The 56,511-nt window shown below is 68.3% G+C and carries 52 protein-coding genes and 2 riboswitches (2 of these 54 running past the window's edge); of the genes, 22 read left to right on the top strand and 30 right to left on the bottom strand.

All coding sequences use genetic code 11. The annotated features are described in order from the left end of the window. The 3 genes from otnK to MKI84_RS12205 form a co-directional block, all read left to right on the top strand. Positions 1–528, top strand: the final stretch of a protein-coding gene (gene otnK, locus MKI84_RS12215) for a 3-oxo-tetronate kinase (protein WP_241619802.1). 762 nt of this gene lie to the left of the window's left edge; only the last 528 of its 1,290 coding nucleotides appear in the window; its start codon lies off the left edge, out of view; the stop codon is at positions 526–528. 125 nt (positions 529–653) lie between these two features. Beyond that, positions 654–833, top strand: coding sequence for a hypothetical protein (locus MKI84_RS12210; RefSeq protein ID WP_241619800.1), 180 nt, complete (start codon positions 654–656; stop codon positions 831–833). Positions 834–939: 106 nt separating this feature from the next. Next, positions 940–3,009, top strand: a complete 2,070-nt coding sequence (locus tag MKI84_RS12205) for an acyltransferase family protein (protein ID WP_241619798.1) — start codon at positions 940–942, stop codon at positions 3,007–3,009. 127 nt (positions 3,010–3,136) lie between these two features. On the opposite strand, the gene MKI84_RS12200 is transcribed toward MKI84_RS12205, so the two are convergent. Beyond that, complete coding sequence (locus tag MKI84_RS12200) at positions 3,137–4,054, bottom strand: hydrogen peroxide-inducible genes activator (RefSeq protein ID WP_241619796.1); 918 nt, start codon at positions 4,052–4,054, stop codon at positions 3,137–3,139. A gap of 184 nt (positions 4,055–4,238) precedes the next feature. Between MKI84_RS12200 and katG the strand changes: the two genes are divergently transcribed. From katG to MKI84_RS12160, 8 genes are all read left to right on the top strand, one after another. After that, positions 4,239–6,413, top strand: coding sequence for a catalase/peroxidase HPI (gene katG / locus MKI84_RS12195; RefSeq protein ID WP_241619794.1), 2,175 nt, complete (start codon positions 4,239–4,241; stop codon positions 6,411–6,413). 269 nt (positions 6,414–6,682) lie between these two features. Then, entirely contained in the window at positions 6,683–7,447 is a 765-nt protein-coding gene (locus MKI84_RS12190) for an ABC transporter ATP-binding protein (protein WP_241619792.1), read from the top strand. Between the two features lie 17 nt (positions 7,448–7,464). Continuing rightward, positions 7,465–8,319: an ABC transporter permease gene (locus MKI84_RS12185; protein WP_241619790.1), complete on the top strand. Its 855-nt coding sequence runs from the start codon at positions 7,465–7,467 to the stop codon at positions 8,317–8,319. A gap of 69 nt (positions 8,320–8,388) precedes the next feature. Further along, positions 8,389–9,447 (top strand): ABC transporter substrate-binding protein, encoded by a 1,059-nt coding sequence (locus MKI84_RS12180; RefSeq protein WP_241619788.1) that lies wholly within the window; start codon positions 8,389–8,391, stop codon positions 9,445–9,447. A 116-nt stretch (positions 9,448–9,563) separates the two neighbouring features. Beyond that, positions 9,564–9,989, top strand: coding sequence for an allophanate hydrolase-related protein (locus MKI84_RS12175; protein WP_342593632.1), 426 nt, complete (start codon positions 9,564–9,566; stop codon positions 9,987–9,989). A gap of 72 nt (positions 9,990–10,061) precedes the next feature. Next, positions 10,062–10,733 carry a GntR family transcriptional regulator gene (locus MKI84_RS12170; protein WP_241619786.1) on the top strand — a complete coding sequence of 224 codons (672 nt, stop codon included), beginning with the start codon at positions 10,062–10,064 and terminating at the stop codon, positions 10,731–10,733. A 107-nt stretch (positions 10,734–10,840) separates the two neighbouring features. Beyond that, the gene (locus tag MKI84_RS12165) at positions 10,841–11,476 is read left to right on the top strand and encodes a MarC family protein (RefSeq protein ID WP_241619784.1); all 636 of its coding nucleotides are present in this window, start codon (positions 10,841–10,843) and stop codon (positions 11,474–11,476) included. A 141-nt stretch (positions 11,477–11,617) separates the two neighbouring features. Next, positions 11,618–12,118, top strand: coding sequence for a hypothetical protein (locus MKI84_RS12160; RefSeq protein ID WP_241619782.1), 501 nt, complete (start codon positions 11,618–11,620; stop codon positions 12,116–12,118). A gap of 107 nt (positions 12,119–12,225) precedes the next feature. Here the strand turns inward: MKI84_RS12160 and MKI84_RS12155 are convergent, their stop codons facing one another. The 20 genes from MKI84_RS12155 to MKI84_RS12060 form a co-directional block, all read right to left on the bottom strand. Next, a complete protein-coding gene (locus MKI84_RS12155) occupies positions 12,226–15,315 on the bottom strand; it encodes an efflux RND transporter permease subunit (protein WP_241619779.1) in 3,090 nt (1,029 codons plus the stop codon). 9 nt (positions 15,316–15,324) lie between these two features. After that, on the bottom strand, positions 15,325–16,431 hold the full coding sequence (locus MKI84_RS12150) for an efflux RND transporter periplasmic adaptor subunit (protein ID WP_241619777.1): 1,107 nt from the start codon (positions 16,429–16,431) through the stop codon (positions 15,325–15,327). Between the two features lie 152 nt (positions 16,432–16,583). Then, positions 16,584–17,528, bottom strand: a complete 945-nt coding sequence (locus MKI84_RS12145) for a 5'-methylthioadenosine/S-adenosylhomocysteine nucleosidase (RefSeq protein ID WP_241619775.1) — start codon at positions 17,526–17,528, stop codon at positions 16,584–16,586. Between the two features lie 98 nt (positions 17,529–17,626). After that, positions 17,627–19,066, bottom strand: coding sequence for a gamma-aminobutyraldehyde dehydrogenase (locus tag MKI84_RS12140; RefSeq protein ID WP_241619773.1), 1,440 nt, complete (start codon positions 19,064–19,066; stop codon positions 17,627–17,629). A 12-nt stretch (positions 19,067–19,078) separates the two neighbouring features. Then, positions 19,079–19,879 carry an ABC transporter permease gene (locus MKI84_RS12135; RefSeq protein WP_241619771.1) on the bottom strand — a complete coding sequence of 267 codons (801 nt, stop codon included), beginning with the start codon at positions 19,877–19,879 and terminating at the stop codon, positions 19,079–19,081. Positions 19,880–19,972: 93 nt separating this feature from the next. Continuing rightward, a complete protein-coding gene (locus MKI84_RS12130) occupies positions 19,973–20,920 on the bottom strand; it encodes an ABC transporter permease (protein ID WP_241619769.1) in 948 nt (315 codons plus the stop codon). After that, complete coding sequence (locus MKI84_RS12125; RefSeq protein WP_241619767.1) at positions 20,917–21,957, bottom strand: ABC transporter ATP-binding protein; 1,041 nt, start codon at positions 21,955–21,957, stop codon at positions 20,917–20,919. Before MKI84_RS12125 ends, MKI84_RS12130 begins: the two co-directional genes overlap by 4 nt. Positions 21,958–22,052: 95 nt before the next feature. Continuing rightward, the gene (locus MKI84_RS12120) at positions 22,053–23,243 is read right to left on the bottom strand and encodes an ABC transporter substrate-binding protein (protein ID WP_425353835.1); all 1,191 of its coding nucleotides are present in this window, start codon (positions 23,241–23,243) and stop codon (positions 22,053–22,055) included. Between the two features lie 135 nt (positions 23,244–23,378). Continuing rightward, positions 23,379–24,293 (bottom strand): LysR substrate-binding domain-containing protein, encoded by a 915-nt coding sequence (locus MKI84_RS12115; protein ID WP_241619765.1) that lies wholly within the window; start codon positions 24,291–24,293, stop codon positions 23,379–23,381. Between the two features lie 60 nt (positions 24,294–24,353). Further along, on the bottom strand, positions 24,354–25,589 hold the full coding sequence (locus MKI84_RS12110) for an NAD(P)/FAD-dependent oxidoreductase (protein ID WP_241619762.1): 1,236 nt from the start codon (positions 25,587–25,589) through the stop codon (positions 24,354–24,356). After that, positions 25,586–26,293, bottom strand: coding sequence for a lysophospholipid acyltransferase family protein (locus MKI84_RS12105; protein ID WP_241619760.1), 708 nt, complete (start codon positions 26,291–26,293; stop codon positions 25,586–25,588). Before MKI84_RS12105 ends, MKI84_RS12110 begins: the two co-directional genes overlap by 4 nt. Positions 26,294–26,434: 141 nt before the next feature. Continuing rightward, positions 26,435–28,162, bottom strand: coding sequence for an adenine deaminase (gene ade / locus MKI84_RS12100; protein ID WP_241619758.1), 1,728 nt, complete (start codon positions 28,160–28,162; stop codon positions 26,435–26,437). Between the two features lie 82 nt (positions 28,163–28,244). After that, complete coding sequence (locus MKI84_RS12095) at positions 28,245–29,195, bottom strand: aldo/keto reductase (RefSeq protein WP_241619756.1); 951 nt, start codon at positions 29,193–29,195, stop codon at positions 28,245–28,247. A gap of 107 nt (positions 29,196–29,302) precedes the next feature. Further along, positions 29,303–30,088 (bottom strand): DeoR/GlpR family DNA-binding transcription regulator, encoded by a 786-nt coding sequence (locus tag MKI84_RS12090; protein WP_241619754.1) that lies wholly within the window; start codon positions 30,086–30,088, stop codon positions 29,303–29,305. A gap of 94 nt (positions 30,089–30,182) precedes the next feature. Then, complete coding sequence (locus MKI84_RS12085; RefSeq protein ID WP_241619752.1) at positions 30,183–31,367, bottom strand: thiolase family protein; 1,185 nt, start codon at positions 31,365–31,367, stop codon at positions 30,183–30,185. Further along, the gene (locus MKI84_RS12080; RefSeq protein ID WP_241619751.1) at positions 31,367–32,782 is read right to left on the bottom strand and encodes an AMP-binding protein; all 1,416 of its coding nucleotides are present in this window, start codon (positions 32,780–32,782) and stop codon (positions 31,367–31,369) included. The genes MKI84_RS12085 and MKI84_RS12080 overlap by 1 nt, the downstream gene beginning before the upstream one ends. Positions 32,783–32,787: 5 nt before the next feature. Then, positions 32,788–33,345: a biotin transporter BioY gene (locus MKI84_RS12075; protein ID WP_241619749.1), complete on the bottom strand. Its 558-nt coding sequence runs from the start codon at positions 33,343–33,345 to the stop codon at positions 32,788–32,790. Then, positions 33,342–33,953: an energy-coupling factor transporter transmembrane component T family protein gene (locus MKI84_RS12070; protein ID WP_241619747.1), complete on the bottom strand. Its 612-nt coding sequence runs from the start codon at positions 33,951–33,953 to the stop codon at positions 33,342–33,344. Before MKI84_RS12070 ends, MKI84_RS12075 begins: the two co-directional genes overlap by 4 nt. Continuing rightward, the gene (locus tag MKI84_RS12065; RefSeq protein WP_241619745.1) at positions 33,950–34,678 is read right to left on the bottom strand and encodes an energy-coupling factor ABC transporter ATP-binding protein; all 729 of its coding nucleotides are present in this window, start codon (positions 34,676–34,678) and stop codon (positions 33,950–33,952) included. Before MKI84_RS12065 ends, MKI84_RS12070 begins: the two co-directional genes overlap by 4 nt. Before the next feature lie 27 nt (positions 34,679–34,705). After that, a complete protein-coding gene (locus tag MKI84_RS12060; protein WP_241619743.1) occupies positions 34,706–35,542 on the bottom strand; it encodes an aldo/keto reductase in 837 nt (278 codons plus the stop codon). Between the two features lie 125 nt (positions 35,543–35,667). Between MKI84_RS12060 and MKI84_RS12055 the strand changes: the two genes are divergently transcribed. Further along, positions 35,668–36,675 carry an NUDIX hydrolase gene (locus MKI84_RS12055; RefSeq protein WP_241619742.1) on the top strand — a complete coding sequence of 336 codons (1,008 nt, stop codon included), beginning with the start codon at positions 35,668–35,670 and terminating at the stop codon, positions 36,673–36,675. A gap of 166 nt (positions 36,676–36,841) precedes the next feature. Further along, a complete protein-coding gene (locus tag MKI84_RS20670; RefSeq protein ID WP_281063226.1) occupies positions 36,842–36,967 on the top strand; it encodes a hypothetical protein in 126 nt (41 codons plus the stop codon). Between the two features lie 69 nt (positions 36,968–37,036). On the opposite strand, the gene MKI84_RS12050 is transcribed toward MKI84_RS20670, so the two are convergent. Continuing rightward, positions 37,037–37,465 carry a GNAT family acetyltransferase gene (locus MKI84_RS12050; RefSeq protein ID WP_241619740.1) on the bottom strand — a complete coding sequence of 143 codons (429 nt, stop codon included), beginning with the start codon at positions 37,463–37,465 and terminating at the stop codon, positions 37,037–37,039. Positions 37,466–37,643: 178 nt separating this feature from the next. Between MKI84_RS12050 and nadA the strand changes: the two genes are divergently transcribed. The 4 genes from nadA to MKI84_RS12030 all read left to right on the top strand — a co-directional run bounded on the left by nadA (position 37,644) and on the right by MKI84_RS12030 (position 42,975). Next, complete coding sequence (gene nadA / locus MKI84_RS12045; RefSeq protein WP_245404759.1) at positions 37,644–38,702, top strand: quinolinate synthase NadA; 1,059 nt, start codon at positions 37,644–37,646, stop codon at positions 38,700–38,702. A gap of 23 nt (positions 38,703–38,725) precedes the next feature. Further along, entirely contained in the window at positions 38,726–40,258 is a 1,533-nt protein-coding gene (locus tag MKI84_RS12040; RefSeq protein ID WP_241619738.1) for an L-aspartate oxidase, read from the top strand. A 175-nt stretch (positions 40,259–40,433) separates the two neighbouring features. Further along, complete coding sequence (gene nadC, locus MKI84_RS12035; protein ID WP_241619736.1) at positions 40,434–41,303, top strand: carboxylating nicotinate-nucleotide diphosphorylase; 870 nt, start codon at positions 40,434–40,436, stop codon at positions 41,301–41,303. A 92-nt stretch (positions 41,304–41,395) separates the two neighbouring features. Next, positions 41,396–41,497, top strand: a riboswitch (glycine riboswitch). Further along, positions 41,498–41,620, top strand: a riboswitch (glycine riboswitch). Positions 41,621–41,679: 59 nt separating this feature from the next. Next, positions 41,680–42,975 carry a D-amino acid dehydrogenase gene (locus MKI84_RS12030; RefSeq protein WP_241619735.1) on the top strand — a complete coding sequence of 432 codons (1,296 nt, stop codon included), beginning with the start codon at positions 41,680–41,682 and terminating at the stop codon, positions 42,973–42,975. A 67-nt stretch (positions 42,976–43,042) separates the two neighbouring features. Here the strand turns inward: MKI84_RS12030 and MKI84_RS12025 are convergent, their stop codons facing one another. The 3 genes from MKI84_RS12025 to MKI84_RS12015 form a co-directional block, all read right to left on the bottom strand. Beyond that, complete coding sequence (locus tag MKI84_RS12025; protein ID WP_241619733.1) at positions 43,043–43,921, bottom strand: NAD(P)/FAD-dependent oxidoreductase; 879 nt, start codon at positions 43,919–43,921, stop codon at positions 43,043–43,045. A 2-nt stretch (positions 43,922–43,923) separates the two neighbouring features. Beyond that, positions 43,924–44,367: an RrF2 family transcriptional regulator gene (locus MKI84_RS12020; protein ID WP_241619731.1), complete on the bottom strand. Its 444-nt coding sequence runs from the start codon at positions 44,365–44,367 to the stop codon at positions 43,924–43,926. Positions 44,368–44,441: 74 nt separating this feature from the next. Further along, a complete protein-coding gene (locus MKI84_RS12015; RefSeq protein ID WP_281063225.1) occupies positions 44,442–46,928 on the bottom strand; it encodes a heavy metal translocating P-type ATPase in 2,487 nt (828 codons plus the stop codon). Between the two features lie 76 nt (positions 46,929–47,004). On the opposite strand from MKI84_RS12015, the gene MKI84_RS12010 reads away from it, so the two are divergent. Beyond that, on the top strand, positions 47,005–47,280 hold the full coding sequence (locus MKI84_RS12010; protein ID WP_241619729.1) for a metal-sensitive transcriptional regulator: 276 nt from the start codon (positions 47,005–47,007) through the stop codon (positions 47,278–47,280). A 3-nt stretch (positions 47,281–47,283) separates the two neighbouring features. On the opposite strand, the gene MKI84_RS12005 is transcribed toward MKI84_RS12010, so the two are convergent. The 4 genes from MKI84_RS12005 to MKI84_RS11990 all read right to left on the bottom strand — a co-directional run bounded on the left by MKI84_RS12005 (position 47,284) and on the right by MKI84_RS11990 (position 51,544). Beyond that, positions 47,284–47,919 (bottom strand): LysE family translocator, encoded by a 636-nt coding sequence (locus MKI84_RS12005; protein WP_241619727.1) that lies wholly within the window; start codon positions 47,917–47,919, stop codon positions 47,284–47,286. 56 nt (positions 47,920–47,975) lie between these two features. Then, positions 47,976–48,494 (bottom strand): methylated-DNA--[protein]-cysteine S-methyltransferase, encoded by a 519-nt coding sequence (locus MKI84_RS12000; protein ID WP_281063224.1) that lies wholly within the window; start codon positions 48,492–48,494, stop codon positions 47,976–47,978. A 176-nt stretch (positions 48,495–48,670) separates the two neighbouring features. Next, the gene (locus MKI84_RS11995) at positions 48,671–50,185 is read right to left on the bottom strand and encodes a malonate--CoA ligase (protein ID WP_241619725.1); all 1,515 of its coding nucleotides are present in this window, start codon (positions 50,183–50,185) and stop codon (positions 48,671–48,673) included. 93 nt (positions 50,186–50,278) lie between these two features. Next, a complete protein-coding gene (locus MKI84_RS11990) occupies positions 50,279–51,544 on the bottom strand; it encodes a glycoside hydrolase family 5 protein (protein ID WP_241619723.1) in 1,266 nt (421 codons plus the stop codon). Between the two features lie 243 nt (positions 51,545–51,787). Here MKI84_RS11990 and MKI84_RS11985 point away from each other — a divergent pair, with 243 nt between their 5' ends. The 4 genes from MKI84_RS11985 to MKI84_RS11970 all read left to right on the top strand — a co-directional run bounded on the left by MKI84_RS11985 (position 51,788) and on the right by MKI84_RS11970 (position 56,264). After that, the gene (locus tag MKI84_RS11985) at positions 51,788–53,122 is read left to right on the top strand and encodes a GntT/GntP/DsdX family permease (RefSeq protein WP_241619721.1); all 1,335 of its coding nucleotides are present in this window, start codon (positions 51,788–51,790) and stop codon (positions 53,120–53,122) included. Between the two features lie 13 nt (positions 53,123–53,135). Next, positions 53,136–54,602 carry a GH1 family beta-glucosidase gene (locus MKI84_RS11980; RefSeq protein ID WP_241619719.1) on the top strand — a complete coding sequence of 489 codons (1,467 nt, stop codon included), beginning with the start codon at positions 53,136–53,138 and terminating at the stop codon, positions 54,600–54,602. A gap of 172 nt (positions 54,603–54,774) precedes the next feature. Next, complete coding sequence (locus MKI84_RS11975) at positions 54,775–55,050, top strand: acyl carrier protein (protein ID WP_241619717.1); 276 nt, start codon at positions 54,775–54,777, stop codon at positions 55,048–55,050. Then, positions 55,050–56,264, top strand: a complete 1,215-nt coding sequence (locus MKI84_RS11970; RefSeq protein WP_241619716.1) for a beta-ketoacyl-[acyl-carrier-protein] synthase family protein — start codon at positions 55,050–55,052, stop codon at positions 56,262–56,264. Before MKI84_RS11975 ends, MKI84_RS11970 begins: the two co-directional genes overlap by 1 nt. Before the next feature lie 9 nt (positions 56,265–56,273). Here the strand turns inward: MKI84_RS11970 and MKI84_RS11965 are convergent, their stop codons facing one another. Next, positions 56,274–56,511, bottom strand: the 3' portion of a protein-coding gene (locus MKI84_RS11965) for a LysR family transcriptional regulator (RefSeq protein ID WP_241619714.1). 734 nt of this gene lie beyond the right edge of the window; only the last 238 of its 972 coding nucleotides appear in the window; its start codon lies off the right edge, out of view; its stop codon occupies positions 56,274–56,276.

The following is a 56,511-nucleotide window of genomic DNA, read 5'->3' as shown; positions in this document are numbered from 1 at the left end:
GGTCTTTCCGCCTGCCTCGCGGGCAGTTGCTCGCAGGCGACTCTGGCCCAGATCGCGCGGGCAGAGGCGATCATGCCGGTGCTTCGCCTCGACGCGCAGCGCCTGCTCGCCGGTCCTGAAGTGGTGACGGAGGCGATCGCCTGGGCACGCGAGCACATCGCCACCGGCCCGGTGCTGATCGCCAGCAGCGCCGCACCGGCGGACGTATTGCGCGCGCAGTCCTCGCTGGGCCGCGAGGCGGTGGGGCAGGCCATCGAGGGTCGGCTGGCGCAGATCGCCGAGGAATTGCTCACGCTCGGCGTGCGCCGGCTGGTGGTGGCGGGCGGCGAGACCTCCGGCGCGGTGGTGGACCGTCTCGGCATTCCCGCCTTCGCGCTCGGCCCGCAAATCGCTCCCGGCGTCCCGCTGCTGCGCGCGGTCAGCGGCGCGCATGACGGGCTGCTGATGGCGCTGAAGTCCGGCAATTTCGGCAGCCCCGACTTCTTCGCCGAGGCACTGGGACTGATGAACCAGGCGCCGGGCGCGTAGCGCGGCAGGGCGGGCTAGGCTCGCCTATCGCAGCCTTCAGCGTGCGCGGGGTTCGTCGCTCCGCGCTCCGCTGACGGTGGACGAGCGAGTTCGAGGCGCTCGGCTATCGTGGGGGCATCTGGCCGGTGCCCTCGCTGCGCGTCGCGGCAAAGGTGCAGGAGGAACTGTACGGCGACATCCGCCGCGCCGGCACGCCGCAGGCGCGGATCGCGCGCATGCAGACCCGCGCCGAGCTCTACGACACCTTCCGCTATTTCGACGACGAGGCGCCGGACCGCGCGATCGTCACCACGGTCCTGCCCTGATACGCGCACCCCGCGCGGCTCCGGGGCGAAGCGCGTGGACGCCGGGATGAAAATCGACTAGGCAACGCCCGACGACCCATCACAGGCGCCCGGCGCAGCGGCGATAATGTCCTCAGGCCTTCCTTCCGCCTCCCTCGCGGCGATCAAGTACCGAAGCGAGATCGACGGCCTCCGGGCGATCGCGGTCGCCCCCGTCATCCTGTTTCATGCCGGCTTCGGGACCTTCGGCGGTGGCTTTGTCGGCGTCGACATCTTCTTCGTCATTTCCGGCTTCCTGATCACCTCGATCATGCTCGGCGAAATGGAGCGCGGCACGTTCTCCATCGCCCGCTTCTACGAGCGGCGCGCCCGGCGCATCCTGCCGGCGCTGTTCGTGGTGATGGCGTGCTGCATTCCCTTCGCGTGGATGTGGATGATCCCCGACCAGTTGCGGGACTTCGGGCGCAGCGTGGTGTCGGTGGTGTTCTTCGTGTCGAACTTCCTGTTCTGGCGCGAGGAAGGCAGCTATTTCGCCGCCGCCTCCGAGCTCAAGCCGCTGCTCCACACCTGGAGCCTGGCGGTGGAGGAGCAATATTACCTGTTCGCGCCGCTCACCCTGATGGCCCTGTGGCGCTTCGGGCGCCGCTTCCTGTTGATCACCACGGTCATCACCGCGCTGGTCAGCCTCGGCCTCACGGAATGGGGCTGGCGCCACGACCCGAGCGCGAATTTCTACCTGACGCCTTTCCGCATCTGGGAACTGCTCGCCGGCTCGATCTGCGCCTTCCTGATGTTCGGCCGCCCGGCGACGCCGAACAATGCCTTGAGCGCGCTCGGCCTCGGGCTCATCGTGTTCGCCATCGCGACCTTCAACGCCTCGACCCCGTTCCCGAGTCTCTATGCGCTGGTGCCGGTCGCCGGCGCAGCGCTGATCATCGCCTATGCCCACCGCGGCACATTCGTGGCCCGTCTGCTGTCGCTGCCGCCGCTGGTCGGGCTCGGCCTCATCAGCTACAGCGCCTATCTGTGGCACCAGCCGCTGTTCGCCTTCGCGCGGCTGCGCAGCATGGCGGCGCCGGCGGACTGGCTGATGCTGGCGCTCGCGGGCGTCTCGCTGGTTCTGGCCTATCTCACCTGGCGCTTCGTCGAGCAGCCGTTCCGGCACGGCAAATCGGCGCTGCCCATCACCCGCCGGCAGGTCTTCGCCGCGAGCGGGCTTGTCGGCTGCGTGTTCGCCGCTCTCGGCCTCTATGCCAGCATGAGCCATGGCGCGCCGTGGCGCCTGCCGCAGCCGGCGCCCGGCACGCGCGACGCCGCGCTGCTGGCCTCGCTGGAGCACCATACGCTGGGGCTCGACTGCTGGATCGAGGGGCGCACCAGCGACATCTCGAACCGCAATCTGCTGTGCCCGATCTTCACACCGCCGGAACCCCGGCAGCGTATCCTGGTCATAGGTGACAGCCACTCCATCGCGCTGTTGCGCGCCTTCCGCACCGTGGGCGAGCGCGATGCTGTGTACTGGATGGGCGCGGGAAGCTGCCCGCCGCTGCTCGACGTCTCGGTAAAGGGCAGCGCCTTCCCGATCGGCATCTGCGAACAGGTGGCGCAGCGCGAACTCGACACGGCGGTCAGGGACGGGTTCGACATCGTGGTCCTGGCCGCGCGCTGGTCGGTCTATGCCAAGCCGCCGCCGAGCCGGGTGGTGCTGTATCCGGCCGGCAGCGCGGGGCCCGATGCGGCGGCATCGCCTGCCGTGTTCGCGCAGTCGCTTGCCCGCACGGTCGAAGCCTATGTCGCCAAGGGCATCAAGGTATTGCTCGTCGACCAGATCCCCGAGCAGCCTGCCAATCCCGACAAGGTGCTGCGGCAGGCGATCCTGCTGGGATTCGGCGGCGATATCACCGGCGGCCGGATGGAGGACATCATCCGCGACACCTCCCCCACCGTCGCGGCGGATGCGGCGCAGCGCGCGACTTTCGGTCCCGTGCTGCGGGCGCTCGCCGGCGACAAGGTGCGGGTCTTCTCCTTCGCCGAGAAGTTCCGTGCCGGCGACCGGCTGCTCTGGGGTGACAAGGAAGGCAGCTTCTATGTCGACTTCAACCACATCTCGCCCCACGGCAACCGGATGATCGAGGCGGACATGGCCGAGGCGATCCGGCAGCTCGAAACCGCGGCGCCGGGCGTGAGCGGGGGCTGAGCGTCAGCCCGGGCTGTCCCTCGCTGATGCCGATCTCACGGGCGAACCCGGCATCGGTGGCGCGATCTCACCGTGTGGCGCCGGCAATATCCGGCAGCGCCATGCCGTCAGCGTCCGGCGCCGGGGCTTATCGCGCGCCCTCGCGCGAACCTGCGCTCGCCCCGCCAACCTCGCGGACGATCTCGGCGATGAGCCCGAACTGTTCGGACAGCGGATTGGAGCGGCGCCACACCATGCCGATGGTCCGCGCCGGACGCGGCGGGCCGAGCCGCGCCACCGAGACCTGTGCCGAGCGCGTCTCGATGCCCACCGCCATTTGCGGGATCAGCGTCACCCCGATGCCCGCGCTCACCATCTGCACCAGCGTGGTCAGCGAGGAACCTTCCATGAGGTCGCGCGGCAGGCTTGATGAGAGGTTGCAGAAGGACAACGCCTGTTCGCGGAAGCAGTGGCCTTCCTCCAGCAGCAGCAGGCGCATTTCGCGCAGCATCTCCGAATTGGGCACCGGCTTCTCGGCGTCCTCGCGCGGGCGCACCAGCACGAACTCCTCCTCGAACAGCGCCACCTCCGCCAGCGACGGCTCGGAGACAGGCAGCGCGACGATGGCGGTGTCGAGCCGGCCCTCCACCAGGTCCTCGACCAGCTTCTGCGTCACCGCCTCGCGCGGGCGCAGGTCGAGGCCGGGAAAGCGTTCGGAAAGCCGCTTGAGCACGGTCGGCAGCAGGTAGGGCGCGACCGTCGGAATCACCCCGATCCGCAGCCGCCCGGCGAGCGGACCGTGCGAGGCGCGGGCGAGGTCTTCCAGTTCATCCACCGCACGCAGAATGTCGCGCACGCGCAGGGCGAAGGCCTCGCCGAGGCTGGTGAGCCGGATCTGCCGCGAGCCCCGCTCCACCAGCGGCGCGCCCAATATCTCCTCAAGCTCCTTGATCTGGAGCGAGAGCGCGGGCTGGGAAATCGCACAGGCCTCCGCCGCCCGGCCGAAATGGCCGTGCTGGGCCAGCGCCTCGAAATAGCGCAGATGCTTCATGGAGATGTCCGCCATAAGCCCTACATATCGCTGTCATTTGAAAATGCAAATTTTCATTATGATGGTTCTGAAGTAGAGGTTCGGCGTATGGACAGGGCTGCACCGGCCTCACGCACGCGAACCACGCGCGGCGGAACCGGAGGCACCCCTCGGCAGGTCGCGCACCGAGCGCGGCCCTAGGTCACTGGCGGAGACGGACATGGACGACATCACGAACAAGCCGGCCGGCAAATGCCCGGTGATGCACGGGGCGATCACCGAAACCGGCAAGTCCAACACGGACTGGTGGCCCAACACGCTGAACCTCGACATCCTCTCCCAGCACGACACCAAGACCAACCCGCTGGGCAAGGGCTTCGACTATCGCGAGGAGCTGAAGTCGCTCGATTTCGCGGCGCTGAAAGCGGACCTGCTCGCGCTGATGACCGACAGCCAGGAATGGTGGCCGGCGGATTGGGGCCATTATGGCGGCCTGATGATCCGCATGTCGTGGCACGCTGCCGGCTCATACCGTCTCGCCGACGGGCGCGGCGGCGCCGGCACCGGCAACCAGCGCTTCGCCCCGCTGAACTCCTGGCCGGACAATGTGAGCCTCGACAAGGCCCGCCGCCTGCTGTGGCCAATCAAGAAGAAGTACGGCAACAAGGTGAGCTGGGCCGACCTGATCGCCTATGCCGGCACCATCGCCTATGAGTCCATGGGCCTGAAGACCTTCGGCTTCGGCTTCGGCCGCGAGGACATCTGGCACCCCGAGAAGGACACCTACTGGGGCGCCGAGAAGGAATGGCTGGCGCCGAGCGACGCGCGCTACGGCAATGTCGACGAGCCCTCCACCATGGAGAACCCGCTCGCCGCGGTGCAGATGGGCCTGATCTACGTCAATCCGGAAGGCGTGAACGGCAAGCCGGACCCGATGAAGACCGCTGCTCAGGTCCGCGAGACCTTCAAGCGCATGGCGATGAACGACGAGGAAACCGTCGCCCTCACCGCCGGTGGCCACACGGTCGGCAAGACCCACGGCAATGGCGATGCCCACGCGCTCGGCCCCAACCCCGAAGCCGCGGACGTCACCGATCAGGGCATGGGCTGGGTCAACCCCAACCAGAACGGCCTCGCCAGCCGCGCCGTGACCTCCGGCCTCGAAGGCGCGTGGACCTCGCACCCGACCGTGTTCGACATGGGCTTCTTCGAGATGCTGTTCGGCCATGAATGGGAGCTGCGCAAGAGCCCGGCCGGCGCGTTCCAGTGGGAGCCGGTGAGCATCACCGAAGAGGACAAGCCGGTCGACGCCAGCGATCCCTCGATCCGCCACAACCCGATGATGACCGACGCCGACATGGCGATGAAGGTCGATCCGATCTACAACGCGATCTGCCAGAAGTTCATGGCGGATCCCGAGTATTTCAAGGACACCTTCGCCCGCGCCTGGTTCAAGCTGACGCATCGCGACATGGGCCCGAAGGTGCGCTATGTCGGCCCGGACGTGCCGGGCGAGGAACTGATCTGGCAGGACCCGGTTTCCGCCGGCTCCACCTCCTATGATGTCGCCGCCGTCAAGGCGAAGCTCATCAACGCCGGCCTGTCGATCCCCGAGCTGGTCGCGACCGCCTGGGACAGCGCCCGCACCTATCGCGGCTCCGACATGCGCGGCGGCGCCAATGGCGCGCGCATCCGCCTCAGCCCGCAGAAGGATTGGGAAGGCAACGAGCCGGCCCGCCTCGCCAAGGTGCTGGCCGTGCTGGAGCCGATCGCGGCGCAGACGGGGGCCAGCGTCGCCGACGTCATCGTGCTGGCCGGCAATGTCGGCGTCGAGCTTGCGGCCAAGGCGGCGGGCGTCGATGTCAGCGTGCCGTTCACGCCGGGCCGTGGCGATGCCACCGCCGCCCAGACCGACGCGGAATCGTTCAGCGTGCTGGAGCCGATCCATGACGGCTTCCGCAACTGGCTGAAGAAGGACTATGTCGTCAGCCCCGAGGAACTGCTGCTCGACCGCACCCAGCTCATGGGCCTCACCGCCCCGGAGATGACCGTGCTGATCGGCGGCCTGCGCGTCATCGGCGCCAATTACGGTGGCTTGAAGCACGGCGTATTCACGGAGCGCGAAGGCGCGCTCACCAACGACTTCTTCGTGAACCTGACCGACATGGCCTATACGTGGAAGAAGGGTGCCGACGGTTTCTACGAGATCCGCGACCGCAAGACCGGCGCGCTGAAGTGGACCGCCAGCCGCGTCGACCTCGTGTTCGGCTCGAACTCGATCCTGCGTGCCTATGCCGAGCTTTACGCCCAGGACGATGCCAAGGAAGCCTTCGTGAAGGACTTCGTGGCCGCCTGGACCAAGGTGATGAACGCGGACCGCTTCGACATCGCGTGAGGATCCGAGCGCCGGGTCCGCCCGGCTCTCGCTCCAGCGCCCCACGACCGGCCCCGCCTCCCGCCACGGGAGCGCGGGGCTTTTCTTTGGGTCAGCGCATGGGCTGCCCCTGCGGAAGAAAATTGATCAGATAGCGCTCACGTCAGGTCAATGAGCCTAATTTTTGTTCACTTAGTCGCAAACTATTCGCTATTGCATACACGTTGAACGCACTTCTCATGCTGGCACATGCATTGCATTCAAAATTGCATGCAATGAAAGGGGCCGGCATGAACACGGGTTTGATCGACGGGCGCCATATCACCAAGGTCTACGCCACAGCGACCGGGCCGCTGGTCGCGCTGGACGATGTGTCCTTCTCCATTCGGGAAGGCGAGTTCATCTCGCTGGTCGGCCCGTCCGGCTGTGGAAAATCGACCCTGCTCTCCATTCTCGGCGGGCTGGAGGAGAAATCCGACGGCACGCTGGTTCTGGCCGGCAAGCACCATGACGCGCCGCGCCCCGATCTCGGCATGATGTTCCAGACCTCGGTGCTGTTTCCCTGGCGCACCATCCGCGAGAATGTCCGCCTGCCCGGCATCATTCTCGGCCTCGACAAAAAGCAGCAGGCCGAGCGCTGCGAGGAGCTGATCGATATGGTCGGCCTCAAAGGCTTCGGCGACCGCTACCCGGGCGAACTCTCCGGCGGCATGCGCCAGCGCGTCGCCCTCGCCCGCCTGCTCGCCCACGACCCGCGCGTGCTGCTGATGGACGAGCCGTTCGGCGCGCTGGACGAGTTCACGCGCGAGACCATGAATGTCGAGCTGCTGCGCATCTGGGAGAAGACCGGCAAGACCGTGGTCTTCGTCACCCACAACATCGGCGAGGCGGTGTTCCTTTCCGACCGCATCTTCGTGATGACCCCGCGCCCCGGCCGGCTGGAGGGCATCGTCGAGGTCGACCTGCCGCGCCCGCGCACCATGGAGGCCATGCGCGACCCGCGCTTTGCCGATCACGTCTTCAACATCCGCCGCATGCTCGGCGTCGACCATTGACCGGCGGGAGGAAACCCATGAGCCTCGTTCACGCGAACGCCGACGACATGCCCGCCCCTACCGGCCATGAGAGCATGATCGACCGCTTCATCGCCGGCGAACGGCGCAAGCAGCGCCGCAAGCACCTGCTGCACCGCCTGCTTGCCGCCGGCTTCGGCCTGTTCGTGCTGCTGGTCTGGCACGTCGCCACCACCTACGGCTTCGTCCACGCGCTGATCATCCCCACCCCGCTGGCCACCTTCGAGGCCACGGGGCGGGTGATGAGCGCGGAATATTTCTGGCCCAACGTCTGGGTGACCTTGCAGGAAATCCTGTGGGGCTTCGCCATCGGCCTCGCCAGCGGGGTGATCCTCGGCGTCGGGGTGGCGATGTTCGACACGGTGCGCGCCACCATCTACCCCTATCTGGTCGCGCTGCAGGCGCCGCCCAAGATCGTGCTGGCGCCGATCTTCATCACCTGGTTCGGCTTCGATCAGGCCTCCAAGATCGCCATCGCCGTGGTGATGTGCTTCTTCCCGATGTTCCTGAACACGCTGACCGGCCTGTCCTCGGTCGATCCGAACGCCATCAAGCTGATGCGCTCGCTCACCGCCGGCCGGTGGAAGACCTTCCGCTATCTGCTGCTGCCCAACGCGCTGCCGATCATGATGGCCGGCGTCAAGCTGTGCTGGACGCTGGCCGTGCTCGGCGTGATCGTCGGCGAGTTCGTCGGCGCCTCGGCCGGTATCGGCTACCTGATCTACGCGATGAACTTCCAGCTCGATATCGCCGGGGTGTTCTCGCTCATCATCCTGCTCTCGCTGTTCACGCTGGTGGTCTACCAGCTGATCGAAGCGCTGGAGAGCCGGATCATCTTCTGGAAGCAGCTCTGATTTTTCCGCCTGCCGCGTGCAGGCGGGCTTCCTGCCGGGCGTACCGTTTCTTCAACCAGAGGTATTCAGATGACTTCACAGAGCCTTTTCAGGACGGGCGCGACGGCGCTCGCATTCTCCCTCGCCATGGCGCTCGGCGCGCAGGCGGCGGAACTGGTCAAGTTCAACGGCGTCACCGCCCAGGGCGGCCCGACCGCGCAGATGTTCCCAGTCTTCATCGCCATGGAGAAGGGCTTCTACAAGGAAGAGGGTCTCGACGTGACCCTCAACTATTCCAAGGGCTCGTCGGATGCGGCGCGCCAGCTCGCGGCCGGTAACGCCGACTGGGGCATCTTCTCCTCCGCCGCCACCATGCAGACCGTCCAGCGCGGCTTCCCGCTCAAGGCGATCATGCAGATCTACTACCCCGACACGTTCGACATCGTGGTGCCCGAGAGCAGCCCGGTGAAGACCATGGCCGACATGAAGGGCAAGATCGTCGGCGTCTCCGATCTCGCCGGCGGCGAGGTGCCGATGGTGCGGGCCTCGATCATCGAGGCCGGGCTGAAGGAAGGCCCGGATGTGCGCCTCGTCATCGCCGGCGAAGGCGACCCCACCACGGTGCGCTCGCTGAACGAGGGCCGCGTTCAGGCCTATGCCGGCGCCAAGCGCGACCTGCTGCTGCTGCCGGCGCAGGGCATCCCCACCCGCTCCATCACGCCGGCGGCCATCTCGCAATTCCCCGGCGACGCGCTGCTGGTGCGCAAGGAGACCTATGAGAAGGACCCGGAGCTGCTCACCAAATTCGTGCGCGCGACGCTGAAGGGCTGGGCCTGGGGCATGGCCAATTCCGACGCCACCTTCGCCCTGCTGAAGACCAAATACGCCGCCGCCTCACTGGGCGACAACCCGGTCGCCGCGCCGTTCTGGGAGCTGGTGAAGACCTACTACACCGCCCCCGCCAGCGTGACCCGGCACGGCACCATGCTGCCGGCCAACTGGAAGATCTACATGGACTATCTCCAGCTCGGCTCGGGTGAGCAGAAGGCCCTCGCCGGCCCGGTCGACCTGTCCACCCTGCTGACCGACGACGTCGTGCTCAAGGCCTGGGACGGGCTCGACATCGAGGCGGTCAAGAAGACGCCGTGAGCGTGAAGACCCCCTGAGGCGCGCCCGACCGGAGCGCGCCTCCCGAAACGGCGGCGGGACCCGTGCCGGCCCCTCCCCACCCCAAGACAGTCGACCGCAGATAGTCAGGAGCCAGCGTGCAGAACGATATGTCAAAGACCGCTCCCGCGACCGATGGGCCCATCCGTCTCGTCGTGGTCGGCGCCCATCTTTCCGGCATGCCGCTCAACCACGAGCTGGCAAGTCTCGGCGCCGAACTCGTCCGCGCGGACACCACGGCGCCGGTCTATCGCCTGTTCGCGCTCCCGGAAGGCAAGCCCGGCCTGCTGCGCGTCACCGCCGGCGGAGCGGCCATCTCCGTGGAGCTGTGGACGCTGAGCGCGGCCGCGTTCGGCCGCTTCGTCAACGCCATCCCCGCCCCGCTGTCGATCGGCAAGGTGCAGTTGTCGGACGGCAGCGCGGAGTCCGGCTTCCTGGTCGAGCACGCCGCGATCGTCACCGCGCGCGACATCACCTCGTTCGGTGGCTGGCGCGAATTCCGCCAGACGCTGCAAATCGCCTGAAACTCGGCAAGAATGGCGCGGTCCGGGTGCTGATTCTGGCGCCGGCGCAGCGTCAACGCCGTGAGTTCCGCGATGTCCTCCCCGAAGAAGCAGACGGCGACGGACCGGGTCCGCACCATCCTCGCCGACGAGATCGCCCGCGGGATCATCGGGCCGGGCGTGGTTCTCGACGAGGCCTCGCTCGCCGAGCGCTTCGAGGTGTCGCGCACGCCGATCCGCGAGGCGATCCGCCAGTTGGAGGCCATCGGCTTCGCCACCGCCCGCCCGCACAGGGGCGCGGTGGTGCCGCTGTTCACGCCCGAGAAGCTGACCGAGATGTTCGCGGTGATGGCCGAGATGGAGGCGCTGTGCGCGCAATATGCCGCGCTCCACGCCCTACCCGAGGGCAAGGCCCGGCTCCAGCTCGCCCACGAAGCCTGCCGCCTGGCCTCGCTGGAAGGCGATATCGACATCTATTACGCCGCCAATGTCCGCTTCCACGAGGTGATCTACGAGATCGGCCGCAACACCTTCCTCGCGGAGATGACCATCAGCGTGCGCAACCGGCTGATGCCGTTCCGCAAGGCGCAGTTCCGCTCCACCGGGCGGCTCAGCCTCTCGCTGCGCGAGCATGCGCGGGTGGTGGAGTCCATCCTCGCCGGCGACGCGCACACCGCCTCGCAGACCATGCGCGAGCACATGATGAAGGTGCGCAACACGGTGGGCGACGTCTCCCCCACTTTGCGCCAGCCGGGCGAAAGGTGACCGCGCCTATCTCAAATCAGATATAGGAAAATCCGGCCCGATACCGCAAAACCGATCCAACGCCGCCATCGCCCTGGCGGAGATCAGGCCAAGTCAGGAGTGACGACATGGATTGGGTCCTCACCGCGAAGCTGTTTGCCGCGCTGTTCGCGATCATGAACCCGCTGAGCACCATTCCGGTGTTCCTGGCGCTGACGGGGGACGCGACACCGGCGGAGCGGCGCTCCGCCATGCTGGGGATGATCACCACCATCACCGTCGGCTCGCTGATCTGTGCGCTCGCCGGGCAGGCGCTGCTGTCCATGTTCGGCATCGACGTGAACCATTTCCGCCTCGCCGGTGGCCTGATCGTGCTGCTTATCGCGCTGAACATGCTGAACGGCGACGAGAGCACCGCCCATCACGGCACCGACAAGGAGCAGGCGACCTTCAAGAGTGCCACCAATGTCGGCATCTATCCGCTCGGTATTCCCATCGCCTTCGGGCCCGGCACCATGGCGACCATTATCGTGTTCGCGCAGGACGCCCACGGGCCGGGCGCGCTGATCCCCTATTATGCCGGGCTGCTCGGCTATCTGGCGTTCTTCGGCATCCTGCTGGCGGCGGCGCCGTTGCTGGCGGCCTGGCTGTCGCCGACCGCGCTGTCCATTTCCAAACGCCTGATGGGCATCATCCTGGCCGCCATCGCCGCCGAGATGATCGCCGGTGCGCTCGGCAAGCTGTTTCCCGCCTGGCTCGGCTGAGCCGGCGCGGAATACCCCAGGGATGCCACCCGCGACCGCTTATCCTCTCGGCGGCGGTTGCAAATCGCGGTAGGCATCCGCATCCTGTCCGCCTTGGCGGGCGACTGCTTCAGGTCACTCCCCACCATTCGAGGATCATCGATGGCCGTCTCTACCAGAATGCTCGTTCTCGCCGCCCTCGGCAGCGCCGGACTGATGGGCCTGCCCCAGGCTGCCCACGCCGCCTTCACCTGCCCGGCGCCGCTGCCGTCCGATGCCGGCCCGTCGGTCGCGGACATCAAGAAGCTGCTGCCGTCCGATATCGATCCGCTCGATCATGTGTCCGCGCTCAATTCCGCGGTCATCGCGCTGAAGGCGCAGAACATTCCCTCCTCGCTGGTCATCGACCGGCTGGTGGCGGCCTATTGCCCGGAGGTCGCGGCCAACAAGAGCTGGAGCGATGCCGCCAAGACCGCGCGCCTGCGCCGCTTCGCCGCCCGGGTGGTGGATGTGGTCTATTCGCTCGATTCAGCATCGGCGATCATCATCAACGTGCCGCTGAAGCCGCAGGTTCTCGAAGCCGCCGAGGCCAAGGCCAAGGCCGCCAAGCAGCCGATCGACACCTGGATCGCCGAGACGGTCGAGAAGGCCCTGGCCCCCTGAGCGCCGCGCCGGCCGCCGGCCGCGCGCACCGCCTTCCATAAACACAACGCCTCCGCTCCGAATACCCGGGCGGAGGCGTTGTCGTTTCACAGGGTCAGGCGAGGCGCTTATTCCGCCGGGGCGTGGGCACTGCCGGATGCGGGATGTTCGTGGGCGTGGTGATCCTGCGGGTGAACGTGGATGCGGCCCATGAAGGAATAGACCGTCGGCACCACGAACAGCGTCAGCAGCGTTCCCAGCGTCATGCCGCCGACGATGACCCAGCCGATCTGGGAGCGGCTTTCCGCGCCCGCGCCCGTCGCCAGCGCCAGCGGCACGGCGCCGAACACCATGGCGCCGGTGGTCATCAGGATCGGGCGCAGGCGCAGCACCGCCGCCTCGATCACGGCCGGGCGCCGGTCGATCCCGGCCTCCTGCTGCTGGTTGGCGAATTCGACGATCAGGATGCCGTGCTTGGTGATGAGCCCCACCAGCGTGACGAGGCCGATCTGCGAATAGACGTTCAGCGAGCCCCCGGTGAAATAGAGCGCGGCCAGCGCGCCGGTCATGGAGAGCGGCACGGTGAGCATGATGATCACCGGATCGCGGAAGCTCTCGAACTGAGCGGCCAGCACCAGATAGATGAAGCCGAGCGCGAGCACGAACACCGTGACGAGGCTCTGGCCGGCAGCGCGGAACTCGCGGCTCTGGCCGGCGACGTCGGTCTGCACGGTTTCGGGAAGCACTTCGCGCGCGGTCTGGTCGAGGAAGGTCAGCGCCTCGCCCTGCGCATAGCCCGGCGCCAGATTGGCGGTGATGGTGGCGGAGCGCAGCTGGTTGAAACGCTTGAGCTCCTGGGGAGCCACGGTCTCGCGCACGCTCACCAGATTGGAGAGCTGCACCATCTCGCCACCCGCGGAGCGCAGATAGATGGTGTCGAGCGTGGCCGGAGAGGCACGGTCCTGCGCGTCGAGCTGGACATAGACGTCGTACTGCTCGCCGGCGACCTCGAAGCGCGTCACCTGCCGCCCGCCGAGCAGGCTTTCCAGCGTGCGCCCGAGCACCGAGACGTCGATGCCCAGATCAGCCGCCTTGGAGCGGTCGATGGTGATCGAAATCTCCGGCTTGTTGAGCTTGAGGTCGCTCTCGATGCTGGTGAGGCCCGGATAGTCCTGCACCCGTTCGAGGAAACGGTCGGTGTACTCGTTCAGGTCCTCATAGGTGCCCGAGGTCTGGAGCACGAATTCGATCGGACGTGAATTGTTGGAAGCACCGAGCGAGGCCGGGTTGTTGGCATAGGCGTTCACGCCGGCGATACGGCGCAGCTTGGGCGCCACGTCGGAGACGATCTCCTGCTGGCGGCGCTCGCGGTCGTCCCAGTCCTTCAGTCGGCCGATGACCAGGAAGCGGTGCACTTCCGGCAGGCCGTTGATGATGAGGACGGAGTCCACCTCCGGCACCTTGTCCAGTTCGGTCTGCACCTGGTTGGAATAGCGCGCGGTGTAACCCAGCGTGGCGCCTTCCGGGCCGGAGCCCGAGACGCGGATGATGCCGCGATCCTCGACCGGCGACAATTCGGACGGCAGGTTGACCAGGAACCAGCCGCTGGCCGCCGCCACGCCCAGCGCGATCAGCAGGATCAGCGGGCGCACCCGCAACGTGGCGAGCAGCAGCCGGCGATAGCCCGATTCCAGCCCGCGCAGCAGCCCCTCGATAAAGGACGATATCCGGCCGGGATTGGCCTCGTGCTTGAGCAGGCGCGAGCACATCATCGGCGTCAGCGTCAGCGCGACGAAGCCGGAGACCAGCACGGCGCCGGCCAGCGTCAGCGCGAACTCGGTGAACAGCCGCCCGGTCCGCCCGGCGGAGAAAGCCACCGGGGCATAGACCGCCGCCAGCGTCAGCGTCATCGCGATCACCGCGAAGCCGATCTCCCGCGCGCCCTTGATGGCGGCGGGGATCGGTTTCATGCCGTGCTCGATATGGCGGAAGATGTTCTCCAGCACCACGATCGCGTCGTCCACCACGAGGCCGATCGCCAGCACGATGGCGAGCAGGGTCAGCGTGTTAACGCTGAAGCCGAGCGCGTACATGATCGCGAAGGTGGTGATGAGCGAGATCGGAATGGTGACGATCGGGATGAGCGAGGCTCTGAGTGAGCGCAGGAACACCACGATCACCAGCACCACCAGGATCACCGCCTCCATGATGGTGTGGAACACCGCCCGGATCGAGCGGTCGATGAACACCGCATTGTCCTGGCCGACGGCCGCGGTCATGCCCTCGGGCAAGGTCTCGTTCACAGCGGGCAGCACGTCGCGCACGCCGGTGGACACGTCGAGCGGATTGGCGACCGCCTGCTTGATAATGCCGAGAATGACCGATTGCCCGCCATTGAAGGAGCTGGAGCGCCGCTCGTCGGCCGCCCCCAGTTCCACCCGCGCGACATCACTGAGCTTGACCTGCGCCCCGTCGGCGCGCTTCACCACGATGTCGTCGAACTGCCCGACCGTGGAGAGCGCGGTTCGCGACAGCACCGTGAATTCACGGTCCGCGCTCTCGATGCGGCCCGAGGGGATTTCGACATTCTGCGCCCGAAGCGCGTCCTCGATGTCCTGGATCACGAGGTTATAGGCGGCGAGGCGCTCGCGATCGATCCAGATCCGCATCGCGTAGCGCCGCTCGCCATAGATCTGCACGTCGGCGACGCCGGTCAGGTTCTTGAAGCGGTCGACGACATAGCGGTCGATATAGTCGGTCAGTTCCAGCCCGTTCATCCGGTCGGAGCGGAACACGAGGAACACGACCGGCTGGGCGTCGGCCTCGACCTTGGAGATCACCGGCTCGTCGATCTCGTCCGGCAGGCGCCGGCGCACGCGGCTCACGCGGTCGCGCACGTCGCTGGCCGCCACGTCCGGATTGATTTCCAGACGGAAGCGCACGGTGATGCGGCTGGATTCCGAGCGGCTGGTGGATTCCAGCACGTCGATACCCTCGATGCCGGCGATCGAGCCTTCCAGCACCTGCGTGACCTGGCTCTCGACGATGCTGGCCGAAGCGCCGGGATAGCTGGTGACCACCGAAACCACCGGCTCGTCGATATTGGGATATTCGCGCACGGTCAGGCGCGAATAGGAGACGATCCCGACCAGCACCATCAGCAGGCTGACCACGGTCGCGAAGACCGGGCGGCGGATGCAGAGTTCGGAGATACCCATGCCCGGCCCTCAGCTCTGCGGTGCCGGCGGCGTACTCACAATCTCGACCGCCGCGCCCGCGCGCAGCCGGCCTTGCCCGGCGGTGACCACCTGGGCCCCGGCCTCGATGCCGCTCGCAATCTCGACCTCTCCGGAGAGGCGCTGGCCGAGCACGACCTTGCGCTCCTCCGCCTTGCCGTCGGCCACCACCCAGAGCGTACGCTCCTGCCCGCGCGGCACGATGGCGGCTTCCGGCACGAACACGGCGGTGCGCTCGTCCTTGCCCTTCACCACTACCCGCACGAACAGGCCGGGGCGCAGCAGCATCTCCTGGTTCGGCAGCCGGGCGCGCACGCTGAGCGAGCGGCCATTCACGTCGACCATGGGATCAATGGCGTAGATGGTGCCGGTGAAGGTGCGGCCGGGAAACGCGTCGACGGAGATGCTGACCTCCTGCCCGGACGCGATGTTGCGCAGGTGGGTTTCCGGCACCTTGAAGTCGACCTTCAGCGCGTCGATTTTTTCGAGGTTCACCAGCTTGGTGCCGGTGTCGATATAGGCGCCGACCGAGATCGCGCGCAGGCCGACCACCCCGTCAAACGGGGCGAGGATGGAATGCTTGGCGAGTTGCACCTGCTGGAGATTGAGCAGCGCGGTCGAGGTGTTGAGCTCGGCCAGCGCCTCGTCAAGCGAGCGCGCGGTCCCCGAGCCGCTCTTCTGGAGCTGCTGGGCGCGCGCGTAATTGGCCTTGGCAAGCTCAAGCCGCGCGCGCATCTCAGACTCGGAGGCCTTCACCAACGCATCGTCGAGTTGCACCAGCACGTCGCCGGCCTTGACGCTCTGGCCTTCCCGGAACCGGATTTCATGGATGCGGCCGGCGACTTCGGAGGCGACCTGCACCGATTCGTCGGACTGCAGGCTGCCGATCGAGCTGATGTCGCTGGTGACCTCGACCTTGCGTGCCGGCGCGACCTCGACCGGCACGCTCCGGGGGCCGGCGGCGCGCGGCTCCGGCGCGGCCCGGGCCTCGCCCTTGACGCTGGCCAGAACGTCCGAAATCCATCCCTGCTGATGCGCGACGACGCCTGCACCTCCCAGCACAGCCACACACAGAAGCAGGCCCGTAAAGCGTCGCATGCAACTCCCTCAACAAATGCTGCGCTGCAAACATGGCATAGCTCGCCTGTGAGTCAGCAGATGCGGCAGCAAGTTCCAACTTAAAACTTTGTCATGCGGCTGTTCCGGCCATCACAAGAGCGCGGGTCAGGCCATTATGGCACAGGGCGGGCTCACTCCGGCAGCGCCCTGAGAAAGGTGCGCATCACGGTGACCGCATTATGGGAGGCCAGCCCCTCGAAGATGCGAATCTCATTGGCGCCCTTGCCGCCGCCGGCGAGGTCCGAGAGCGCGCGGAACACGATGAAGGGCACGCCATTGGTGGTGGCGACCTGCGCGATGGCGGCGCTCTCCATGTCCAGAACCTGCGCCTTGAAGCTGCGGAAGGTGTAGGCGCGGAACGCGGCATTGTCGACGAAAGCGGCGCCGGAGACGCCCTGCCCGCCCAGGCGCAGCTGCGGCGGGTGGGTAAGGCAGACATTGTCGGCGGTGCAGTGCGCCAGCTCCGGCGGGTTCTCCGCGAGCGCCTTGCGCGCCACCGCCATCAGCGCCGGGTCGACCTCGAACCAGAACTGGCGCGGATTGGTGGCCTGCCCCTCGCGGAACACGCGCACCCCGCGCGGGAAAATCATGCCGTAATTGGGAAAATCCTGGACCGCGCCGGGCCGCAGGCTGAAGCCCTCATCGCTCTCGCGGGCGAAGATCGCTTCCAGATACTGGCCCCAGCGATCGGGCACCGCGATGTCGCCGATATTGAGCGCGGGGTCGACCCCGCCCGCAATGCCGGAGACCACGATGCGGGTGACGTTGTAGCGCTCCAGCGTCATCTGGGTGGTCATGGCGGCGTTGACCATGCTCACGCCGGTCATCGCCAGCACCACGGGCTTGCCCTCGATCGAGCCGGTGATGATCGGCACGCCCTTGTAGTCCTGTTCCACCATGTCGGTGGCGATGGCGCGCAGCGCCTGCCATTCCGGCTCGAAGGCGCAGAGCACGGCCGTGCGGGGGGTGGGGTCGATCGGGTCGGCGGCGGCCGGCGCGATGCCGCCCGATGCCAGACATGCCAGCAGCAACAGCCCGGCGCAGCGGCGCCGGAACCTCGACAGGACGAACGGCATCGGCACCCCCGACAGCACAATGGCGCGCCGCGATCCCCGCCGCGACGCGCCATCCTACCTTTTGCCGGCTGACGAAATCCAGCGCCGGCGGGCCGTGCTCAGCCGTTCTTGATCATGACGTGGCGCACCACGGTGTAGTCCTCCAGCGCATAGGCCGAGAGGTCCTTGCCGTAGCCGGACTGCTTGAGCCCGCCATGGGGCATCTCGCTCACCAGCATGAAATGACAGTTCACCCAGGTGCAGCCATATTGCAGGCGCGCCGCCGTCGCCATGCCGCGCCCGACATCCTTGGTCCACACCGAGGAGGCGAGGCCGTAATCGCTGTCATTGGCCCAGTTCACCGCCTCATCGACATCGGAGAAGCGCGTGACCGACACCACCGGGCCGAACACCTCGCGGCGCACGATCTCGTCGGATTGCAGCGCGCCGGCGACCACGGTCGGCTCGTAGAAGAAGCCCTTGCCGCCGGAGACCTTGCCGCCGGTGGCGATTTCGATGTGGTTGATCTCGCTCGCCCGCTCGACGAAGGAGGCCACGCGCGCCCTCTGCCGCGCCGAGATCAGCGGGCCGATGTCGTTGTCGCCATCGTCGGCCTGGTTGAAGCGCAGGCTGGAGGCCGCCGAGGCGAGGTCCGCCACCAGCTTCTCATACACCTTGTCCTGCGCGTAGATGCGGCAGGCGGCGGTGCAGTCCTGCCCGGCATTGTAATAGCCGAAGATCTTCACCCCCTCGACCACCGCGTCGATGTCGGCATCGTCGAACACGACGACCGGCGCCTTGCCGCCGAGTTCCAGATGGGTGCGCTTCACCGTCTTGGTCGCCGCCGCCAGCACCTTCTTGCCGGTGGCGATGTCGCCGGTCAGCGAGATCATCGACACCTTGGGGTGGTTGATGAGGGTCGAGCCCACGCTCTCGCCGCGCCCGACCACCACGTTCACCACGCCTTCGGGGAAGATGTCCGCGATCAGCTTGGCCAGTTTGAGCATGGTCAGCGGCGTCTGCTCGGAAGGCTTGATGATCACCGTGTTGCCGCCCGCCAGCGCCGGGGCGAGCTTCCACGCCGCCATCATCAGCGGGTAGTTCCACGGCGCGATCGAGGCGACGACGCCGACCGGGTCGCGGCGGATCATCGAGGTGTGGCCGGCCAGGTACTCGCCCGCCACCATGCCGTGCTGGGTGCGCACCGCGCCGGCGAAGAAGCGGAAGCAGTCCACGATGGCCGGCATCTCGTCGTTCAGCACGGCATGGCGGGGTTTCCCGCAATTCAGCGCCTCCAGCGTGGCGAAGCCTTCCGCCTCCTTCTCGATGGCGTCGGCGAGCTTGAGCAGGAGCGAGGAGCGCTCGGCCGGAGTGGTGCGCGACCAGTGGACGAAGGCCGCCTCCGCCGCGTTCACCGCCGCGTCGATCTGGTCGGCGGAGGCCTCGGGCAGCTCGATCAGCGTCTCCTCGGTCTTCGGGTTCAGCACGGTCTCGGCCGCCTCGGTGCCGGAGACGAACTGCGAACCGATCAGCATCTGCGTGTCGGACAGCGTGGTCATTGAGGGCTTCTCCTATTTGCCTGAGCCGGCCACCGCCTCGCCCTCGCGCGTCAGGTAGTAAGCGGCGAGGATCGGCAGGAAGGTGACGATGATGACGAGCACGGCGACCACATTGGTGACGGGCCGCTGGCGCGGACGGATAAGCTCGGACAGCATCCAGATCGGGAGCGTGGATTGCTGGCCGGCGGTGAAGGTGGTGACGATCACCTCGTCGAAGGACAGGGCGAAGGCGAGCATGCCGCCCGCCAGCAGCGCGGTGCCGACATTGGGCAGCACCACCAGCCGGAAGGTGGTGAACGCGTCCGCCCCGAGGTCCATCGAGGCCTCGATCAGCGAGGGCGAGAGCCGGCGCAGCCGGGCCACCGCATTGTTGTAGACCACCACGATGCAGAAGGTGGCGTGGCCGATCACGATGGTCCAGAACGAGAAGGGAATCTCCATCAGCCCGAAGGCCTGGCGCAGCGCGATGCCGGTGACGATACCGGGCAGCGCGATCGGCAGCACGAACAGCAGCGAAATGGGCTCGCGCCCGAAGAACCGTGCCCGCGCCAACGCGCCGGCCGCCAGCGTGCCGAACACCAGCGCCAGCAGCGTCGCCACCAAGGCCACCTTCAGCGACAGCCCGATCGCCGCCCAGATATCCGCCCGGCTCCACACCACCGCGAACCATTTCAGCGTGAAGCCGGGCGGGGGAAAGGCGTAGCTGCGCTCTTCCGTGGTGAAGCAGTAGAGCAGGATGAACAGCAGCGGGATGTGCAGGAATGCCAGCCCACCAAGCGCCGCGATCTTCAAGGGGAGAGACGCGCGGGTCATCGGGCGCCTCCGTCTTCACCTCTCCCCGTGGGGGAGAAGTCGGACGCGCAGCGTCCGGGAGAGAGAGCGGCGGCGTTCCGGCCGAAGCGTGCCTCACATCGCATCGAACGCCCCCGTCCGCCGGGCGATGGCGAGGAACGCCGCCATCACCAGGATCGGCACCAGCGAGAACGCCGCCGCCAGCGGGATATTCCCGGCCGTGCCCTGCAGCGTGTAGACCGCCTGCCCCAGCACCAGCGCCGAGGTGCCGATGATCTGCGGCACGATGTAATCGCCCAGCGTCAGCGAGAAGGTGAAGATCGCCCCCGCCACCACGCCGGGCAATGCCAGCGGCAGGATCACCGTGCGGAACACCTTGGCCGGCGAGGCGCCGAGATCGCCCGCCGCCTCGATAAGACTGCCCGGCACCCGCTCCAGCGCCGCCTGGACGGGCAGGATCATGAAGGGTAGCCAGAGATAGGTGAAGGTCAGCACCATGCCGGTATAGCTGACCGAGAGCGACGGCCCGCCCACCACCGGCAAGGCCAGCCACGCCTCCAGCGCGCCGGTGAGCCCGAGCCGGCCGGCGAACCAGCCAATGGCGCCCTCCTTGGCCAGCAGCAGCTTCCAGCCATAGACCTTGACCAGATAGCTCGACCACAGCGGCATCATCACCGCGAGATAGAACGCGGCCTTGGCGCGCGGCCCGGCATGGCGCGCGGCGTAATAGGCGATCGGGAACGCGATGATCGCGCACAGCACGGTCACCGCCGTGGCGATGGCGACGGTGCGCAGCACGATGTCGTAATTGGCCGGCCGGAACAGTTCGATCAGCGTCGCGAAGGTCGGCTCGCGCACGATGGTGCCGGAGAACTCGTCGATCGAGAAGATCGACTGGCCGAGGAAGACGAACAGGCTGCCGAGATAGACCAGCCCGAGCCACAGCAGCGGCGGCAGCAGCAGGAGCAGCGTGAGCAAGCCCCCGCGCCGCACCAGAAGATCGGACAATCGCCCGCGCAGACCTATGGGGCGGGCCGGCAGATCGAGCGTTGCCAGGCTCATCCCTCCCCCTCCATCGGCTGGAGTGCCGCGCGAGGAATAAGCAGCCGCACCACGTCGCCCGGCGACAGGCGCCCACCCGCATCGGCCGGCACGCTGACGGTTACCGACATGCCGAAATCCGACAGCGCCGACACCCGCCGCACCGCTCCCTGATAGGAAATATCGATCACCCTGGCCTCGACCGGCGCGATGCCCTCGCCGATCGGCGCGCCGAAATCGCCGATGGCGATCCTTTCCGGCCGCAGGCTCGACGCCACCGCCCGCCCGCCCAGCGCCGCGGCCTGCTCGCGGCTGAGCACATTGGCCGAGCCGACAAAATGAGCGACGAAGGCCGTCGCGGGGCGCTCGTAAACCTCCTCGGGCGCCCCAACCTGCGCGATCCGCCCCTCATTGAACACCGCGACCCGGTCGGCCATGGACAGGGCTTCGCTTTGGTCATGGGTGACAAAGACGAAGGTGAGGCCAAGCGCGCGTTGCAGGCTCTTCAACTCGGCCTGCATTTCCTCGCGCAGCTTCAGGTCGAGCGCGCCCAGCGGTTCGTCCAGCAGCAGCACCTTGGGCCGCACCACCAGCGCGCGGGCGAGCGCCACCCGCTGGCGCTGGCCGCCGGAAAGCTGCGCGGGCCGCCGCGTCTCCATACCGGCGAGCTTGACCATGGCCAGCGCCTCGCGCGCCAGCTTCTCGCGCTCGGCCCGCCCGACGCCGCGAACTTTAAGTCCATAGGCCACGTTGTCGCCGACGCTAAGATGAGGAAACAGCGCGTAGTCTTGGAACACGGTATTCACCGCGCGGCGATAGGGCGGCAGGCCCTCCACCGTCTCGCCGAAGATCTCGATATGCCCGGCATCAGGCTGCTCGAAACCAGCGATCAGCCGCAGGCAGGTGGTCTTGCCGGAGCCGGAGGGCCCGAGCATGGCGAAGAACTCGCCCGGCGCGATGGACAGGTCCACGCCGTCCACCGCCCGGACCCGGCCGAAATGGCGCGCGACTCCGGCAAACCGGACGGCTGTGGCGGACGGCGGCGGGGACGCATGCATACTGGTCGATGTTCCCAAGATTGACGTCGCACGGGCGAGGGAAGCTCCCTCTCCCTGTCGGGGAGAGGGAGAATCGGCAGGCCTTCGCGAGGATGTCAGCGCCCGCCGAGCACCGCGATGTAGTCGGACACCCAGCGGTAGTAGGGCACGCAGCCCTCGGCCTGGGTCGGGCACTTGGCGACCGGGGTGCGCCAGAAGTGGATCTTCTCGAAGTCTTCCATGCCGTTGGTCTTGCAGCCCTCGTCGCCGAGCAGTTCATTGCCCTTGCAGGTGGCGGGAACGGCCGGCACCGAGCCGAACCACGCGGCGAGGTCACCCTGCACCTTGGGGCTGAGCGAGTGCTCCATCCACATATAGGCGCAGTTGGGATGGGCGGCGTCGACATGCATCATGGTGGTGTCGGCCCAGCCGGTGGCGCCCTCCTGGGGAATGGTGGAGGCGATCGGCTTCTTCTCGCCGACCAGCAGATTGACCTGGAACGGCCAGGACGAGGAAGCGACGACGCCCTCATTGGTGAAGTCGTCGATCTGGATCATGGCGTCATGCCAATAGCGCTGCACGATCTTGCGCTGGCCGCGCAGCAAATCGAGCGCGGCCTTGTACTGTGCCTCGGTCAGCTCATAGGGATCCTTGATGCCCAGCTCGGGCTTGGTCGCCATGAGATAGAGCGCGGCGTCGGCGATGTAGATCGGCCCGTCAAAGGCCTGGATGCGGCCCTTGTTGGACTTGCCGTCCGGGAGGGTCTGCTCCTCGAACACGACGTTCCAGCTCTTGGGGGTCTCGCCCTTGAAGGCCTCGGTGTTGTACATCAACACGTTGGAGCCCCACTGATAGGGGGTGCCGTAATGCACGCCGTTCACCGTGTGCCAGGGCGAATCCTGCAGCCGGCTGTCGACGCTGTCCCAGCTCGGGATCAGCTTGACGTTGATCGGCGCCGCCTTCTTGCCGGCGATCAGGCGGAGCGAGGCGTCGCCGGAGGCGGTCACGAGGTCGAAGCCACCCTCGTTCATCAGCGCGACCATCTCATCCGAGGTACCGGCGGTCTTCACATTGACCTTGCAGCCAGTCTTCGTCTCGAAGGCGGTCACCCAGTCATAGGCCTTGTCGGTTTCGCCGCGCTCGATGTAGCCGGGCCAGGCCACGATATCGACCTGCCCCTCGCCAGGGCCGATGGCCGTGAGCTCGGCGGCGAACACAGGCTGGACGCCGAGCGACAGGCAGGCGGCCAGCGCCGGCAATTGCAGATAACGGCTGGACTTCCGGGCAGACGTCATCGATGTGAGCATGTCGGTTCCCTCTGTTCTGCAGGCGCCGTGCGCCCTTTGGGAAAGAGTGTGCCGCCGCACCTGCCGTTCCGCCACACCAAAGATAAGACGGCAGCTATCGGAAAATTCGATGAGTAAAAGCCAGGCAGATGCGCGCTAGCCCCGTGTCCGCCCGACGTGCCGCGTCGCGGCGATGGAAGCGAAGCCCGCGGCCGCCGGCGAGAGCGGCGAACCGCGCCGCCAGGCGGTCGCAACCTCGACCGCCGGCAGTTCCTCGGTCAGCGGCCGGGCCTCGATCTTGTCGCCTTCCAGCGACCACGGGCGATAGGTGATATCCGGCAGCACCGCCACGCCCGCCCCGGTCGCCACCAGTGAGCGCACCGCCTCCACCGAACGGGTGCGGAACGCCACGGGCGGACGTATGCCGAGCTGACGCCACAATATTTCCGAGGCTTCCGCGATTTCGTCGATGGTCAGCAGCACATGTGGCTCGGCGCCGAGATCGCGCAGGCTCACCCGCTCCTCCGTCAGCGCCGGATGGCCGAGCGGCATCCAGATGCGATAGGGCGAGGCTTCCACCGTCTCGGTCTGCAGCGCCGGCGAATGCCGGCCGGGTGGCAGCACCATCACCGCCACATCGAGTTCGCCGCCGATCAGCAGATGCTCCAGATAGTCTCCGGCATCCTCCACCGCCTCCACCACCACGCCGGGAAAGGCGCGGCGGAAGCGGGCGATGAGGTCGGCATAGACATAGCCCGCCACCAGCGGCGTCACCCCGACCGAGAGCCGCCCGGTCACCGCCGCCGTCTCCGCCCGCGAGAACGCGCGGCGCGCATCGGCGACGTCGCTCAGTATCTTGCGGGCATGGCTAAGGAAATGATGGCCCTTGAGCGTGAGATCGACCCCGCGCGCATGGCGGTCCAGCAGGCGGAAGCCGAGATCGAGCTCCAGTTGGCGCAAGGCTTCGGTGATGGTGGATTGCGAGATCGAGAGCACATGCGCGGCCGAGGACACCGATCCATTTTCGGCGACGGCCACGAAATACTGGAGCTGGCGCAGCGAGAAGGCCATCGGATCATCCGCAGGGGCGTGGTTTTTCCGATGGTAGCATACGCGACGTCGTCGCGGCGCTTACCGCCCGAGCAGGGTCTTCAGCTCGAAGCTCTCGTCGCCCGCCTGTTCCGGCGTCAGCGTCGGCGTGCCGGCGAGGAGCCGGCGGCCGAGCATGTGGTCGGCGGGGCGGTTCACGCTTTCGATGGCGGTCAGCACGCCCTCTCGGAAACGGAACACCGAGAAACGGCGCGACGCCGGATCGCCGCGCAGCACCGCGACATCCTCCGGCCCGGCAAGGCCGACCATCTGCAATTTGAGATCGGCCTGATCGCTCCAGAACCACGGAACCGCCTCGAACGGGGCATCCGCCTTGCCGGCAAGCCGATGGGCCAGCGTGCGCGCCTGATCCACCGCGTTCTGCACCGATTCCAGCCGCACCATCGCGCCGGCGAAGCGGCTCGGATAGGACACGACATCACCAAAGGCGGAGATCGCCGGGTCATTCGTCGCAAGGCGGGCGTCGACGGCAATGCCGTTGGCAATGTCGAGACCGGCCTGTGCCGCCAGCTCGACATTGGGCACCACGCCGATGCCCACCAGCACGAAATCCGCCGGGTGACGCGTGCCATCGGTCGTCTCGACGGCCGTCACGCGCCCGTCGCCATGAAGCCCGACCACGCCGGCGCCGAGCACCAGCTTCGTTCCCATCGCCTCATGGGCCGCCGTGAAAAAGGCCGACATCTCCTTTGAGACCGCGCGGGCGAGCGGGCGGGCGGCCGCCTCGATCACCGTCACCTCATGGCCGAGCGCACGGGCCACGGCCGCGAATTCCAGCCCGATGAAGCCGGCACCCACCACCACTATACGCCGGGGCGCACCCATCTGCGCCTTCAGCAAATCGGCGTCCCCGCGGCTGCGCAGGTAGAACACGCCGGCAAGCTCGCGGCCCGGCACCGGGAGCGGCCGGTTGCGCGCGCCGGTGGCCAGCACGAGATGGCCATAAGGCAGGCTCTCGCCGCCCTCAAGCTCCACGGTCCGCGCCGCGCGGTCGATGCCAATGGCGCGTGCGTTCACGAGCTCGATGGCATGGTCGGCATAGAAGGCGGCGGGGCGCAGCTCGATCTGCTCTATTCCCGCCTCGCCCTTCATATAGGCCTTGGAGAGCGGTGGGCGCTGATAGGGCAGGCCCGGCTCCTCGCCGACCAGCGTCACCCGCCCCTCGAACCCCGCCTCGCGCAGCGATGCCGCGAGCTGAAAGCCGCCCTGCCCGCCACCGATGATGACGATCCCGGCTTGTGTCTGCCCCGCGCTCATTCTCCCTCCTCCGCGACCAGCCGGTCCCGCGCGTCATAGATGGCGTGGGTGATGCGCTCCAGGAACTCGCCGTCCGGCAGCCCCGGCGGCAGCGCCGGCAGATAAATCACGCGAACCCTGCCCGCGCGCAGGGTGAAGCTGCGTCCCTTCCAGTAGCGCCCGGCATTGTGCGCCACCGGCACCGCCGGCAGGCCGAGCGCCTTGTAGAGCAGCACCACGCCGCGCTGGAACTCGGCGCGTTCATGCGGCCCGCGGCGCGTGCCTTCAGGGAAGATCAGCAGGCTGCGCCCCTGCGCGGCAGCCTCGCGGCCCTCGCGGAACATCTTCTTGAGCGAGGAGGCGCCGCCCGCGCGGTCGATGGCAATCATCGGCGAATGGCGCAGGAACCAGCCGAACACCGGGATGCGGTACAGCTCCTCCTTCAGCACGATCGCGACATCGGGCACCAGCACGGCAAAGGCGATGGTCTCCCAGGCCGACTGGTGGTTGGCGATGTAGAGCGCGGGCCCGGCCGGCCGGTTCTCCATCCCTTCCTCGGCATAGGACAGGCCGCCGACGCCGCGCAGGATCGCCAGCACCCCGCGCGCCCAGAAGCGCGAGAAGGCGCGGGTACGCGCCGGGTTTTTCATCAGCGCCAGCACGGGCGCGGCTGGCGCCAAGGCCAGGGTCCACAGCACGAGAAGCGGAAGGAACAGGAAGGACATGGCTTTCCGGCCGGGATTCGGGGCGAGGCAATGGCGTGGCTTTAGCAGAAGCCGGCGCCGCGCGCGATCATCGGAAGCCGGCTCCCCGCCCGTCCTCCCCGCCGGGGAAAAGGAGCACGCGCGCCGGACCGGCGCGGGCCGCTACCCCTCGATAAGCTCGAAGCGGTTCACGTCGAACATGCCGAAATCGGTGATCTTGAGATGCGGGATCACCGGCAGCGGCAGGAAGGCGACCTGAAGGAATGGCTCGGCCAGCGTCACGCCCAGCGCCTTCGCGGCCGCGCGCAGATCGATCAGCGCGTCGTGCACCGCCTCGAACGGGCGGTCCGACATCAGCCCGGCGACCGGCAAGGCGAGTTCGCCGGTGATCCGCCCGCCTTCGGCCACCGCAAACCCGCCCTTCAGTTCGATCAGCCGGTTCACCGCCAACGCCATGTCGGCGTCGTCGACCCCGACCACGCAAATATTATGGCTGTCATGGCCGACGGAAGAGGCGATGGCCCCGCGCTTCATGCCGAAGCCGTGGACGAAGCCGCGCCCGATATTGCCGACCCCGCCCTCGCCGGTCTTGCCATGGCGCTCCACCACGCAGACCTTCACCGCGTCCTGTTCGAGGTCGATCTGCTTGGCGCCGCCGCTGATGGGCAGCTCCATGGCGAGGTCCTCGGTGATGATCCGCCCCGGCACCACGCCGATCACCCGCGTCGCCGTGCGGTTGGCGGGAATGCGGAACGTGCCAGCCTCCACCGGCGCGGCCTTCATCGAGGCGAGCCCCACCGGCGCGACGGTCTCGCGCGCGGCGAAGCGCTCGGGCGTGACGAGACGTCCTGCGGCGATCACCTGCACCACCCGGCACGCCTCGACATCCTCCAGCAGCACGATGTCGGCGCGGCGCCCCGGCGCGATCAGGCCGCGATCTTTCAGCCCGAAGGCATTGGCCGCCGACCAACTCGCCACGCGGTAGACATGGTGCAGTGGCGCGCCGTGGCGGATCGCCTCGCGGATCATGTAGTCGAGATGGCCTTCCTCGGCGATGTCCAGCGGGTTGCGGTCATCGGTGCAGAAGGCGAGGAAGGCGGAGGTGTCGGCGTCGATAAGCGGGATCAGCGCGTGCAGGTCCTTGGAGACCGAACCCTCCCGGATCAGCACGTTCATGCCCTTCGTCAGCTTCTCGCGCGCTTCGGAAAGCGTAGTGGCCTCGTGTTCCGTGCGGATGCCGGCGGCGATATAGCCGTTGAGGTCGCGCCCCGAGAGCAGCGGCGCGTGACCGTCGATGTGGCCGCCCGAGAAGGCCTCAAGTTTTGCGAGACACCCCTCGTCCTTGAACAGCACGCCGGGAAAATTCATGAACTCGGCGAGCCCGATACCCGACGGGTCGCCGCGCAGCGCCACGAGGTCGGCGGCGGAAAGGTTCGCGCCGGCGGTCTCGAACGGGGTCGCCGGCACACAGGAGGACAACTGCACCCGCAAATCCATCAGCGTGTGGCGCGCGCAGTCCTGGAAATAGCGGATGCCCTCGGCGCCCAGCACATTGGCGATCTCGTGGGGATCGCAGATCGCGGTGGTGACGCCGTGCGGCAGCACGCAGCGGTCGAACTCCAGCGGCGTCACCAGCGAGGATTCGACGTGCAGATGGGTGTCGATGAATCCCGGCACCGCCGTCAGTCCGCGCCCGTCGATTTCCTCGACGCCCTCATAGCGGTCATAGGTGCCGACGATGCGGTCTCCGACGATGGCGATGTCGGTCGCCGCGCGCGCGCCGGTGATCACATCGAGCAGCACCACGTCCTTGATGACGAGATCGGCCGGGACGACGCCGCGGCCGGCATCGATGAAGCGTTGAAGCTCGGCGGCGGTGGCAGGGGTCATCGGGCAGCTACCTTGGATGAGAGTCCGGGATGTTGTGCCATGGCACGGCCGGGCATGTCCCGACCGTCACCGCTCCCCCGCGCTACGCACTCGCCGTGTTCAGCCGGGCGATGTCCTGCGAGGTGAGGTTGAGCGAGGCGCTGGCGATCAGGTCGCCAAGCTGCTCGATGCGCGAGGCGCTGGCGATCGGCGCGGTGATCGAGGGCCGCGCCATGATCCAGGCCAGCGCCACCTGCGTCGGGGTCGCGCCGTGCGCTCCCGCAATGTCATCCAGCGCCGCGAGGATGCGCTTGCCGCGTTCGTTGAGATATTTGTCGACCAGCGCCTTGCCGCGCACGCTCTTCTGCGCGTCAGCCGTCGTGCGGTACTTGCCGGTGAGGAAGCCGGCGGCGAGCGAGAAATAGGTGATGACGCCGAGCCCGTTGGCGCGGCAGATCGGCTCCAGCTCGTTCTCATAAACGCTGCGTTCGCACAGATTATATTCCGGCTGAAGCGTCTCGTAGCGCGGCAGCTTCTCGCGCGTCGCCACGGCGAGGGATTCGAACAGCCGGGCACCGGAGAGGTTGGACGCACCGATCAGCCGGACTTTGCCGGCCGAGATCAGCTCGTCATAGGCACCGAGCACCTCCTCGAAGGGCGTGTCGGGATCATCCCAGTGCGATTGGTAGAGATCGATATAGTCGGTCTGGAGCCGCGACAGCGAGGCCTCGACGGCGGTCTTGATGTACTCCGCCTTCAGGCACACCTTGCCGAGCCCCATATCGGCGCCGACCTTGGTGGCGATAACCAGCTTGGAGCGGTTGCCGCGCGCCTTCATCCAGCGCCCGATCACCGCCTCGGATTCGCCGCCGACATGGCCTTTCGCCCAGCGCGAATACACGTCGGCCGTGTCGATGAAGTTGAAGCCGGCCTCCAGCAGGCCATCGAGCAGGGCGAAGGACGCGTCTTCGTCGGCGGTCCAGCCGAAGACATTGCCGCCGAAGCACAGCGGCGGGACGAGGATGTCGGAGCGGCCGAGGCGGCGCAGTTCCATGGAGCAGTCTCCTGCGTGACTCAAAGTAAGCGGGCGAGTTTAGGCCAGCGCGTGCCGGACGCTAACCACTCCTGCGTTGTACCTCTGTAGGGGGCGCGACCGCGCGGCTAGAACCCATCCTCGTCGACGCCGCCGACCTCGATCAGCTCGACGCCGTTGGCGCTGCAGATGTCGCGCAGCGCGGGCGAGGAGACAACATCGGTGACGAAGGTGTCGACCTCGCTCATCTCGCCGATCCGCACCGGAGCGGAACGTTCCAGCTTGGAGCGGTCGGCGACCAGGATCACCTGCCGGGCATTGTCGATGATCGCGCGCGCCACCTGAACCTCGCGATAGTCGAAATCCAGCAGCGTGCCGTCCTCCTCGATGGCGGAGGCGCCGATCACGGCGTAGTCGACCTTGAACTGGCGCACGAAATCCACCGCCGCCGAGCCGATCACCGCGCCGTCGGCATGGCGCACCGGGCCACCGGCCATGATCAGCTCGATCTTGGGATGGCGGTACAGCAGCATGGCGACGTTGAGGTTGTTGGTGATGACCAGCAAATCCTCATGGTCGCCGAGCGCGCGGGCGACCTCCTCGGTCGTGGTGCCGATATTGATGAACAGCGAGGCCCGGTTGGGCACCATGGCGGCGGCGGCCTCGGCGATGGCGCGCTTGGCGCCCTGCGCCATCGCCCGGCGCGCCTCATAGGCGACGTTCTCGACCCCCGACGCCACCACCGCGCCGCCATGGACGCGCGACATCAGCCGGCGCACGCACAAATCGTTGAGGTCCTTGCGGATGGTCTGCGGCGACACCTCGAACCGCGCCGCGAGATCGTCGACGCTGACACGGCCATGGGCGCGGGCGAGGACCAGTATGTCCTGCTGGCGCGAGGAAATCGCGTTCATTCCGGTCGCCCGTGTCTTCCCGCCGGCGGGCGGGACGTGATGGTCCGATTCGTCCGATCCTGCCCCAACGGGTGCACGAACCGCAAACAAACCCTTAGCTGCGCTGCAACAATAGCGCGCTGGCAAGCCCGCCCGCCGCCGCGATCGCGGCAAGGCCGAGCGCGCCCCGCGCTTCCCTCCCCAGCTCGTGGAACAACCGTACGGCAAGGATCGCGCCCGAGGCCCCGATGGGATGGCCGCGCGCCAGCGCGCCGCCGCCACGATTGATCCGTGCCGGATCAAGGCCCGCGTGCCGGCAATTGTGCAGGGCCTGCGCTGCCGCGGCCTCCATAAGCTCCACCACGGCGATCCGCTTCCAGTCGGGACGGGTGAAGCCGTCGACCCGTAACGTCTCATCATCGAAAAGCAGCGTCTCGAACGCGAGCACCTCAAAGGCCCGGTCGACGGCATAAGGCGGGTTGTCAGGGGCCGCGCCGAAGGAGCGGCCATAAGATATCTCGCAGGAAAAGCCGCCGGCGCCGGCCAGCCGCTCCGACCACTCCCGCGAGGCGACCAGCACCACCGCCGCCGCGTCGGCCTCCACGGCGACCCCTGCCGCGTCGAGCGCGTGTTCACCCTCGCCGTGGAGCAGAGGCGCGCGGACGCACAGCTCCGGCGTGAGATCCCGCGTGAAACTGTCGGCCTCAAGTCGCGCCACCGGCACGATCTCGGCCTCCAATGCGCCACGCGCCGCGCGCGCCCTGCGGTGGCTGTCCACCGCGAAGGCCGCCTGTTCGGCCCTCGTGATGCGCTGTTGATCGGCGAGGCGGCCAAGGGCCTCGATCATGTCGGGATCGCGCAGCGGCCATGGCGAAAAGGCCGGCCGGTGGTAAAATGCCGGCGCCTCGCCCTTCTCTTTCGGGCGCCGGGCACGCAGCGGCGCGCGGCTGAAGCTCTCCACCCCGCCCGCCAGGACCAGCCCGGCGGCACCGGATTCCACCAGCCGCGCGGCGAGGATGATGGCGTCCAGGCCCGAACAGCACTGGGTGTCGATGGTCAAGGCCGGCACGCTCTCGCACAGGCCGGCCGCCAGCGCCGCGAGCCGGGCGACATTGCCGCCGCCGGACAGCGCATTGCCGAGAATGACCTGATCGACCGGCGCGCGCGGCGACAGCCCGGCATCCGCGAGGCAGGCACGCAGCACCGGGGCGGCGAGGTCATGCGCCTCCACCTCGCGGAACGCGCCGCGCCGGGGCGCGACGGCGGTGCGGCGGGCGGCAATGACGAAAGCCGCGCCCATCAGTGCGGCCCGGCGGCTTGTTCGGCGAGGCGGGCCAGTGCGGTGAGGTCCGCCTTGCCGCCCGAGGTGCGCGGCCAGTCCTCGATATGCAGGAAGCGCCGCGGCACCTTGGCGGCGGGCAGCAGCGCCCGGCAACCGGCGCGCAGCGCCCGCTCGTCGACCGTGCCGCGCAGCACCGCGACCAGTTCCACCCCGCGCAGCGGGTCCGGCAGGCCAAACACGCAGGCCTCCACCACGCCCGGCAGTGTGGCGAGCACCGCCTCCACCTCCTCGGGGTAGACGTTGAGGCCGGACGTCACCAGCATCCGCTTCTCGCGACCGTGGAGAAAGAGGAAGCCATCGGCGTCGAGCCTTCCATGGTCGCCGACGGTCATGAAACCGTCCTCGCGGCGGATCTCGTCGCCGCCGCCGCAGGCATAGCCGTCAAACAGAAGCGTGCTGCCGCCCCAGATCGCGCCGACCTCGCCCGCCGGCAGGTCGCAGCCCTCACCATCGCGGATGCGCAGCTCGACGCCATGAGCCGCGCGGCCGACCGAGCCGGGAGGCACGGGCTCGCCCGCGCGGCTCACGGTGACGAAGGACAGTTCCGACGCGCCGTAGAATTCGCAGATCCCGGCCTGTGGAAACAGGCGCATCGTCGCCTCGCGGGTCCGCGCCTGCCATTTCGCGCCGCTGATCATCACTTGCCGGAGGCTCGGGAAACACTCGTGGCCCGCCGCCTCGATCAGCATCTGGAGCTGTGTCGGCGTTACGTAAAGCGCGGTGACGCCATGCCGGGCGATGAGGCCAAGCGCGCGGCGCGGGTGGAACTGGCGCATCATCACCGCCCTCGCCCCGATATGCAGCGCGTGCACCACGCCGTAGAGGTGCAGCGAGGCCGCGAGCCCGCCGGGCGCCATGATCACATCATCCGCGCTCAGCCCGAACTCCACCTCGCTCACGGTGAAGCTGTCGATCCAGGAGCGGTGGGCGCGGCGATAGCCCTTGGGCAGGCCGGTCGAGCCCGAGGTGAAGCCGACATAGAACGGCGCATCGGGCGCGGGCGGCACCGGGAACACCGCGTCCTCCCCCTCGCCCAGCCACGGTTCCGTCCCGGTGACGGTCAGCGCCGGGGCGAGCGCGCCATCGATCGCCGCGCGATAGCGCGCCGGCCATGCCGGATCGTAGACCAGCGCCTGCCGCCCGCTGACCGCGCAGGCGAAGAACAGCGCCACCAGATCGACCCCATTGGCCATGTCGAGCGCCACGCCGGCGCCGGTTCCGGTGCGGGCGGTAATCTCTCGCGAAAGATGGGCGACGCGGTGCGCCAGCCGCGCCCGTGTCAGCGTCTCGCCGTCGCAGGTGAGCGCCGGCCGGAGCGGGGCAGCCGCCGCCAGCGCCGACAGGTCCGCGCCGATGGTCGCGGCCAGAGCCAAGGTGGTCAGGAAGCGCGCGAGAGCAGGGCTTCCGGCAGGCCGCGCGCCACCGTCTGCGCCACCAGCGCCACCAGCACCGCCTTGATGGTGTCGCCGGGAATGAAGATCAGGCACGCCTTGGTGGCGTCGAGCAGCGACAGGCCGGACATGGCCGACATGCCGACAATGCCGAAGGCATAGAGCACCGGTATGCCGCCAATCACCGCCGCCACCAGCGCAGCGGGGAACACCGCCTTGTCGCGCAGCTTCTCCATGAGCCAGCCGGCGACGAAGGCCGACGCCACCCAGCCGAACAGGAAGCCAACCGACGGCGTGAAGAACACGCCCAGGCCGCCGCGCCCGCCCGCCAGCAGCGGCGCGCCGAGCGCCACCACGAACAGGAGCAGGATGATGGCGAGCGCCCCGCGCCGGGCGCCGAGCATCACCCCCGCCAGCATCGCGCCCATGCTCTGCGCGGTGATCGGCACGCCGCCGGCAAGCGGTATGTCGAATTTCGGCAGCAGCCCCAGCACCGCGAAGATCGCCGCATAAAGCGCGATCTGGACAAGCGAACGGTCCTTCATCGTGTGTCTCCTCGCGGGGCGCCGCCGCGCGCGGCCAGCGCCTCGGCGGCATGATGGGAAAGCTTCAGTGTCTGGATACAGAAAGGCGCGAGCAGGCGCCAGCCGCCGCGCCGCCCGGTGCGCGCGCGCCACGCCTCGTTCAGCGCGTCCCACAGCGCGAACAGGAGCGGCACGAAACGGATCATCATCGCCACCGCGAGGGCCACGGCGCGCGGGCTGGCGCCGAACCAGGCAAGCGGGCGCAGCAGCGGTTCCACCGCGTCCATCATCGCGTCCATGCGCGTGGTCATGGTCACGGCATTGGCGAGCAGGATCATGGCGAGAAGCCTCAGGCACAGGCTCACCCCCAGCCAGATGTCGCCGTTCCACGCATGCAGCGCGAGCAGGATGGCGAGCAGCGGGGCCATCGGCCGCAGCAGGGAAAGCTGGCGGAGCGCTGCCCGGCCGAGGCTGGCATAGAGCGCCAGCACGGCGGCGAGCAGGCCCGCCATCAGCGGCAGGCTGTCGAAGGGAGCGATCAGCAGGCTGACCAGCGCCAGCGCGAACAGCTTGCGGCCGGCGGTAATGCCATGAAGCCAGGTGCGCTCGGGCAGATAGAGCGAGATCACGCCCCCGCCTCCGCATCGCCCGCCAGCGCCTGCTCAGCCGCCTGCGCCTCCGCCCATTCCCGATACGCCCCGACCACCTCGGCCGGCGCCCCGTCCATCCGCACCCGCCCGCCATCGAGCCAGAGCACGCGGTCATACGCAGCGAAGGCATCGAGTTCATGGGCGATGGTGATCACCTGCTGCGGCAGGGTGGCGATCAGTCCCTCCAGCCGGCGCCGCGTGATCAGGTCGAGGCTGGAGAACGGTTCGTCCAGCACCACCACCGCCGGCTCCATGACCAGCACGGCGATGATGCAGAGGAACTGCTTCTCGCCTTCCGAGAGCGCATGGACCGGCCGCTCCGCCCAATGTTCGCGGCCGAAGCGGGCGAGCGCGGGCACGGCGGCCTTCAAGGCCTCGCGTCGCGGCAGACCGGATTGCTCAAGGCTGAACGCCACCTCCTCGCCGACGGTGGGGAAGATGATCTGGTGATCCGGGTTCTGGAAGATGAAGCCGACCTTGCGCGGCAGCTCGGACGCCTTTTCCGACGCCTTCAGCCCATGGACCTCCACCTCGCCCTCGTCGGCGACCAGCAGACCGTTGAACAGGCGCACCAGCGAGCTCTTGCCCGAGCCATTGGCACCGATCAGCCCGATGCGCCGCTCGGCGAGATCGAGGTCGAGCGCGTCGAGCACGACGCGCCCCCCGCGCCGCAGCGTCACGTTCCGCAACCGGATGGCGGTCATGATGTCACGTCGTCTCCCGCGCCCGGCTCACAGCATCTCCAGCGAGCGCTTGCGCGAGGGCGGCGCGAACGCCTTGTCGAGCGCGGCAAGGTCCTCGCCATCGAGCGCGATATCCCGCGCGCCGGCATTCTCGCGCATGTGGGCGGGGCGTGAGGCCTTCGGGATCACGATATTGTTGGGGTTGCGCAGCGCCCAGGCCAGCGCGATCTGGAACGGACGGACGCCGTGCTTCTCGGCGATCTTCGCCAGAACCCCGCTCGCGGGGATGCGCCCCTGCTCGATCGGGCTGTAGGCCATGAGCGGCACCTTGTGGCGCTCCATCCACGGCAGCAGGTCCCATTCCGGCCCGCGACGGGTGAGATTGTAGAGCACCTGGTTGACCGCGCAGGCATCCCCGCCCTCGCAGTCCCACAGCTCTTCCATGTCATCGGTGTCGAAATTGGAGACGCCCCAGTGGCGGATCTTGCCCATCGCCTTCAGCTCCTCGAAGCCGGCAATGGTGTCCTCCAGCGGCACGCCGCCGCGCCAGTGCAGGAGATAGAGGTCGAGCCGGTCGGTCTTCAGCCGCTTGAGACTGCGCTCGCAGGCCGCCATCACGCCCATATGGCTGGCATTGTGGGGGTAGACCTTGCTGACGAGGAACACCTCGTCCCGCAGCCCGGCCAGCGCCTCGCCGAGGAAGCTCTCGCACGCGCCGTCGCCATACATCTCGGCGGTGTCGACCAGCGTCAGACCAAGCTCGACGCCGAGACGGATCGATTCGATCTCCTCGCGGCGGGCATTGGCGCGCTCGCCCATCATCCAGGTGCCGATGCCAAGGGCCGGGACGGTTTCGCCGCCGGGAAGAACCACGTTACTGGCCATCATCTCTCCTCTCGCGCTGTCCCATAGGCGCATGCCACTACGCCATGCCGGGCGCAAGCGTGCTATTCATAGCGCCCTCGTCGCCGCCCCTCACTCACCCAACGGAAGGCCTCGCCGCCCGCCCCATGTCCGTCCCCTCCCCGACCAGCACGCCGCCCGAGGCTCCCGCGCGCCAGCAAGACGACCTGACCATCGGGCTGAGCGCGGTGATCGTCGCCGTGACCGAGGACGACCCGAAGGTGCTGGCGATCCGTCGCGGCGTCGGCGAGATGATGGGCGGCGCGGGCGAATCCCTGCCCTCCGGCCCGCTGGAGCGCGGCCACCGCACGCTGGAGGTCGGCCTGCGCAGCTGGGTGGAACGCCAGACGCTGCAGGTGCTCGGCCATGTCGAGCAGCTCTACACCTTCGGCGACCGTGACCGCGGCGAGGATGCCCGGCGCTCGCTGTCGCTCGCCTATCTCGCGCTGGTGCGCGAGGCACGCCCGGCCGGCGACACCGATGCGGCGTGGCAGAGCTGGTATCGCTATTTCCCCTGGGAAGACTGGCGCGACGGCCGCCCGAACGTGCTGGATGCGCTGGAGCCCGGGCTGCGGGCCTGGGCAGCGGGCGCGGCGGATTCACGCTCTGGCGAGATGCGGGCGGAGCGGGTGACTTTGTGCTTCGGCAAGGATGGCGGCAAGGACGGCTCCTGGAACGAGGAGCGTGTGCTGGAGCGCTATGAACTGCTGTACGAGGCGGGGCTGGTCGCGGAAGCGCTGCGCGAGCGCGGCTCGGCCCGCACCGCACCGACGCCCTCCGGCGTCGAGATGGCGGTCGATCATCGCCGCATGCTGGCACTGGCCATCGCGCGGCTGCGCGGCAAGATCAAGTACCGCCCCGTGGTGTTCGAGCTGATGCCGCCGTCCTTCACCCTGCTGCAGCTCCAGCGCACGGTGGAGGCGCTGTCGGGCGTGCGGCTGCACAAGCAGAATTTCCGCCGGCTGGTGGAGCAGCAGCGCCTGGTCGAGGAGACCGGCGAGACCGCGACCGAAACCGGCGGGCGGCCGGCGCGACTGGTGCGGTTCCGCCGCGAGGTGCTGCTGGAGCGCCCCGCTCCCGGCGTGCGGCTGCCGGGCGGCAGCGGGCGCCGGTGATATCGAAGTTCCATTACGTCACATTAGCGACGCATTAGGCCGTTAGTTTCCCGTCGTCGCCGGTCTGGCGGCCGAGCCGGCATCTGTTGCGATGCGAGGCTTTCTTTCACCACACAGACGCACAGCGTCAGCCGCCGACATTACGTCGCCGCGGCATCGAGGATTTATGACTAACAAGAAGCAGACCCACCCTACCCAGCCCGTCATCCGCTCCAGCACTGACTGGAAGCCGGAGCCGTGCGGCCTGACGCGCGAGCAGATTCGCGCCATCATCATCGAACAGATCGGCTGAACCGGCCGACACCCCCGCACGGCGCCCGGACCGGGCGTCGGCGCGGGGCCATTTTTCCCGTCCGATCTTTCACTCCCGCCCGTCGAGCCACTTCGACATCACAAGGCGCGGGGCGATCTCGAATCCCAGCTTTTCATAAAACGCCACGACGCCGGCATTTGTCTCGCGCACCAGAAGCTGCGCCTTGACGATGCCGCGCGCCTTCAGCCACGCTTCGGCAGCTTCAACCATGGCGCTGCCGACGCCCTGGCCCTGCATCATCGGCTCGGCGGCAAGGTAATAGAGCCAGCCGCGATGCCCGTCATGACCGACCATGACCGCACCGACGATCCGCCCGCACTCGGCCCGCGCGACCAGCACATCCGATGCCTCGCGGCCCAGCGCCTGCCGGAAATCCGCAGCGGGGTCGTTATAGGGAACCGTGAGCCCGCAGGCCCGCCACAAATGCACGACGGCGCGCTCATCGGCGGCTCCGGCCGCCTCGATCTTCAGGGTCATGAACGAAATTCCAAGCGTTGCGCGTGCCTTGCGGGATGATCCGCAAATTGGATCATGCCATTTGTGACGGGCCGTTGACAGGCACTTATACTCAGTCTTAGCATAAGCCAAATGCCGGGCCTTGCGCCGGTCTTTCTTGACCCTAGTTATACTCAAAACGAGTATAAGGGAGGCCGATATGCTGGATGCCGACGCCGCCACGCTGCCTCGCGATGAGTCCGCCGCCCGCCTTCATGCCGAACGGCCGCTGGCGCCCGCCCTGCCGCTGCCCCAGCTCTATGCGCGGGTGGCCCGTCACGTCACCCCGGCGGAATGGCCGCTGATCGCGCGCGACGTCGAGGCGATCGAGCGGCTGAAGAAGGAGCGCAACGCCGTTGTGCTCGGCCACAATTACCAGGCGCCTGAAATCTTCAACACGGTGGCCGACATCGTGGGCGACAGCCTCGCGCTGGCCCGCGAAGCGGTGACGGTGGATGCCGACGTCATCGTCATGGCCGGCGTGCATTTCATGGCCGAGACCGCCAAGCTGCTGAACCCGTCCAAGACGGTGCTGATGCCGGACATGAAGGCCGGCTGCTCGCTGGCCGAAAGCATCACCGCCGCCGACATCCGCCTGCTGCGCGAGCGCTTCCCCGGCGTGCCGGTGGTCACCTATGTCAACACCTCCGCAGAGGTGAAGGCCGAGAGCGATTATTGCTGCACCTCCGGCAACGCCGTGAAGGTGGTGCGCCATGTCGCGAAGGAATGGGGCACCAACCGCATCCTGATGCTGCCCGACGAGTTCCTCGCCCAGAACGTGCAGAAGGAAGTGCCGGAGCTGGAGCTGATCGCGTGGAAGGGCCATTGCGAGGTGCATGAGCGCTTCACCCCGCAGGACATTCGCGACCTGCGCGAGAACCATCCCGGCGTCGTGGTGCTGGCGCATCCCGAATGCCCGCCCGAGGTGGTGGCCGAAGCCGACTATGCCGGCTCCACCGCCGGCATGGCGGACTATGTGCGCGACGAAAAGCCGGCCCGCGTGGTGCTGATCACCGAGTGCTCGATGGCGGACAATGTGTCGGTGCAGCACCCCGATGTCGAGTTCGTGCGGCCCTGCAATCTGTGCCCGCACATGCGGCGCATCACCCTGCCGGCGATCCGTCGCTCGCTGGAGACGATGACCCACGCCGTCGAGATCGATCCCGCCATCGCCGACCGCGCCCGGCTCGCCGTCGAGCGCATGCTCGCCATCCGCTGAACGCCTCGACAAGGGGAATTGCCGTGAAGCACGCGCCTGAAAACGTCGTCGTTGTCGGCGGCGGGGTTGCCGGTCTCGCCACTGCGCTGCGGCTCGCGCCGCGGCCGGTGACGCTCATCGTTGCCTCCACGCTCGGGCAGGAAGCCGCGACCGGATGGGCGCAGGGCGGCATCGCCGCCGCCATCGGCGCCGATGACCGGCCGGAGTTGCACGCCCTCGACACGCTCGCCGCCGGCGCCGGCCTCACCGAGGCTCCGGTCGCCCGGCTGGTCGCGGAGGCCGCACCGGCCGCCATCGACTGGCTGGTCAGCCTCGCCACCCCGTTCGACCGCGACGCTTCCGGCGCGCTCGCGCTGGGGCTGGAGGCCGCCCATTGCCGCCGCCGCATCGTCCATGCCGATGGCGACGGCACCGGGCGCGTGGTGCTGGAAACGCTGGTGCGCGCGGTGCGCGCCTGCCCGTCCGTCCATCTCATGGAGGCGACCCGCGCGACCTGCCTGCTGCGCGACACGCACGGTGAGGTCGCGGGCCTCGCCGTCACCCGCGCCGATGGTGAGACGCTGCGCCTTGCCGCCCGCGCCGTGGTGCTGGCGACCGGCGGGCTCGGCGGGCTCTATGCCTCGACCACCAATCCGCTCGGGGCAACGGGCTCGGGCCTCGCTCTTGCCGCCCGCGCGGGGGCGGTGATGCGCGACATGGAGTTCGTGCAGTTCCACCCGACTGCCATGGCGGTGACCGACGCGCAGGCGCGCGGACCCGGCGGCCCGGCGCCGATGCCGCTCGCCACCGAGGCGCTGCGCGGGGAAGGCGCGATCCTGCTCAATGAACGCGGCGAGCGCTTCATGGAAGACGTGCCCGGCCGCGAGCTTGCCCCGCGCGACGTGGTGGCGCGCGCCATCTTCGCCCAGATCGCGAGCGGCCGTCAGGTGGTGCTGGACGCCCGTTTCGAGAATATCGACCGCCGCTTCCCCGGCGTGGTGGCGCTGTGCCGGGCCAATGGCATCGACCCGGCGCAGACCCCGATTCCGGTACGGCCGGCGGCGCATTATCATATGGGCGGCATCAAGGTGGACCTGTCCGGCCGCACGTCGCTCGAAGGGCTGTGGGCCTGCGGCGAGGTGGCCTCGACCGGGCTGCACGGTGCCAACCGGCTCGCCAGCAACTCGCTGCTGGAGGCGCTCGCCTTCGCCCCGCGCATCGCCGCCGACATCGCCGGCCGCGACGTCCCGGGTGCGCGCGACCTTGAGGGGACCGCCCCGGTGCGCCGCTCGCTGTCGCGCGCAGAAATCCGCGCGCTGATGGACCGGCAGGTCGGCGTGGTGCGCGAGGCCGCGACGCTGAAGGGCGCGCTCGGCCAGCTCGCCGCGTTGAATGAGCGCGACGGAGACGACTTCTCGCTCATCGCGCGCATGGTTGCGGAGGCGGCGCTGCGGCGCGAGGAAAGCCGTGGCGGGCATTTCCGCACCGACTTCCCGCTCCCCGCCGCCGCCGCGCTTCATGCCGAGATCATGCTGGCCGACATCGCGCTGGAACCGGCCGAGCGGCAGGTGGCGTAAGACGGCCTCGTATAGGGACCTCTATCGGACGAGATGATCCGCGACGCGGATCGGTGAGGGCGACACGGTCGCGGAGCCCTCCAGCTCCCCTGCCCCACCCCTCGCCCATACGGGGCGAGGGAGCAGCGGCGACACCCGGTTTCCGGGCCGCACGAATTTCACAGGTCAAACAACCATGTCCCAGCCTCATCTGCCTCCCCTGCCCCATTTGCTGGTCGAGCCGCTGCTGCGCACCGCGTTTCTCGAAGACCTTGGCCGCGCCGGCGACGTGACCACCGATTCGGTGGTGCCCGCCGGTCTGCGCTTCGAGGCGGTGGTCGCCAGTCGCCAGCCCGGCGTCGCTGCCGGCATCGACGTCGCCCGCCTTGCCTTCCAGCTCTACGACCCGACTCTCGACGTCACGGTCGAACGCCCCGACGGCGCGGCGCTGGCGCCCGGCGACGTGGTGATGCGCGTGCGCGGTTCGGCGCGCTCAATCCTCTCGGCCGAGCGCGTGGCGCTGAACCTCGCCTGCCGCATGTCCGGTATCGCGACCGCCACCTCCTCGCTGGTCGAGATCGCCCGTGCGCACGGCAAGGCTCATGTGGTGTGCACCCGCAAGACCACGCCGGGCCTGCGCGCCATCGAGAAACACGCCGTGCGCGCCGGCGGAGGCTCCAACCACCGTTTCGGCCTCGACGACGCGGTGCTGATCAAGGACAACCACATCGCGGTCGCCGGCGGCGTGGTGCCAGCCATCCGCGCGGCCAAGGCCCATGCCGGGCACATGGTGAAGATCGAGGTCGAGGTCGACACGCTCGATCAGCTCCACGAGGCGATGGCGGAGGGCGTCGACGCGGTGCTGCTCGACAATATGGGGCCGGAACTGCTCCGCCAGGCGGTCGGGATCGTGGGTGGGCGGGCGCTCACCGAGGCCTCGGGCCGGATCAATCGCGAGACCATCGGCCCGATCGCGGCCAGCGGCGTCGACCTGATTTCGGTCGGCTGGATCACCCATTCCGCGCCGATCCTGGATCTCGGGCTCGATGCCGTCACGACGCTGTGAGCCGCGCCTCTCATCCCTTGGTCGGGGGCCCGGACGGTGGAAGCTGCCCTTGAAACGGGCATGCTTTTGTGCGATGCATATAGCCGTCTGCTAATGGTTATGCGGGAGAGACCGACAGTCCTCCCGGACATGTGTCGGCGCCGACGGAGCAACCCCCCAGGAAACTCTCAGGCCCAAGGGACCGCATAATCAGGACGATCTGGAGAGAGGCGCCGCCGCCATTCCGGCAGGTGCCCACCGAAGGGGAAGCCCGAGGGGCGACGGATTATTCCCGTTCACCTCGGGGCGAGCTCTCAGGTACCGCGACAGATTGGGGACAGTGGGCCGGATGGACGATCCATCCGCGCCTTGTCGTCCTCAAGCGCGGGAGTTCCCCATGCGCAGCATTGCTGTTATCGGCGCCGGCATCACCGGCATCACCACCGCCTATGCCCTGAGCGAACGTGGCTATGACGTCACGGTCATCGATCGCCAGCGCTATGCGGCGATGGAGACCTCCTTCGCCAATGGCGGCCAGCTTTCGGCCTCCAATGCCGAGGTGTGGAACTCCTGGTCCACCGTGCTCAAGGGCATCAAGTGGATGTTCAAGGCGGACGCCCCGCTGCTGATGAACCCGAAACCCTCCTGGCACAAATACTCCTGGATGGCCGAGTTCCTCGCCAACATCCCGAACTACAAGGCCAACACTATCGAGACCACCCGCCTCGCCATCAAGGCGCGGGACTACATGTTCGAGATGGCAAGCCGCGAAGGCATCGACTTCAAGCTGGAAAAGCGCGGCATCCTGCACATTTACCGCGACAAGCTTGGCTATGACGCCGCCGCCCGCGCCAGCGAGCTCTATGCCCAGGGCGGCCTCGCCCGCCGCGCCGTCGGCCCCTCCGAGATCCGCGCGATCGAGCCGACGCTGCACGGCGATTATTATGGTGGCTTCTTCACCGAATCCGATTCCACCGGCGACATCCACCTGTTCACCCGTGGCCTCGCCGATGCCTGCCGCCGCCATGGCGTGACCTTCGTCAACGAGGCAAGTGTCGATTCGGTCAAGCACAGCGTCAGCGCCGGCAAGCCGCGCGTCGACATCGCGCTGACGCTTGCCCCGTCGAGCGAGGATGCGCGTCCGATCCGTGAGACCCTGAGCTTCGACGGCGTGGTGGTCTGCGCCGGCGTCGGCTCCCGCGCGCTGGCCGCCCAGTTCGGCGACCGCGTGAACATCTATCCGGTGAAGGGCTATTCCATCACCGTGATGCTCGACGACGAGGCCAGCCAGAACGCCGCGCCGTGGGTGAGCCTGCTCGACGACCAGACCAAGATCGTCACCTCGCGCCTCGGCAAGGATCGCTTCCGCGTCGCCGGCACTGCCGAGTTCAACGGCGAGAACCGAGACATCCGCGCCGACCGCATCGCGCCGCTGGTGAACTGGACCCGCCAGCTGTTCCCCGGCGTCTCCACCGCGCGCACCGTGCCGTGGGCCGGCCTGCGCCCGATGATGCCGAACCTGATGCCGCGCGTCGGCGCCGGCAAGCTGCCGGGCGTGTTCTACAACACCGGCCACGGCCATCTCGGCTGGACGCTCTCGGCCGCCACCGCGCAGATGATCGCCGAAAAGATCGCCACCGACATGCCGGTCGAGAAGCCCAGCGCCCAGATCTTCCGCCTCGCGGCGGAGTGAGGCATCGCGCTCCGTCTCACCCGCCTCCGGCCTGCGTCGGGGGCGGGTTTTTCATGGGGCGCCCGCCTCAGAACACCAGAGAGCGGTGAAGGTTCACCCCGGCCCAGGCGCCGTCCGCCACCGCCAGTGACACCGAATGCGGCACCCGTGCCGCGTCCCCGCAGGCATAGGCGCCGGGAATGCTGGTCTCCTTGGCCTCGTCGGCGCGGATCTGCGTGCCGAAAGGCGTCTCGGCCAATGCGCAGCCCAGCGCCTGCGCGATCGGCGTCGCCGGTGCATTGAGTGGGGCGGTGAACAGACCGGCAAAGTCCAGCCGACGCCCATCTTCCAGCACCACGAGCGCCGTCTCCTCGATGCGCGCGATCGACACCTCCTCCAGTGCGACGCCATGCACGGCAAGCTCCGCCCGCGCGCCGGCATCGGGCACGAAAGCGCCATGGGTGAACAGCGTGACCTCGCCCCATTCCGCGACCAGCCGGGCCTGATGCAGCGCGCCCTCGCCAGTGGCGATGACGCCGATACGCCCGCGTTCCAGCTCGTAGCCGTGGCAGTAGGGGCAGTGAAACACGCTGCGACCCCAGCGCTCGGCCAGCCCGTCAATGGCGGGCAGCGTGTCGCTGACGCCGGTGGCGAACAGCAGCCGGCGCCCGTGATGGACCGCGCCGGAGGCGGTGGCGACCGCGAAGCCGTCCTTCGCCCCGGACGCGGCGAGCGCGGTGTCCTCGACCCATTGCAGCGTCGGGTACGCCTCAAGCTGGGACCGTGCGACGCGCGCGATCTCGGCCGGATCGACACCATCCTGTCCGAGAAAACCGTGCGAGCGGCTGGCGAAGCGGTTGCGGCGCAGGCCGGCATCGATCACCAGCACCGAACGGCGCGCGCGCAGAAGCTGGAGGGCAGCGGCCATTCCGGCGTAGCTGCCCCCGATAATGACGACATCGTGCATGGTCAGGCTTGTCCCTGTCTGTAGGCGGCGTGACGCCGTTGGAACTCGGCGGCGAGTTCCGCGAGGGTGATCCGGGAAAATCGTTCGAGGAGCAGCGCCTCGGCTTCGGCGAAGGCGTCATCGAGCGCCGCGTTGACCGATTGTTCGACCAGGCATTGCGGCGTCTCGTTGCGATTGCCGATGGCGAAGATAGCGGGCTCGCCGAGCGTCTCGTGCAATTGGCGAAGCGTGACCTGTTCCAGATCGGCCATGATCTGCCAGCCGCCGCCCGAGCCGCGAGCCGAAACCACCAGACCGGCGTCCCGCAGCAAGCCCATGGTACGGCGGACGACGACCGGGTTGGTGTGCATACACACCGCCAGTTCTTCGGAGGTCACCGGCCCCTCCCGCTCTGCCATGTGAAGCAGGGCGTGAAGCACCGAGGAGAGGCGGCTGTCTTTTTTCATGTAACTTCGATTATTACGATTCGGAACGAAAAACAAGGCCGGCCGCCTGACGCGGCCGGCCTTGATCGACCGGTTCACACCTTCGCCGCGCGCAGCCTTAGCGCGTTGGCGATGACGCTGACCGAGGACAGTGACATGGCGAGCGCCGCCACCATGGGCGAGAGCAGCAGCCCGAACACCGGGTAGAGCACGCCCGCCGCGATCGGCACGCCGGCCGCGTTGTAGATGAAGGCGAAGAACAGGTTCTGGCGAATATTGGCCATGGTCGCGCTCGACAGGTGCCGGGCGCGGACGATGCCGGTCAGGTCGCCCTTGAGCAGGGTCACGCCGGCGCTCTCGATGGCGACATCGGTGCCGTGCCCCATGGCGATGCCGACATCCGCGCTCGCCAGCGCGGGCGCATCGTTGACGCCGTCGCCGGCCATCGCCACCACCCGGCCCTCGCGCTTCAGCCGCTCGATCACCGCGGCCTTGCCCTCCGGCGCCACCTCGGCCTCCACCTCGGTGATGCCGAGCTTTGCCGCGACCGCCTGCGCGGTCACGCGGTTGTCGCCGGTCAGCATCACCACGCGGATGCCGTCGGCGCCGAGCTGGCGGATCGCCTCGGGGGTGGTGGCTTTCACCGGATCGGCGATGGCGAGAATGCCCGCCGGCTTGCCGTTGATGCCGATATAGATCGCGCTGCCGCCATCGGCGCGCAGTTCGTCCGCGCGGGCAGCCAGCTCGGCGGTGTCGATGCCGAGTTCCTTGAGGAACGCCGCGCTGCCCAGCACCACGCGCTTGCCCTCGACGAGGCCATAGGCGCCCTTGCCGGTCGGGCTGTCGAAGCCCCGCACCTTGGGGATGTCGATACCCTTTGCTTCCGCCGCCGCGACGATGGCCTGCGCCAGCGGATGCTCGGAGGGCCGCTCGACACTGGCGGCGAGGCGCAGCACGCCGTCCTCGTCGAAGCCTTCCGCCGCCACGAGAGCCGTCAGCGCCGGCTTGCCTTCGGTCAGCGTGCCGGTCTTGTCGACGACGAGGGTGTCGACCCTCTCCAGCCGCTCCAGCGCCTCGGCGTTCTTGATCAGCACCCCCATCTGCGCCCCACGTCCGACACCGACCATGATCGACATCGGCGTGGCCAGACCCAGCGCGCAGGGACAGGCGATGATGAGCACCGCCACGGCGGCGATCAGCGCATGGGCGAATTTCGGGTCCGGCCCGAACCATGCCCAGGCGGCGAAGGCGATGAGCGCCGCGCCCACCACCAGCGGCACGAACCAGCCGGCGATCCGGTCGGCGAGGCGCTGGATCGGCGCGCGCGAGCGCTGCGCCTCCGCCACCATCTGCACGATGCGCGCAAGCATGGTGTCACGCCCGACCTTGTTCGCCACGATGACGAGGCCGCCGGAACGGTTCAGCGTGCCGCCGATCACGGCGTCGCCCTCGGCCTTGGTGACCGGCATGGATTCGCCGGTGACGAGGCTCTCGTCCAGCGCCGAGCGCCCCTCCTCCACCATGCCGTCGACCGGCACCTTCTCGCCGGGGCGCACCCGCAGCCGGTCACCGACGCCCACCTGATCGAGCGGGACTTCCGCCTCGCTGCCATCGGCATCGATGCGCCGCGCGGTTTTCGGCGCAAGGTCCAGCAGCGCCTTCAGCGCCCCGGAGGTCTGCTCGCGGGCGCGCAGTTCCAGCACCTGCCCGAGCAGCACCAGCACCGTGATCACCGCCGCGGCCTCGAAATAGACCGCGACCGTGCCGTCCGCGGCGCGGAATCCGTCCGGGAACACGCCCGGCGCAAGAACCGCGACCACGCTGTAGAGATAGGCCGCCCCGGTGCCGAGCGCGATCAGCGTGAACATGTTGAGGTTGCGGGTCATCACGGACTGCCAGCCGCGCACGAAGAACGGCCAGCCGGCCCACAGCACCACCGGCGTCGCCAGCGCAAACTGCACCCAGACCGAGACCCCCGGCGGCACCAGATGATGCAGCGCCGGAATGAGGTGGCCGCCCATTTCCAGCACGAACACCGGGAGCGCCAGAACGAGGCCGATCCAGAACCGGCGGCTCATGTCGATGAGTTCGTGGTTCGGCCCGTCGTCGAGGCTGACCAGCATCGGCTCCAGCGCCATGCCGCAGATCGGGCAGGAACCGGGGCCGATCTGCCGGATTTCCGGGTGCATCGGGCAGGTATATTCCGTGCCCTCCGGCACCGGCTCGGCCGGGGCCTTGTCGCCGAGATATTTTTCCGGGTCGGCGATGAACTTGGTGCGGCAGCCGGGCGCGCAGAAATAATAGGTGAGGCCCTTATGATCGGCCTTCAGCGTCGCGGTGTGCGGATCGACATCCATGCCGCAGACGGGGTCCTTCACCATGTGGGAGGACGCCGGGGCATGGGCATGGGCATGATGGTCGTGACCCGCATGGTCATGGTGCGCATGATCGTGGCCATGACCCGCGCCGCAGCAGGAGGACGCCTTCGGCTCGGGCGCTGTCTCCTTGTGCCCACCGCAGCAGGAAGCCCCGTGCTTTGAATGATCGTGACCCGCATGATCCTGCGCATCGTGCTCAGCCATCGCCGCCTCCATGTATACCCTGCCGGGGTATCAACCCCGGCTTGCGATATATACCCGGCAGGGGTATATGACAAGCATGCAGAACGACACGCGCACCGCTTGCCTGAAACGCCTCAACCGCATCGAGGGACAGGTGCGGGGTATCTCCCGCATGGTCGAGGATAACCGCTATTGCATCGATATCGTCACGCAGGTGGCGGCGGTGCGCGCGGCACTCAAGCGCGTGGAGGAAGAGGTGCTGCGCGACCATGTCGGCCATTGCGTCGAACACGCCATCGCCTCCGGCGACGCCGACGAGCAGCGCAAGAAGGTCGCCGAGCTGATCTCGGTGCTCGGCAAGCTGAAGGACTGAAGCTCAGCCGCGCTGGAGCGCGAGATGGGTGCCGAGCCCGACCAGCACCGCCCCACCGGCGCGCCGCATCAGGCGCTGCGCGCGGCCGGAGCGCCTCAGCCGCTCCACCAGAGCGCCCGCAACCATCACGCAGACGATATCGGTCGAGGTGAACATCACATTCACCAGCGTGCCCAGCACCAGGAACTGCGCCCAGACCGGCAGGCTCGCGGCCGGATCGATGAACTGCGGCAGCAAAGCGAGGAAGAAGATCGCGGTCTTGGGGTTCAGCACCTCGACCGTCACGCTCTCGATGAAGGCGCGCCGCGCCGATTTGCGCGCCAGCCCCGGCAGCGCCACCTCCTCGCCGCCAGCCTTGGCGCGAAATAGCCCGATGCCGAGCCACACCAGATAGGCCGCGCCCGCGAGCTTCACGCCCAGATAGAGCACCGGCACGGCATGAAACAGCACGGAGAGCCCCGCTGCCGCCGCGATGACATGGACATAGCAGCCCAGATGCAGGCCGAGCACCGCCATCAGCCCGGACAGGCGGCCGCGCGCGAGCGTCTGCGCCGCCGTGTAGAGCATGGCGGGGCCGGGAATGCAGGCGAACAGGCCGGCGGTGGCGAGAAAGGCGAGGAACAGCTCGGTGCGGGGCATGGGTGCGGTCGCTGCGGGGATCGAATAGAGCGATCCTAGCACACGCCGCGCCGGCTTCAGAGCAGCGGGCGCTGCCTCGCCTCCAGCGCAAGAAGATAACGCTTGGCCTCCAGCCCGCCGGCAAAGCCGGTCAGCGTGCCGTTGGAACCAATGGCGCGGTGGCAGGGGGTGATGATGGAAATCGGATTACGGCCATTGGCGGCGCCGACCGCGCGGAACGCCTTGGGCGAACCGACCTGCCGGGCGATCTGCGCATAGGAGCGGGTCTCGCCATAGGCAATGGCGTCCAGCGCCCGCCACACTGCGCGTTGAAATTCGGTGCCGCGCGGGGCGAGCGGCAGGTCGAACACGGTGCGCGCGCCCGCGAAATACTCGCCAAGCTGCCGCGCCGCCTCCGCCAGAACCGGATGATCGGGCGCCTCCAGTAAGGCCGGCAGGCGGACGCGGGCGGGATCGTCCGCCGGCCAAAGCACCGCGACGAGGCCATGATCGGCCGCGACCAGCGTGAGGAGGCCCACCGGCGACGGCAGCGTCGCGCGATAGAGCAGTGCGTCGTCGGATGCCGTCGGTTTCATCGATGGCCTTTGGTGCAGCGTCGTGTCCCGCCGGTCTGCCACGGGGCGCGACGACCGGCCACCCGAAACGGACGATCTCAGGGTCACGCCGAGTACGGACAGAAGGAGTGCGGCACGGTCAGTGCCGCCCCAGCCTTGTCATGGCCGTGTCTGAGACGGCCATGCGAGCCGCCCCCTCACCCGCCATACAGCCCCTTGAACTGCTCGCGCAGCAGGTTCTTCTGCACCTTGCCCATGGTGTTGCGTGGCAAATCGTTGAGGAAGACGACGCGCTTGGGGCATTTGAACCTGGCGAGCCGGCCCTCCAGCGCGCCGAGCACCTGCGCCTCGCTCAGCCCCGCGCCCTCGCGCGCCACCACCACGGCGGTGACGCCCTCGCCGAAATCGGCATGCGGCAGCCCGATCACGGCGCTCTCAACCACGCCGTCTATGGCGTCGATCTCGGTCTCGATCTCCTTGGGGTAGACGTTGAAGCCGCCGGTGATCACGAGATCCTTGCCGCGCCCGACGATCTGCACATAGCCGCGCGCGTCGATCAGGCCCAGATCGCCGGTCACGAACCAGCCCTCATGGAACTCTGCCGCCGTCTTCTCCGGCATGCGCCAATAGCCCTTGAACACGTTCGGCCCGCGCACCTCGATCATGCCGATGGCGCCATGGATCAGTTCGCGGCCGTTCTCGGGGTCGACCACGCGCAGTTCCACCCCCGGCAGCGGAAAGCCGACCGTGCCGGCGATGCGTGCGCCCTCATAGGGGTTCGAGGTGTTCATGCCGGTCTCGGTCATGCCGTAGCGTTCGAGAATGGCGTGGCCGGTCTTCGCGTGCCATTCGCGGTGGGTCTCCGCCAGCAGCGGCGCGGAGCCGGAGATGAACAGGCGCATCGCCTTCGCCGCCTCAGGGCTGAGGCCGGGGTGCTTCAGCAGCCGGGTGTAGAAGGTCGGCACGCCCATCAGCACGCTGGCGCGGCCCATGAGCGTCAGCACCAGATCGGCGTCGAACCTCGGCAGGAAGATCATCGAGGAGCCGGCGAGCAGCGTGGCGTTGATCGCGACGAACAGGCCGTGGGTGTGGAAAATCGGCAGCGCGTGGATCAGCACGTCGTCCGGCGTGAAGCCCCAATACTCCGCCAGCACCTGCGCGTTCGAGGCGAGGTTGTCGTGGCTGAGCATCGCGCCCTTGGAGCGCCCGGTGGTGCCGGAGGTGTAGAGCAGCGCGGCCAGATCGTCCGGCCCGCGCGCCACGTCCTCGAAGCTGGTGCGCTGGGCGTCCGCCGCCGCGCGCAGCGTGCCCGTGCCCGTCGCATCGAGCGTCAGGAGTTGCCCGACGCCGCGCGCTTTCGCGATCGGCGCCAACGCGGCTTCCTGCGCGGGATCGCAGACGAAGACCGCCGGCTCGGCGTCGCTGAGGAAATAGTCGATCTCGGAGGGGGTGTAGGCGGTGTTGAGCGGCAGGAACACCGCCCCGGCCCGCACCGTGCCGAGATAGGCGAACACCGCCTCAAGGCTCTTCTCGACCTGCAGCGCCACCCGGTCGCCGGGCTTCACCCCAAGTTGCACCAGCGCGTTGGCATATTGCGCGCTGCGCCGCTCCAGCGCGCCATAGTCATAACGCCGCCCGTCGGGCAGCTCGGCAAACAGGCGGCTGGCGTCCGGCTGGCGCGCACGGATCAGCGAGAACAGGTGATTGGTCATGGTTGGCGCTTCGTCCCGTAGCAAAACATTGGTGTCATGGCCGGGCGCGTCCCGGTTCTTGTCTCCACCGCCGCCCTTTATCGGACGCGACGGTCACGGCACGTTCATCCCCAGCGATTCGACATAGCCGCGATTGATCCGCGTCCTGGCGAAGCGCGCATTGGCGAGATAGGCGTCGAGCGTCGCCGCCACCTCTTCGCGCGAGGGACGGGGCATGGCGTCCCATTGCTCGCGCGGGGCCGAGCCGAAGGCGGCAATGGCGTCCCAGCCCTCGGGCTTCTCGATCGAGGAGACGGTGGAGAGCGAATCGAGGTTCTTATAGGTCCAGAAGCTCCAGCCGATGCCGAATTTCTCGTTCATCTTGCGGTACTTCTCGTTCCATTCGTCCGTCAGCTCGCCGGTCTCGCCGAGGAAGATCGGCACGCCCCAGCGATTGGCAAAGTTGACGTAATCCTGCACCTCGCGCCGCTCCGGGCTCGCCCAGAACTTGTGGTAGGTGTAGCCGGCATTGGCGTCGAAGGGCGGGCCGAACACGCCGAAATTGGTGCTCCACTGCGCGGCGGCGAGGATAACCGGGTGGTTCGGGTCCACCTCGCGGATCGCCTGCGTGATCTTGGCATAGAGCGGTTCGAGACGCGGATTGAGGAAATCCGTGTCGTGATAGGGCGAGATCGGCTCGTTGAGCAGGTCATAGGCCAGCACGGTCGGCTCGTCCTTGTAGCGCTCGGCGATGGCGCGCCACAGCGCGATGGTGCGGCGCTGGAACTCCGGCACGTAGAAGGTGAGCGGATAGCCCACGCCGTCATCATGGTTCACGCCGGTCTGCCCGCCGGGCGCGGCGTGGATGTCGAGGATGATCTTGATGTCATGCGCCTTCGCCCAGCCGATCACCCGGTCGATCCGCGCCCAGCCCTCGCCGTCCGGGTCGACCTTGGAGGGGTCGGCGGTGTCGAGGAAGAACTTCCAGTGCAGCGGCACCCGCACCGTGGTGAAGCCGGCGGCGGAGAGGAAGGCGAGGTCTTCCTCCTGAATATAGACCTCGCGGAACTGCTCCCAGAACCGCGCGGCCTCTTCCGGCCCGGCAAGATAAGAAATCACGTCCTCGATCTCGCGCGGGGAGCGGTGGACCTTGAACTTGAACATGTAGCCTTCCGGCAGCAGCCAGTTGCCGAAGCTCATGCCGCGGATCGGGAAGGTCGTGCCGTCCGGACGCACGAAGCGCGTGCCCTGCGCGCGGATGAAGCCGGGCGCAGAAGCCTCTGCCGGAGCTGCGGCGGCAACGCCGTCCTGCGCCTTCGCCGCGGCGGAAAAGGCGGCGGGGCCGGCACAAAGCGCGGCGCAGATGAGAAGACGAGGCAAGGCGGGGCGCATCATGGTGCGGCAAACTAGAGCATGTCGCGCGCGAGTTGAACGGTTTTCGCACGGATGGAGCCGGCGCACCTCCGCAAGGGAAGCGGCGCGCGCCGATTGTGTTGCCGCAATCCCGCATCCGGCGCCTGCCGTCGGGCGAAGGCGCTCCGCCGCGCGCTCCCCGCGTGACAGCGCAGCGGTGGCGCGATAAGCCGAAAGCCTCCCTTCCCGCATCACGGGCCCCGCCTTTCCATGTCGCTTCTGCAGGCCGCCTACCTTCTCGCCGCGCTGGTTCTGCTCGTCCTCGCCACGCGGCAGGGACGGCTCCATGTCTTCCTCGCCCTCGTCATCGCCGCGGTCGGCTTCGGCTATGCCTCGGGCATGTCGACCAGCCATGTCGGCAAGGCGTTCGGGCTCGGCTTCGCGCAGAGCCTCAATGGGCTCGGCCTCACCGTGCTGACCGCCGCCATCCTTGCCGAGATCGCCGACGCGACCGGCGCCACGGCGTGGCTTCAGGCGCAGGCGAGGGCCCGGCGCTGGCGCTCGCTGCCGGTGGCGCTGGTGGGGCTCGTCGCCTCGGTCGCCTCGACGCCGGGCGCCGCCTTCGCGATCCTGACGCCGCTGCGGCGCGGGCTCGGCGCCGACACGCCGCGCTCGGCGCTGGCCATGGCGCTCGCGCTCTCCGCCGGCCATGGCCTGCTGCTGCCGGCGCCGGTCATGCTGGCGAGCATGACCATCCTCGGGGCCGACTGGCGCCTCGCTCTGGCGTACGGGGTGCCGGTCGCGCTGCTCAGCCTCCTCGTCGGGCTGGCGATGGCCCGTTTTGCCGCCTCCGGCGATCCGCGCCCGGTCGATACCAGCGCCATCGTCGATAGCAGCCTCCACGCGCCCGGCCGCGCGGCGCTGGCGCTCGCGCTCACCAGCGCCGTTCTGGTGGCGATGCTGATCACCCAGTCGCTCGGCGACATCGCCAGCGAGCCGCTGGGCGGCGGCTCCAACCGGGAATTCCTGATCGCGCTCGGCCGCCCGCTGATCCTGCTGCTGGTCGGCGCCGGCTTGATGGTCGTGCTCACCGGGCACTGGCACGCGGATGGCTTCGGCGAACAGGGCTGGGCCGGTCGCGGGCTGGTGCGCGCCACCGGGCTGGTGCTGCTGATCGGCGCCGCCGGCGGCCTGCAAAAGATCGCGCAGGACACCGGCATGCCGGAGATGAATGCCGAGCGGCTGCTGGACTGGGTGCCGCCCGCCCCGTTCACTCTGTTGCTGCCCTTCGCTGTGGCGGCGGTCGTCAAGACACTGCAAGGCTCCTCGCTGGTCGCCGCCATCACCGCCTCGGGCATGATGATGGAGCTGATGGAGCCGCTGGGCCTCGGCTCGTCCGGCGGCCGGGCGCTGGCCGCGCTGGCGGTGGGCGCCGGATCGATGACGTTCAGCCATATAAATGACGGCCTGTTCTGGCTGACAGGAGAGGCCGGGCGCTGGCGGCCGGGCGGCACGCTCGCCCGCTTCAGCCTCGGCACCCTCGTACAGGGCGTTGTCGCGCTCGCGGCACTGCTCTTGCTTGGGGTTTTCTGTATCGCCGCCTGACGGAACCCGCACCATGCTGCGCCGACGCGACTTCCTCACCTCCGCCCTCGCCTCAACCGCCCTCGCCGCCTCACCCCTGCCTCTGGTCGCCATGAAAGCCTCGGCCCAGCCTGCCAGCGTGCCGCGCCTGCCACCGGCCTTCCTGTGGGGCGCCTCCACCTCGGCCTACCAGATCGAGGGCGCCGTCACGGCGGACGGGCGCGGTCCGAGCATCTGGGACACGTTTTCCCACACGCCGGGCCGCATCAATGACGGCACCACGGGCGATGTCGCCTGCGACCATTACAATCTCTACGCCGGCGACGTGGAGCTGATGGCCCGCGCCGGGCTCCAGGCCTACCGCTTTTCCATCGCCTGGCCGCGCGTCATGCCGGAAGGCACGGGCGCCGTGAACGCCAAGGGCCTCGACTTCTACGACCGCCTTGTCGACGCGCTGCTCGCGCAGGGCATCAGCCCGTTCGCCTGCCTCTATCACTGGGACCTGCCGCAGGCGCTGCAGGACCGCGGCGGCTGGCACAATCGCGACATTGCCGGCTGGTTCACCGATTACGCGCAGGCCACCGTCGCCCGGCTCGGCGACCGGGTGAAGAGCTGGGCGATGCTCAACGAGCCGTCGGTGCACGCCATTTTCGGCCATGGCTTCGGCAATCATGCGCCGGGCCTCACCGGCTGGGCCAGCTATGTGAAGGCGCAGCACCACCAGAACCTCGCGCAGGGCACGGCGCTGCGCGCGCTCAGGGCGGCGCATTCCGATCTGATGCTCGGCACCGTGCTGTCGCTCCAGCCGGTGCTGCCGGCCACCGACAGGCCGGAAGATGCCGCCGCCGCCGCGCGCTTCGATGCGGCGTGGAACACCATCAATCTCGACCCGCTGTTCCATGGCCGCTACCCGGCCGCGTTCGAGGCGGATTTCGCCCCGCTGGTCCAGCCGGGTGATCTCGCCGCCATCCGCGCGCCGCTGGATTTCCTCGGCGTGAACTATTACGGCCGCGCCCATGTGGTGAACGCGCCCGACAGCTTCCTGGCGCAGGCAAGTTTCGGCCCGCTGCCGCCCGGCACGCACACCACCGCCATGGGCTGGCCGATCGAGCCGCAAGGCATGGTCGAGGTGCTGGCGCGGCTGCGCGATCACTATGGCAACCCGCTGGTGTTCATCACCGAGAACGGCGCCTGCTTCGACGATCCCGCGCCGGTGAACGGCGTGGTCATCGATCCGCAGCGCGTCGAGTTCCTGCGCGCGCATCTCGCCGCCGCCGCCGACGCCATCGGCAAGGGCTGCGCGTTGCAGGGCTATTTCGTGTGGTCGCTGCTCGACAATTTCGAGTGGGCGGAGGGCGAGCGCCGGCGCTTCGGCGTGGTGCATGTCGACTTCGCGACGCAGAAGCGCACGCCCAAGGCCTCGCTCGGCTTCCTGTCGGACGTGATCCGGGGCAAGCCCGGCACCGGGATCGGCGGCGCCGGGGTCGCCAGCATGCCCTGAGCGGCAGCCCTGCACGGGGTGCGGGTGACATGCGCCGGACATATATGTCGGCCATGTGCATGTCAGCATGGAGCGGAGCGGTTATTGGCACCGCCCCGGTTTGTGCTACCACACGACAAGCGAGCCGCTGCCGCGCCGCGGTGAGCGATGCTGGAAACCTGAGCAGAGACGCATGCAGACAGACGATCCCGCCGTCGCCGAAATCGTCGAGTTCATCGCCGGGGAAGTCGGCGTCGATTCGAGCCTCATGACCCGCGACACCCCGGTCGCGGAACTCGGCATCTCGTCGCTCGATCTCATCGAGACCATCTTCAAGCTGGAAAGCCGCTTCGGGATCGAGATCCCCAATGACGGCCCGCTCAACGGCAACGACGTGACCGTCGGCGCGCTGGTGGACCATGTGGCGGAGCTTCTGGCCGCCAAGAACGCCCGGGCGGCTTCGGCCTGATGGCGGCGCGGGTTGCGATCACCGGGCTCGGTTCGCTCTCGGCGCTGGGCAATGACGTCGGCGCGCATCTGGCCGGGCTGAAGGCCGGCACGGTCGGCATTGGCGAGACGCGCGGCGTCGATGTGTCGACCATGAAGACCCGGATTTCCGCCGAGGTGCGCGATTTCAACCCCGAGGCGCATTTCGAGCCGCGCCAGCTCGGCCTCATCGACCGCACCAGCCAGCTCGGCCTCGTCGCCGCGCGGCAGGCGATGGCGGATGCCGGCGCCGCGCGCGAGGGCGTCGCGCCCCACCGCGTCGGGGCGATCTTCGCCGCCTCGGTCGGCTATCACGCCGTCGACGACAGCTACCGCAAGCTCTATTTCGACAAGGCGCCGCGCCCGCATCCCTTCACCGTGCCGCGCGCCATGCCGAGTGGGCCGGTGAGCCATGTCACCATGGACCTCGGCATTCACGGCCCGTCCTTCTCCATCGCCTCGGCCTGCTCCTCGGCCTCGCACGCCATCGGCACCGCCTTCCACATGATCCGCGCCGGCATGCTCGATGTCGCGCTGGCGGGCGGGGCGGAATCGCAGATCACCTACGGCATGCTCAAGAGCTGGGAAGCCTTGCGCGTGCTGGCCCCCGACGCCTGCCGCCCGTTCTCCAAGGATCGCGGTGGGCTGGTGATCGGCGAGGGCGCGGGCGCGGTGGTGCTGGAAAATCTCGACCACGCCGTGGCGCGCGGCGCCACCATCCATGCCGAGCTGATCGGCTTCGGCATGAGCGCGGACGGCATGGACATCACCGCCCCGGACATGGCGAGCTGCGCCCGCTCCATCGCCGCGACGCTGGAGGATGCCGGCCTGTCGCCCGACGCGGTGGACTATGTGAACGCCCACGGCACCGCGACGCCGCTGAACGACAAGACCGAGAGCGCCGCGCTGCGCGCCGTGTTCGGCAACCGCATGGCGGCGCTGCCGGTCTCGTCCTCCAAATCGATGTACGGCCACACCATGAGCGCCTCCGGCGCGCTCGACATGGTGACCATGGTGCTCGCTTTGCGCGAGGGCTTCCTGCCCCCGACCATGGGCTTCCGCGAGAAGGACCCGGACTGCGATATCGACTGCGTGCCCAATGAGGCCCGCGCGGCCGATATCGAGGTCGCGCTGTCGTCGAGCTTCGCCTTTGGCGGGCTTAACGCGGTGCTGGCGGCGCGGCGCTATCGCGGCTGAGGTCGCCCCTCACCCCTCCACGCGAAACTCCGCCGCCAGCTTCTCGCCCACCAGCGCGCGCACCGCCTCCTGTTGCGCCGCCAGCCGCTCGCGGCAGAAGGCGGCGACCTCGCGCGGCAGGCGGCCGAGCTCCTGCCGGCGCGCGATCAAGGTCAAATGGCGCGTCAGCGAGGGGCCGGGCAGCGGATGGCAGGCCAGCCCCGCCAGCGGGACGCCGGCCTCCAGCAGGCAGAGCGGCGTGGTGATG

The organism is Ancylobacter gelatini (assembly GCF_022601675.1).
Taxonomy (GTDB): domain Bacteria; phylum Pseudomonadota; class Alphaproteobacteria; order Rhizobiales; family Xanthobacteraceae; genus Ancylobacter; species Ancylobacter gelatini.
The sequence above is the reverse complement of the archived record's forward strand: the minus strand, read 5'-3'. Positions and strand labels throughout refer to the sequence as shown.

Excerpts from the sequence above, each read along its gene's own strand:
- MKI84_RS12005 (WP_241619727.1), bottom strand. The coding sequence starts at position 47,919 with ATGCCCCGCACCGAGCTGTTCCTCGCCTTTCTCGCCACCGCCGGCCTG.
- MKI84_RS12180 (WP_241619788.1), top strand. The coding sequence starts at position 8,389 with ATGACTTCACAGAGCCTTTTCAGGACGGGCGCGACGGCGCTCGCATTC.
- MKI84_RS11985 (WP_241619721.1), top strand. The coding sequence starts at position 51,788 with ATGTCGCTTCTGCAGGCCGCCTACCTTCTCGCCGCGCTGGTTCTGCTC.
- MKI84_RS12190 (WP_241619792.1), top strand. The coding sequence starts at position 6,683 with ATGAACACGGGTTTGATCGACGGGCGCCATATCACCAAGGTCTACGCC.
- MKI84_RS12020 (WP_241619731.1), bottom strand. The coding sequence starts at position 44,367 with ATGAAAAAAGACAGCCGCCTCTCCTCGGTGCTTCACGCCCTGCTTCAC.
- MKI84_RS12010 (WP_241619729.1), top strand. The coding sequence starts at position 47,005 with ATGCAGAACGACACGCGCACCGCTTGCCTGAAACGCCTCAACCGCATC.
- MKI84_RS12165 (WP_241619784.1), top strand. The coding sequence starts at position 10,841 with ATGGATTGGGTCCTCACCGCGAAGCTGTTTGCCGCGCTGTTCGCGATC.
- nadC (WP_241619736.1), top strand. The coding sequence starts at position 40,434 with ATGTCCCAGCCTCATCTGCCTCCCCTGCCCCATTTGCTGGTCGAGCCG.
- MKI84_RS12115 (WP_241619765.1), bottom strand. The coding sequence starts at position 24,293 with ATGGCCTTCTCGCTGCGCCAGCTCCAGTATTTCGTGGCCGTCGCCGAA.
- MKI84_RS12125 (WP_241619767.1), bottom strand. The coding sequence starts at position 21,957 with ATGCATGCGTCCCCGCCGCCGTCCGCCACAGCCGTCCGGTTTGCCGGA.
- MKI84_RS12015 (WP_281063225.1), bottom strand. The coding sequence starts at position 46,928 with ATGGCTGAGCACGATGCGCAGGATCATGCGGGTCACGATCATTCAAAG.
- MKI84_RS11980 (WP_241619719.1), top strand. The coding sequence starts at position 53,136 with ATGCTGCGCCGACGCGACTTCCTCACCTCCGCCCTCGCCTCAACCGCC.
- nadA (WP_245404759.1), top strand. The coding sequence starts at position 37,644 with ATGCTGGATGCCGACGCCGCCACGCTGCCTCGCGATGAGTCCGCCGCC.
- MKI84_RS12055 (WP_241619742.1), top strand. The coding sequence starts at position 35,668 with ATGTCCGTCCCCTCCCCGACCAGCACGCCGCCCGAGGCTCCCGCGCGC.
- MKI84_RS12060 (WP_241619743.1), bottom strand. The coding sequence starts at position 35,542 with ATGGCCAGTAACGTGGTTCTTCCCGGCGGCGAAACCGTCCCGGCCCTT.
- MKI84_RS12090 (WP_241619754.1), bottom strand. The coding sequence starts at position 30,088 with ATGAACGCGATTTCCTCGCGCCAGCAGGACATACTGGTCCTCGCCCGC.
- MKI84_RS12050 (WP_241619740.1), bottom strand. The coding sequence starts at position 37,465 with ATGACCCTGAAGATCGAGGCGGCCGGAGCCGCCGATGAGCGCGCCGTC.
- MKI84_RS12110 (WP_241619762.1), bottom strand. The coding sequence starts at position 25,589 with ATGAGCGCGGGGCAGACACAAGCCGGGATCGTCATCATCGGTGGCGGG.
- MKI84_RS12145 (WP_241619775.1), bottom strand. The coding sequence starts at position 17,528 with ATGCCGTTCGTCCTGTCGAGGTTCCGGCGCCGCTGCGCCGGGCTGTTG.
- MKI84_RS11970 (WP_241619716.1), top strand. The coding sequence starts at position 55,050 with ATGGCGGCGCGGGTTGCGATCACCGGGCTCGGTTCGCTCTCGGCGCTG.
- MKI84_RS12120 (WP_425353835.1), bottom strand. The coding sequence starts at position 23,243 with ATGCTCACATCGATGACGTCTGCCCGGAAGTCCAGCCGTTATCTGCAA.
- MKI84_RS12025 (WP_241619733.1), bottom strand. The coding sequence starts at position 43,921 with ATGCACGATGTCGTCATTATCGGGGGCAGCTACGCCGGAATGGCCGCT.
- MKI84_RS12105 (WP_241619760.1), bottom strand. The coding sequence starts at position 26,293 with ATGTCCTTCCTGTTCCTTCCGCTTCTCGTGCTGTGGACCCTGGCCTTG.
- MKI84_RS20670 (WP_281063226.1), top strand. The coding sequence starts at position 36,842 with ATGACTAACAAGAAGCAGACCCACCCTACCCAGCCCGTCATCCGCTCC.
- MKI84_RS12170 (WP_241619786.1), top strand. The coding sequence starts at position 10,062 with ATGTCCTCCCCGAAGAAGCAGACGGCGACGGACCGGGTCCGCACCATC.
- MKI84_RS12205 (WP_241619798.1), top strand. The coding sequence starts at position 940 with ATGTCCTCAGGCCTTCCTTCCGCCTCCCTCGCGGCGATCAAGTACCGA.
- MKI84_RS12150 (WP_241619777.1), bottom strand. The coding sequence starts at position 16,431 with ATGCGACGCTTTACGGGCCTGCTTCTGTGTGTGGCTGTGCTGGGAGGT.
- katG (WP_241619794.1), top strand. The coding sequence starts at position 4,239 with ATGGACGACATCACGAACAAGCCGGCCGGCAAATGCCCGGTGATGCAC.
- MKI84_RS11975 (WP_241619717.1), top strand. The coding sequence starts at position 54,775 with ATGCAGACAGACGATCCCGCCGTCGCCGAAATCGTCGAGTTCATCGCC.
- MKI84_RS12065 (WP_241619745.1), bottom strand. The coding sequence starts at position 34,678 with ATGACCGCCATCCGGTTGCGGAACGTGACGCTGCGGCGCGGGGGGCGC.
- MKI84_RS12130 (WP_241619769.1), bottom strand. The coding sequence starts at position 20,920 with ATGAGCCTGGCAACGCTCGATCTGCCGGCCCGCCCCATAGGTCTGCGC.
- MKI84_RS12155 (WP_241619779.1), bottom strand. The coding sequence starts at position 15,315 with ATGGGTATCTCCGAACTCTGCATCCGCCGCCCGGTCTTCGCGACCGTG.
- MKI84_RS12075 (WP_241619749.1), bottom strand. The coding sequence starts at position 33,345 with ATGAAGGACCGTTCGCTTGTCCAGATCGCGCTTTATGCGGCGATCTTC.
- ade (WP_241619758.1), bottom strand. The coding sequence starts at position 28,162 with ATGACCCCTGCCACCGCCGCCGAGCTTCAACGCTTCATCGATGCCGGC.
- MKI84_RS12135 (WP_241619771.1), bottom strand. The coding sequence starts at position 19,879 with ATGACCCGCGCGTCTCTCCCCTTGAAGATCGCGGCGCTTGGTGGGCTG.
- MKI84_RS12085 (WP_241619752.1), bottom strand. The coding sequence starts at position 31,367 with ATGGGCGCGGCTTTCGTCATTGCCGCCCGCCGCACCGCCGTCGCGCCC.
- MKI84_RS12000 (WP_281063224.1), bottom strand. The coding sequence starts at position 48,494 with ATGAAACCGACGGCATCCGACGACGCACTGCTCTATCGCGCGACGCTG.
- MKI84_RS12030 (WP_241619735.1), top strand. The coding sequence starts at position 41,680 with ATGCGCAGCATTGCTGTTATCGGCGCCGGCATCACCGGCATCACCACC.
- MKI84_RS12185 (WP_241619790.1), top strand. The coding sequence starts at position 7,465 with ATGAGCCTCGTTCACGCGAACGCCGACGACATGCCCGCCCCTACCGGC.
- MKI84_RS12160 (WP_241619782.1), top strand. The coding sequence starts at position 11,618 with ATGGCCGTCTCTACCAGAATGCTCGTTCTCGCCGCCCTCGGCAGCGCC.
- MKI84_RS12140 (WP_241619773.1), bottom strand. The coding sequence starts at position 19,066 with ATGACCACGCTGTCCGACACGCAGATGCTGATCGGTTCGCAGTTCGTC.
- MKI84_RS12095 (WP_241619756.1), bottom strand. The coding sequence starts at position 29,195 with ATGGAACTGCGCCGCCTCGGCCGCTCCGACATCCTCGTCCCGCCGCTG.
- MKI84_RS11995 (WP_241619725.1), bottom strand. The coding sequence starts at position 50,185 with ATGACCAATCACCTGTTCTCGCTGATCCGTGCGCGCCAGCCGGACGCC.
- MKI84_RS12200 (WP_241619796.1), bottom strand. The coding sequence starts at position 4,054 with ATGGCGGACATCTCCATGAAGCATCTGCGCTATTTCGAGGCGCTGGCC.